The sequence below is a fragment of the Xanthomonas sp. D-99 genome (assembly GCF_017746145.1).
Classification (GTDB): domain Bacteria; phylum Pseudomonadota; class Gammaproteobacteria; order Xanthomonadales; family Xanthomonadaceae; genus Xanthomonas; species Xanthomonas cissicola.
Map to the genome: position 1 here is coordinate 37,130 of NZ_JAGHWU010000023.1, position 56,621 is coordinate 93,750.

The window sequence follows — 56,621 nt, forward strand, 5'->3', positions numbered from 1 at the left end:
ATTCCCAATTCCCAATTCCCGATTCCCGATTCCCGCCCCGCGCTGCCGCCGTACAATGGCGCAATGACGACCCTGTTCATTTCCGACCTGCATCTGGATCCGGCCCGGCCGGCGATCACCGAGTTGTTCCTGGACTTCCTGCGTACGCAGGTGCCCGGGAGCGACGCGCTCTACATCCTGGGCGATCTGTTCGAAGCCTGGATCGGCGACGACACTCCATCCACCGCCGCCGATGCAGTGGCGGTGGCCCTGCATGCAGTGGCAGATTCGGGCGTGCCGGTGTTCTTCATGGCCGGCAACCGCGACTTCCTGGTGGGCGAAGCCTACGCGCAACGGGCGGGCTTCCGGATCCTGCCCGACCCCACCGTCATCGATCTGTACGGGCACACCACGCTACTGATGCACGGCGACTTGCTGTGCACCGACGACACGGCCTACCAGGCCTTCCGCGCGCAGACGCGCGACCCGGTGTTCCAGGCGCAGTTCCTGGCCCAGCCGCTGGCCGCACGCGTTGCGTTCGCGCAGCAGGCGCGCGCGGCCAGTCAGGCGCGGCATGCAGAACTCAAGCAGGGCGACCAGTCGCGCTTCGAAACCGTCACCGACGTGGCGCCGGCCGAAGTGGAAGCCACCTTCGTGCGTTACGGGCTGGATCGACTGATCCACGGCCATACCCATCGCCCTGCCATCCACACCTTGCAGGCCGGCGGCACCACCTGCACGCGCATCGTGCTGGGCGACTGGTACGAGCAAGGCTCGGTCCTGCGCGTGGATGCCGATGGCGTGTCGCTGGAGCAGTTGGCGCTGTAACACAGCCGATCCACATTGCCGTGCCATGGCAGGCGCGGCGGCGCAGTGCTGCATTCAGGGCATGCAGCATGCGCGAAAGCGCGCCTGAGGCCACAGACGCGCGGCGACGCAACGATGGATCGGCAGCGCTTGCCGATCGAGGCGCGCAGCATCGTCAGGTGTGCCAATCAATGACCGCAACGCATCACTGCGCGCTTCGCGCACGCTCGGCGTAGTCGACGAAATCGGCATTCACCACGTCGTACCACAGCAGCGTGCCATCGGCCTGCACGCGGAACCGGTCGCGTACCGGGCTGGTCTGCGGGTCGCCGGGGCAGCCGTCGCCATGGCGTTCGCGCACCGCAAAATCGAACGTGTCCGGCGCAGGCGCATCGCCGTCCTCGGCCATGATGCTAATGCAGTTATCCGGGTACACATGGTCGCCCTGCAAGCGGGCTTCGAGCGCCTGCAGCGCGCGGGCTTGCGCGTCGTCGCTGGGGGGCGGCGCCGGTGCGCTCACGGCAGGTTGGGGTTGCGTGGCGACAGGGTCGGCCGGTTGCTGCTTGCATCCGGCAACCGTCAGCGCGGCCAGGAACACAAGCGCGTGACGCAGGGACGTGGACATGAGAGCTCCGCTCGACAGGGCAGGGCCGGCAGTCACCGGCGATGCCTATAGTCTGCGCGATCCATGCGCGCAGGTGTAGCTGAAAAAGCCCGGCACTTGCGGTGCCGGGCCGGGCTTGGATCGGTCAGCAGACACTCAACGGAAGGCGGCGATCGTGGCCTTGGTGTTGACCAGCACCCGTTGGTTGTCGGCGGTGCTGGCATTGCCCATGGGCACGCCGTTGTAGCTGATGTTGGGGTTGGACCAGTAGTTCAGGCGCGGGCAACCGCTGGTGCAGTCGTAGGCCATGATGGTGCGCCAGCTGTTGCCGTAACGGTAGCCGTGGCCATACGCGTACGGCGAGGTGCTCGGGTCGTTGGTGGCGTCGTGGCGTGCGCTTTGCAGATGCCCGATTTCATGGGCGAAGCTGTAGTAGCCGGTGGCGCAATCCCAGTACACCGACGCAAATGCACTTGCAGCGTTAGAGCCGATCCCCGACGCCAGGCCGCAGTAGCTGCTGTTGTCCAGCACGATGACTCCCACATCCGCCGTGTAGGTGTTGCGGCTGGTGTGGATGCTGTCCATGTAGCCGTCGTTGGTCACGCGGAAACGCTGCAGGTCGGTCGTGAAGTTGCCGGTCTCGGTGTAGCTGGTGGTCTCGTAGCGCGCCAGCTGCAAGGTGATGCCGACATTGCTGTTGATGTAGCCCTGGTTGGCTTCGGCCACCGCCAGTTGCATCAGCGATTGCATGTTGCCGCCGTAAGCGGTCACGGCCTTGTTGGTGGCTACCACCAGCACGCGAATGGTGGCCGGGCTACCTGATGAGGCGGCGGCAGCCGTCACGCGTCCATCGCCGGGCATGTCGAACTTCGGCAGCAGGCTGTAGTCGGCCGGATGCTCCTGCGGCATGCGTTGCTCATCCACCTGCACCAGCACGTGGCGGCCATCGGCCAGCGGACGCAGGCGGTAGAGCTTGCCGGCGTAGCGAATCGTGCCGGTCACGGTGTCGCCGCTGCGCACCAAGATGGCCGAGTTCAGCGGGTCCACGCCAGACAGCGTGCGTGCGCGGGTGCCGGCACGCGGACCGAGATTGCCGTACCACACGCTGTCGCCATCCTCCAGGGCATCGACCTTGGCCTGGGTGGCGGTGATGGCCTGGCCATCCAGCTGCAGTTCCAGCAATTTTTCCGAGGCGGTCACCGCGCCGGCGTCGAGCTGAACCACCTGCGCGTTGGCAGTGGACGGGGCGCTCAACAGGCGCTGCAGCGAAGGTTCGGCTGCAGCGGTAGCGGTGGCACTGCGGCTCAGCGCAGGGCCGGTTTGATACAACGGCTTGCCGGCAGCGGCGGCCGAGCCGGCCAGGCACATGGCGATCAGACCCACCGTGGTGCACATCGACTTCGACTTCATCGTCTTTCTCTCCTAAGACATGAAAGTTACGGATGTGAAACACCTGGCCCCTGTCCCCGGGACGCCATTAGGGCGCGCGTGCCTGTACCGAATGCAAGTTGTTGCAACGGAAAATTATGTTTCTGTGATGTTTACCCATCCCTGGATGCGATTCCAGCAACTCTCGAACGGGGAACCAGCGCACAGTCCTACAGAGCGCGCGTTCGGAAGCAGCGTGTCAAACAAGCACAGGCCATCTTCCCGGACAACGCGGCGATCCTGCGTCGTCATACAGATCGATGCGCTTGGACGTGACTGCGTCCGCCACGCGATGGATGCGTCGATCCTCGCCTGTGTTGCAGGACATCGTGCCGCCTCGGCGTCGGCGTCGGCGTCGGTGCAGATGGCGAGCGCCGCCACGTCGTCATGCGCGGCGCAGCGTGCATCGATGCCCGCCCCATCGGCCATGGGCGTTGACGGTGCTCCCCAATCTGTGGGACGTGACGCGGCGTGGGTGGCGTCATTGAAATCTGCGCACGCATGCGTCAGGTAGATCCACGACACGGGCCACGAACGCAAATTCGCACCTCGCATGCAGGCCACGCTCAGCCAGCCTGCTCCACCAGGTCGGCTAGTTCGTCCTCGTCGAAACCGGCAAGCAGGCGCGCCTGCAGATTGAACGGCCCATGCAGATAGCCGCCGGCGTATTCGCGCAACAGAGCCTTGAACCGTGCGCGCGGCTCGACACCGGCCTGCTCGCAATACCAGCGGTACCAACGCGAGCCGGCGGCCACGTGCGCCACTTCTTCGCGCAGGATGGTTTCGAGTACCTCGGCAGTAGCGGCATCGCCGAGCGAACGAAGTTTGACGATCATTCCCGGCGTTACGTCCAGGCCGCGCGCTTCGAGCACGCGCGGCACCAGGGCCATGCGCGCCAGGCCGTCGTGTGCCGTCTTCTCGCACATTTCCCACAACCCGTTATGCGCGGCGAAATCGCCGTAGTCGTGGTCGTGCGCGTGCAATCGTGCGCGCAGCAGCATGAAGTGGCGCGATTCGTCGTCGGCCACCGCGACCCAATCGGCATAGAACGCCGCGGGAAGCCCGCGGAAGCGATACACCGCATCCCAGGCCAGATCGATGGCGTTGAGCTCGATGTGCGCAATGGCGTGAATAAACGCGGCGCGCCCTTCCGGCGTGCCCAGTCCACGGCGCGGCAAGTCGCGCGGATGCACCAGCAGCGGCGTTGCCGGACGCCCCGGCATGCGGATCGGCGCAGGCGCAGGCGCCGACGGATCGAGCGTCAGGACGCCTTCGCGAAAGGCGGCTGCGTAGTGCTGGGTCAGCGCGACTTTCTGTCGCGGGTCGGCCTGGTCCAGGCACAGGCGCGCAGCGTCGAACAGATCCGCACTTGCGAACGGATCGCTGCTCATGCCGTTGGCCGTACGGGGCAATGGCGCGCTGCAGAAACGGACTGCGCTTGCACGCGTTCGGTCGCAGGTACCTGCCCGTTGCGCAGGCGCGCGTCATCGAGCGTGTCGATGGCTGCAGTGTTTTGTTTGCCACTGGCTGCCGACACCATCCGCATGCCAACCAGGGCGGCCAATCGGCCAACCTGGTTCGGTGACTCAGGCGCGGCGACGCTTCTTGGCATCGTCCGAGCGCAGCTGCTGGATGCGTTCGAAATACCCCGGTTCGATACCGGTGATGTACTCGCCGTTGAAGCAGGAAGAATCGAACTGCTTGATGTCCGGGTTACCTTCGCGCACCGCCACTTCCAGGTCTTCCAGATCCTGGTAGATCAACCAGTCGCAGCCCAGGAACTCCTGGATTTCCAGCTCGCTGCGGCCATGCGCGATGAGCTCTTCGGCGGCCGGCATGTCGATGCCGTAGATGTTGGGGTAGCGCACCGGCGGCGCAGCCGAGGCCAGGTACACCTTGCGTGCACCGGCATCGCGCGCCATCTGCACGATCTGCCGGCTGGTGGTGCCGCGCACGATGGAATCGTCCACCAGCAGCACCACGCGGTTGCGGAATTCCAGATGGATCGGGTTGAGCTTGCGGCGTACCGATTTCTGCCGTTCGCCCTGCCCCGGCATGATGAAGGTGCGGCCCACGTAGCGATTCTTGACGAAGCCCTCGCGGTACTTCACGCCGAGCACGTTGGACATCTCCAACGCCACATCGCGCGAGGTGTCCGGGATCGGAATGATGGTGTCGATGTCATGGTCCGGGCGCAGGCGCAGGATCTTTTCGCCCAGCTTCAGGCCCATGCGCATGCGCGCCTTGTGCACCGAGATGTTGTCGATCATCGAATCGGGGCGCGCGAAATACACGTACTCGAAAATGCACGGCGCGTTGTTGGTCGGCGCCGCGCAGACTTCCGAGAACAGTTCGCCGCGCGCGGTGATCACCAGCGCTTCGCCCGGGCGCACGTCGCGCACGCGCTGGTAGCCGAGGATATCCAGCGCTGCCGATTCGGAGGACACGATGTATTCGGTGCCTTCGGCATGCTCGCGCTTGCCCAGCACCAGCGGGCGGATGCCGTGCGGGTCGCGGAACGCCACCAGGCCCAGGCCCAGCACCACGCTGACCACCGCGTAGCCGCCCTTGCAACGGCGGTGCACGCCGGCCACCGCGCGGATCGCCGCTTCGGGGGTGAGCATGCGCTGCGCGTCCAGCTCGTAGGCGAACACGTTCAACAGCACTTCGCTGTCCGAATCGGTATTGATATTGCGGCGGTCGGCTTCGAACACCTGTTGGCGCAAGGCCTCGGTGTTGATCAGGTTGCCGTTGTGCGCCAGCGCGATGCCGTAGGGCGAGTTGACGTAAAACGGCTGCGCCTCGTCCATGCCTTCCGAACCTGCGGTCGGGTAGCGGCAATGGGCGATGCCGACGCGGCCTTCCAGCACCGCCATCTTCTTTTCGTCGAAGACGTCGCGCACCAGGCCGTTGGCCTTCTGCACGCGCAGGCGCGTGCCATCTGCGGTGGCGATGCCTGCGGCGTCCTGCCCACGATGCTGCAGGACGGTCAGCCCGTCATACAGCTGCCCGGCGACGTTCTGGTTGCCGACAATACCGACGATGCCACACATGGTGCGCGTTCTCCGCTTCGGCTTGCGCCGTTACTGTGAAGGTGGCCGTGCCTGGCCTTGGGATTCGACCCGAGCCGGGTCGCTTTCTCCGCCGCGAACCTGCGCCGGATCGATGTTGGCCGGCATCGCCTGCGTCGGATCGCGTCCGTCGCCAGCCGTCTTGCCGGGTTTGCCAAGCGCACGGGTGATGGTGTCGCTCAGCCCGGAACCGCCAAGTGCCTTGCCCAGGTCCGTATTATCGCCTGCCGAAGGCAACTTCCCCAACTCCGTGGGCAAGTTGCCCAGTTCCATTGATGGCATCTCCATCGACGGCATCCGCCAGGCCGGCAGTTGCGCCCGCATCCAGCCGGCGCCCGGCTGCAGCATGGGCAGCAGCACCGACTGGCGCCAGGACGGCTCGCGCGGCAGTGGCGTGAAGCCCATCAACAGCACCAGCACGCTGGCCAGAAACGCGCCGCGCACCACGCCCAGACCGAACCCGAGCATGCGGTCGGTACCGCCGAGCTTGACCGCATCCACGCCCGCGCGGATCACCATGCCGATCACCGCCACGGTGATCAGCACACCGACGAACACCATGGCGTAGCCGCCGAACGATTCGGTCGCAGACGGGTGCTTGCCATCGGCCAGCCAGCGCGCGGCCGCGCCGCCGAACAGGAAGGTGGCCCAGCCGGCCAGCAACCACGACAACGTGCCCACAACGATGGCGACAAAGCCACGCAGCAAGCCCAACAGGGCCGACACCAGAATGATGACGCCCAGCACCATGTCGATCATGGGCAACCTCTCCGCGTGGCGCGCGCGCCGTGAGTGCAATTGGGCTCGGTCGTCATTGCCCTCCCCTCCATGGGTGCGAGGCGTTCGAAAATCCAGCAGCTGCAGGCGCGCAGTGCAGGCAGTCAACAGACACGTGGCGGTCCGCCGGCAGTGCAGTGTACGAGCGGCTGCCACGTGTGCGGCGGCCGCGTTTGCTTACGGCCGGCATGGCGGTTACGGATGCGGACGCACCATGCCGGAGATACCGACCTTGGCTGCCACCTGCGCGCGCAACTGTTCGGCATCGCTGCGATTGGCGACCGGTCCGACACGCACACGATTGAGTGCGCCCTTGTCGGTCCGCACCTGCTCGACGAAGGCGCTGAAGCCGGCGGCGCGCACGCGGTCGCGCAAGGCGTCGGCATCTTCGGCACGACCGAACGCGCCCAGCTGCACTGCAAACCCGACCGCACTGGCGGCAGGCGCTGCCGGCGCGGTGGCCACCGGCTTGGCAGGCTCAGGTTTGACAGCCACTTCAGGCTTGGCGGCTGCGGGCGTAGCGGTTACAGGCTTGGTAACTTCGGGCTTGGCCGGCGCGGGCTTGGCCACATCGGCCGGCTTGGGCGCGGCAGCCACCGGCTTGGCGGGTTCCGGCGGCAGGCTCTCGGTCCTGGTCGGGGCGGTGGTGCTGGCGGCGGCGACGCTGCTGCCGGGTTTGGCGGCAGGTGCAGGCGCAGGTGCGCTGGCGACCGGCGCCGGCGCGGCGGCGTTGGCGTCCAACGTCACCACCTGGGCGTTGACGTCGCTGCGCACCTTCACTGCCTGCAGGCGGGCCGATTCGGCCTGGGCCTGGTCGGCATACGGCCCCACGCGCACGCGCCAGGCCGGGCGGCCACTGATCTGGGTCTTTTCGCTGAAGCCGGGCAACTGCGCCTGCTTGAGCCGCGCAATCACCGCGTCGGCGTCGGCGCTGGTGGCGTATGCACCGAAATTCACCGCGTAGTTGCCGGCAGCCACTTCAGGAGCCGAGGGCGCGCTGGACGGAGCGGCCAGATCGGCGGCGTCGGGGTTGTTCTGCACCGGCGCCGGCGCGCCGGCCATGCCTAGCGCGCCACCGGCCGGCGCATTGCCCGGGGTGACCAGCGGCAATTCGCGGGTTTCGAACTCGCCATTGGCGGGCGCTGCGGGCGCCTCGAGCGGCACATCGGCCACACCGCTCGACGGCGCGGGGCCCTTGACCAGCATCGGCAGGAAGATCACGGCAAGCGCCACCAGAACGATGGCGCCAATCAGTCGCTGTTTCAGAGCAGTATCCACGGAAGAGACGAGAGGCGGCGTGGCGGGGTGCCGCGGCGATTATAAGGCCGGCGCCACCCCGACAACCTCAGCGGGCTGAACGAAGTGCGCCAAGCGCGTCGGCCACGGTGTGAAACGAGCCGAAGATCAGCACGCGGTCGCCGGGGCTGGCCGCGCCCAGGACCGCGCGCACTGCGCCGGCAACATCGCGATGACACGGCGCCTGCGCGGCGGCACTGCCTTGCAGGCGGGCCTGCAAGGCCTGCGCCGATTGGCCGCGCGCACCTTCCAGCCCCGCCAGCACCCAGTGGTCGATCTGCCCAGCCACTGCCTCCACCACGCCCAGCACATCCTTGTCGGCCAATGCAGCGTAGATCGCATGGGTGCTGCCGGCATACGCCTGCGTACCGAGCGCGGCGGCCAGCGCGCGCGCAGCCTGCGGGTTGTGGCCGACATCCAGCAATACCTGCACGCCATCGACCTCAAGCCGCTGCAGTCGTCCGGCCACTTGTGCGTTAGCGATGCCCTGCGCCCAGGCCGCGTCGGGCACCTCCACCGGCAAGGCCTGCAATGCGGCGATCGCGGCAGCGGCGTTGGCCAGTTGCACCGGCGCGTGCAATGCCGGCATCGGCAATTCCAGCGTCACCGCCACATCGCGCCAGCGCCAGTGCGGCGCATCGGATTGCGGGGCCTCAGCGTGCGGTGTGTCGATCGGCTCGAAGAAATAATCGCTGCCTGCACGGATCGCATTGGCGCCCAGCTGGTAGGCGCGACGCAGCACGCTGGACGGCGGGTCGATCTCGCCCAGCACCACCGGCTTCCAGGCGCGGATGATGCCGGCCTTCTCGGTGCCGATGGCCTCGCGGTCGTCGCCCAGCCAGTCGGTGTGATCGAGATCGACAGTAGTGATCACCGCCACATCCGAATCGACGATGTTGACCGCATCCAGGCGCCCGCCCAGGCCGATTTCCAGCACGGCCAAATCCAGTGCGGACTGCTGAAACAACCACAGCGCTGCCAGCGTACCGAACTCGAAATAGGTCAGCGCGGTGTCGCCGCGTGCTGCTTCGACCGCCACGAACGCGTCGACCAGCTGCGCGTCGCTGGCCTCGTAGCCATCGATGCGCACGCGTTCGTTGTAGCGCAGCAGATGTGGCGAGGTGTAGGCCCCCACCTTCCAGCCGGCGGCACGCCCGATCGCCTCGATGAAGGCCACCGTCGAGCCCTTGCCATTGGTCCCGCTCACGACGATGACATGCTTGGCCTGCGCGGCGATCTGCAACCGCGCGGCAACCTCGCGCACGCGCTCCAGTCCCATGGCAATGGCGTTGGGATGCTGCTGCTCGATATAGGCGAGCCAGGCGGAGAGAGAGTCGGTTGCGTTCATGGGGAGGGCTGCGCAGAGAGGGGCACATTATCGCCATTTGCGCTTGCGCAACGCACGCCACGTCGGTGTTGGATGTATCGCGCGTGCTTGGTTAGAACGACGCAGCTCGGTTGATCGCGCATGGTGACGAACGCCGTCACCAGCGCATCCCAGGACGTTTAGCGATCACCCCAAGACGCAGCCCCGACACGGAGCGTTGACTACGCAACCGCACCGAGGCCTGTTCCACCAACTCACCTAAACCTGCAAGCGTGTATCAACGACGTTCGGCATTTTGGCACCTGCAACGACATGGCGTGTCATTGGTGATCCAGCGTCCTTGCCTCGCCTTACAACGCCCGATGCTTTGCCTCACCAAAGAACGGTGTGTGGTGCGCACAGTCGTTGAGGCGCACCACTTCGAGATGCTCCACGTCATCGCCTTCGAGCAGGTTCAGCGTGGTCGGGGCCTGGCGGAAGCTCCATAGCTTGGACAACGGCAGGCCCAGGATCTTGCACAGGATCACGCGATTGACCGCATCGTGCGCAACCACCAGCAAGGTGTCGTGCGCGCCCAGCCCATCGGCGGCGCGCACCAGGCCGCGCCAGCTGCGATCGAGCACCTGACGCAGCGATTCGCCACCTGGCATCAACACGGTATCCGGTTCCTCGCGCCATGCGCGCAGGCGGGCCGGGTCCTTGTCGTTGATCTCGCTGGCCAGCAGGCCTTCCCATTCGCCGTGCGCAATTTCCTGCAGGTCGGCATCGGTCTGCAGCAGCGCCTCGCGCGAAACGCCCAACGCGGCCTTGGCAGTGGCCTGCGCGCGCGACAACGGCGATGCCACCGCGCGGTCGATCTGCAGCGAATGCAGCCGTTCGCCCAACGCGCGCGCCTGGCCTTCGCCGACCGGCGAGAGCGGAATATCGATCTGGCCCTGATAACGGCCTTCGGCGTTCCACGGCGTCTCGCCGTGACGAGCAAGCAGGATGCGCATGCGCTGGGAGGTTCCTTGGGGGAGGGGCCCGCTCGCCACAGCGAAACGGGACCGCATGATAACCCCTGGCGCCTGCGCGCCGGCCGCCCCGCCTCAGCGCACGCCGAGTTCCTTCAACAACTGTGGCGCCGGAGCGACCTCGGTCATGATCCAACGCAGATAGCGGCTGTCCACGGCGATCATGCGGGTCATTGCCGGGTCGAAGATCCAGTTGCTGCTCACCGACTCCCAATTCCCGTCGAACGCCAGGCCGACCAGCTTGCCCTGCGCGTCCATCACCGGCGAACCGGAGTTGCCGCCGGTGATGTCCAGGTCCGACAGGAAATTGACCGGCACCGAGCCCAGGCGCTTGTCCTCCAGCCCCGCGTAGCGCTTGGCCTTGACCGCATCCAGCAGGGCCTTGGGCGAATCGAACGGATCGGCGCCGGTCTCCTTGGCGGCCACCCCTTCCAAGGTAGTGAACGGTGTGTAGGCCACGCCATCTTTCGGGGCGTAGCCCTTGACGTTGCCGAAGGTGATGCGCAGCGACAGATTGGCATCCGGATAGACCGATTCGCCCCGGCTCTTCCTGTAGTCGGCCAGGGCTTGCAGATACACCGGCCGCGCCTTGAGCTGCTCGCCGGTACGCAGTTTGTCCTCGCGCTCGATCTGCAACAGGGCCGGGGTCACCGCCACGGCGTACTGGATCGCCGGGTCGGTGCTGGCTTCGAAGGCGGCCCGGTCGGCGGCAAGCCACTTCACCCGCGTTTGCGTGCTCCCCAGCGCCGTGCCATCGAGCTTGCCCACGGCCGCCTGCACGGCCGCCGCATCGCGGCCGCCCAACCACTGGTCCAACGCGGCGATGCGCTGGTTGGCCGGCAGCTTCAGGTACTGGCCGAGCCAATACCGTTGCAGCTGACGATCCATGGCCGGCACGTAACGGCGCTCCATCTGCTTCATCGTCGCTTCGATGGCCGGCAGGTCGCGGTCCTGGTACCCGGATTCGCGTTGCGCATCGGGCTTGGCACGCTCCAGCGCCAGCCGGTACAACGTCACCGCGGCACCCACCGTGCCGGTGGAGTCGAACTGGCGCAGCACGAAGTCGCGCTGTTGCGTGGCCTGGGCCTGCTTGAGCAGCTTGACCAAGGTGTCGTGCGCCGCAAGCGCGTTGCGCCCGCTCGCGCCCCGGCCCTCGAGCCAGGCCAGCACTGCCGCTTCGTCGGCCTGCTTGGTGGCCTGCGCACCAATGCGCTTGAAACCTTCCAGTTGGCCGTCGAAGTTCTTGGCGGAGTTATTGAGGCTGGCGACGGTGCTGGCATATTTCACCTGGACGTCGGGATCCTGCTTGCCTGCCTGTTCGATCAGGCCGATCACGTCCTTCAACTGCTGGCCGACCACCGGGTAGGTCCAGTTGGCGGTGTTGTCGAATTCGGCAGCCAGCGCGTAGCGATTGGTGCGGCCCGGATAGCCGGCCACCATCACGAAGTCGCCGGCGCCCAGTGGCTGGTCGGCGAACGTCAGGAAGTGCTTGGGCTGGTAAGGCACGTTGTCCTTGGCGTAGGCGGCGGGCTTGCCGTCCTTGCCGACATAGGCGCGATAGAACGAGAAATCGCCGGTGTGGCGCGGCCACATCCAGTTGTCGATGTCGCCGCCGAACTTGCCCACGCTGCCGGGCGGCGCATAGACCAGGCGCACATCCTTGATCTCCAAGCTCTTGAACAACCGGTAGGCGTTGCCCCCGGAAAAACTGAAGAACTGGCAGCGGTAACCCGGCTGTGCTTCGCAGGACGCGATCTGTTGCTTGCTGAAATCCTCCAGGGCCAGCGTGCGCTTGAGCGCATCGTCGCCTGCAGTGGCCATCGCGGCCTTTGCCGGCGCCGTGACGTCGGCAATCGCATCGAGCACGTAGATGCGCGCACTGGGCCCTGCGCTGAGCTCGTCGGCAGGGCGTACGGCGTTGAACCCGTCCTTGATCAGGTTCTTTTGCGCGGTGGAGTTGAGCTGGATCGCGCCATAGGCACAGTGGTGGTTGGTGACGACCAGGCCCTGCGGCGAGACGAAGCTGGCGGTGCAACCACCCAAGGCGACCACGGCGCCCATCGGATCGCCGGTCAGGTCGGCCAGTTGCCGAGGCGAAAGCCGCAAGCCTGCTTGCTGGAGTGGCCCGGCGAGCTCGGGCAGTTGTTGTGGAACCCACATCCCCTCGCCCGCCTGTGCAGATGAAGCGACGGCCAACGTGGCCAGCACGGAAACGGCGAACAGGTTTGGACGCATCGACAGCCCCACGGGTCATTTTCGTTACAGTGTAACGCCAACACCCACTGGCAAACCCATGGCCGATGGCAGGGTCGGCACGCGCGCGCTCCGCACGCGCTCGCGCACGTTTGCCGCGCAGCAGGCGTCAGCGGATTCGCCTGCTGCGTACCGCGGCCGAGCACCGGCCTAGACGCGGCCGAATGCGGGGTCGCTGCGGCTGGGCCTGCCGGTTTCCAGATGTCCGGCCAGACGGCAGCGGAAGGCGCTGCCCGGTTGTTCCACCACCAGGTCGTACCAGTGATCGCTGGCGGCAAGGGCCAGGCGAATGGTCTCGCGCTGACCTGCGGCCAGCGGCAAGGTGCGCGCACTTGGGTCTGCGTAGTCCAGGGCACGCAGCTGCACGGTGCAGGCGCGCTGCCCGGCATTGCCGATTTCCAGCACCAAGGCGTCGCCCTCCTGTCGCGCCTCCACCCATGGCGCGGCCGATGGCGCTGTGGCACTTGGCACCCGCCCGGCGAACTCGCGCAAGAAGCCATTGGGTCCGTGCACGCGCAAGGCGTATGCACCCTCGTGCGTGGCCCCGATCGGCGCATCGTCCAATTGCGTGCCCGGCAGCACCGTGTAATACCAGGGCCCGCCGCTGGCCGCACTGCTGTAGACGTTGAACGCCGCAGCCGCCGCGCCGCTGTTGACGAACTGCAACTGCACGGTGGCACCGTCTTGCACGCGTGCATGCACCTGCAAGGCATATGGCAATGCGCGCGCCGGCCGTTGCCCCGGTTCCTGCCGCGGCATCGTCGCGGCGGCAGGCACAGATGGCAGCGGCTTATCGCGCACGGCAGCGGTGCGTGCGCGATAGTCGTCGACCGACGGCAATGCGCTCAACGCCGAATCGTCCGGCTTGCGGAAGTCGAACACGCTGGTGAGATCGCCGCTGACCGCACGCCGCCACGGGCTGATGTTCGGCTCGGCCACGCCGAAGCGGCGTTCCAGCAGACGCAGCACCGAGGTGTGATCGAACACCTGCGAGTTGACCCAGCCACCACGCGTCCACGGCGAGATCACCAGCATCGGCACGCGAATGCCCAGGCCGATCGGCACGCCGTCGTAGACCTCGCCACGCGTGTCGACATTGCTGCGCCCCATGCGTGCGTCCAATGCCGGCAACGGCGCGGGCACGTGATCGAAGAAGCCGTCGTTCTCGTCGTAATTGATGATCAGCGCCGTCTTGGCCCACACCTCGGGATTGGCGGTGAGCGCATCGATCAGACGCGCCACCAGGGACTCGCCATATGCAGGCGGCGCTTCGGGGTGTTCGCAATACGCAGTGGGCGGAATGACCCACGACACCTGCGGCAGGCGATCGGCCCGCACATCGGCAGCGATCGCGGCGACCAGATGCTCGGCCTGGGTGGTGGCGGCATTGTCCGCGGTGGAACCGGGCACGCATGCACGTGCACGCCGGTAACGTTCGTCGTCGGCGCGTAGATCGCGATAGTGCGAGAAATACGCCAGCGAGTTGCAGCCGAAGTTGTCGTATTCCTGATACACGCGCCAGTCCACGCCGGCAGCCTGCAAACGCTGCGCGTACGTGGTCCACTGCAGTGCTGCGTAGCCGGGCTTGTCGCGCGCCATGTCGGCGGTCCAGTTGCCATCGTCGGCATTGGTGACCGCCTGGGCGCCAACGTTGCCCACGCTTGGACCGCTGGTACCGGTGAACAGATACATGCGGTTGGGATTGGTCGGCCCGTGCAGCGAGCAGTAATAGCCGTCGCAGATGGTGAACGCGTCGGCAAGCGCGTGGTAGTACGGGATGTCGTGACGCTGGAAATATCCCATCGTCAATTCCCCCTTGTACGGTACCCACGCATCGTATTCGGCCCAGCGTACCGGGTCCTGCCCATGACCGGCCTTCCAGGAATGATCCAGACTCTTGATCAAGGGCGCGCAGGTAGTTTGCGAATCGAACGCGAACGGCAGCAAGCGTCGTCCGTCGGGCGTGGGCTGACTCCATACCGCATGGCCATCGCGCAGTTGCAGCGCGCGCGGATCGCCAAAGCCGCGCACGCCGCGTAGCGCGCCGAAATAATGATCGAACGAGCGGTTTTCCTGCATCAGGATCACCACATGTTCGAGATCGCGCAACGTGCCGGTCCGCGCGTTGGCCGGCAGCGCGAGTGCGCGACCGATCGAAGACGGCAAGGCGCCGGCAGCGGTGAGCGCGGCAACGCGCTTGAGGAAATCGCGACGCGAGGAAGAAGACGTCATGGCGGCAGAACCTGCAAAGAAAGTGGTGCCTTTGTCACCGCGCAGCGCGGCTGGACACGACACGTATAGCGGGCGAGCACGACAGTTTTGCGACAGCGACCGTCATCAATGTTTCATGAGCCGTTGACACCCTGCGTCGCGAAACGCCGGCTTTGCACCGTGCGTCCGCCCTCAGCCGTGGCCGAACAGGACTCCCCCATGACTTCCGCTCGTCGCTTTCATGTCACCCCGCTGGCGCTTGCCCTGGCAACGCTGCTTCCCGTCATTTCGCAGGCTGCGACACCGGCCGACCCGGCTGCCGTGGCTCCGGCAGAGGCAGCGGTGACCGCCGATGCCGCCGCCAATGCCACGCAACTGGATGCGATCAACGTGGTGTCACAAGGCAGCACGCGCCAGGTGCAACGCATCAGCCAGCAGGACATCGAGCAGCTGACGCCCGGTAGCAGCGCATTCAAGGCAGTGGAAAAACTGCCGGGCGTGCAGTTCCAGTCCGCCGATCCATTCGGCACCTACGAATGGTCCACGCAGGTGACCCTGCACGGCTTTGATCAAAGCCGTCTGGGTTACACGCTCGATGGCATTCCACTGGGCAACATGAGCTATGGCGTGACCAATGGCCTGCACATCACGCGCGCCATCATTTCGGAAAACCTCGGTTCGGTGGAAATTGCGCAAGGGGCAGGCGCGCTCGGCACCGCCTCCAACACCAATCTTGGCGGCACCATGCAGTTCTACTCGGCCGACCCGCAGACCACGCCCGGCGCACGCCTGGTGCAGACGGTGGGCAGCGATGCAACGCGCCGCACCTTCGTGCGTGCCGACACCGGCGATCGCGATGGGTTGTCGGCGTATCTGTCCTACGCCAATGCCAGCACCGACAAGTGGAAGGGCTATGGCGATCAGACATCCGAACAGGCCAATCTCAAGACCGTGTACCAATGGGGCGACGGCAACCGCCTGAGCCTGTTCGTGGACACCTCGCGGCGCAAGGAATACGACTACATGGATCTGTCGTTGACCAGCCAGCGCGCGCTCGGCTGGGACTACGATTACCTGCAACCGGATTGGGCCACCGCCGTGCAGATGGCACGCGCCTACCAGAACACCGGGGCCACCAGCGGTGTGGCCAACGGCTACCCACAATCGCTTGCCGGTCTGCCCAGCGACTACAGCTGGCTCGATGCCAGTTATTACGCCGGCGGCGGCTTGCGTCGCGACAACCTGGCAGGCTTGTCTGGCAGCTTCGTGTTTGGCGGCGCCACGCTCGATGCCAGTGGCTATTACCACGGCAATCGTGGCGAAGGCCAATGGGTGACGCCGTACGTGCGCACCTCCGCGCAGATTCCAGTGTCGATGCGCACCACCGACTACGGCCTGGACCGCTTCGGCGGCACCAGCGCATTGAAATGGTCGTGGGGCAATCACGATCTGGAAGTGGGCGCATGGGCAGAAAACGCGCGCACCACGCAGGGCCGCAATTACTTCGCGCTCGGCAACGAAGGTTACACCTCGCTCTACAACGTCTACCAAGCACAGACCCCGTTCCGTCGCGACTTCCTGCAGCGCTACACCACGCAAACCCGGATGTTGTATGTGCAGGACACCGTGCGCCTGCTCGACGACCGCCTGACCCTGAATTACGGCGCAAAGGCGCTCAGCACCACCACGCGCGCGCAATCGCTGGTGCCGACCACCGCGCTGGCACAGGGCCGCATCCGCGCCGAAGATAATTCCCTGCCGCAGCTGGGCGTGAACTACAAGCTCGACGAACGCCAGGACCTGTACGCGTCCTACAGCAAGAACATCGCGGCGTTCGGCTTCACCCCGTTCGCCACCTCGCAGGCCGCCTTCGACCGCAGCCGCTCCACGCTGGAGCCGGAACAATCGCAGACCGTGCAGGTAGGCTATCGCGTGCAGGATGCGCAGTTCCAGCTCTCGGCCGACGCCTACTTCACCAAGTTCTCCAACCGCCTGCTGACCACCTCGCCGTGCACCGCGGTGCAGACCTGCGCCTCGATCCTGAGCAACGTCGGCGCGGTGCACAGCGCCGGCGCGGATCTGGCGCTGATGTGGCGCCCGACCGAAGGCCTGAGCTGGTTGAACTCGTTGTCGTGGAACCGCTCGCGTTACCAGGACGATTACCTCAACAACGGCGTGGTCGCCACCTCCGGCAAGGACGTGGTCGGCATCCCGGCGTTGATGTTCTCTTCCAGCGCCAGCTACCAGATCGGCAACCTGCGCCTGGATCTGGACGGCAAGTACGTGGACAAGCGCTACATCACCTTCCTCAACGATTCGCAGGTGCCGTCGTACTGGCTGTTCAATGCCGGCGCGCGTTACGACTTCGGCCGTGTCGGCGGGGTAGCGGATGTGGCGCTGGCGCTCAACATCAGCAATCTCACCGACAAGCGCTACTTTGCCAGCACCGGCACCAACGGCTACGTCGCTTCCGATCCGGATGGCTACAACCAGACCATGGTGGTCGGCGCACCGCGGCAGTACTTCATGAGCCTGGATGTGAAGTTCTAAGCTAGGCTGACAAGCATTGGAGCGAAGCTGGCGGCGATGACGCACGCCTGCGAGGGCCCAACGCGCTAGCCCTCGCAGGCAGCGACAGGTCTGGACGGCGGCTCTCATCCTGCGCTCAGGTGCCAACTTCGTCCCACCGGGCACGGGCCGGATCGGCCCTGGCCCACCGTGGATCCAGGGCGGCACGATGTCCATTCCCGCACCGCCGCATGGCATGCAGGCCGCGACGCCTATAATTGCCGGCTTACTTTCACTCAGCAGGTTCCGCCAGATGGCGCAGACGATGAAGGCGCTGGTCAAGCGCGAAGCAAACAAGGGCATCTGGCTGGAACAGGTGCCTGTGCCGACGCCCGGCCCCAACGAGGTGCTGATCAAGCTGGAAAAGACCGCCATTTGCGGCACCGACCTGCACATCTACCTGTGGGACGAGTGGAGCCAGCGCACGATCAAGCCGGGCCTGACCATCGGTCATGAATTCGTCGGCCGCGTGGCCGAGCTCGGTTCGGCAGTGACCGGTTACCAGGTCGGCCAACGGGTGTCGGCCGAAGGCCACATCGTATGCGGCCATTGCCGCAACTGCCGTGGCGGCCGTCCGCACCTGTGCCCCAACACGGTCGGGATCGGTGTCAACGTCAACGGCGCCTTCGCCGAATACATGGTGATGCCGGCCAGCAACCTGTGGCCGATCCCGGACCAGATTCCGTCCGAGCTTGCCGCGTTCTTCGACCCCTACGGCAATGCCGCGCATTGCGCGCTGGAATTCGACGTCATCGGCGAAGATGTGCTGATCACCGGGGCAGGCCCGATCGGCATCATTGCCGCCGGCATCTGCAAGCACATCGGTGCGCGCAATGTGGTGGTCACCGACGTCAACGATTTCCGGCTCAAGCTGGCTGCAGACATGGGGGCCACGCGCGTGGTCAACGTCTCCAAGACCTCGCTCAAGGACGTCATGGCCGACCTGCATATGGAAGGCTTCGACGTGGGCCTGGAAATGAGTGGCAACCCGCGCGCGTTCAACGACATGCTCGATTGCATGTACCACGGCGGCAAGATCGCCATGCTCGGCATCATGCCGCGTGGCGCCGGTTGCGACTGGGACAAGATCATCTTCAAGGGCCTCACCGTGCAGGGCATCTATGGCCGCAAGATGTACGAGACCTGGTACAAGATGACGCAGCTGGTGCTGTCGGGTTTTCCGCTGCAGAAGGTGCTGACCCATGAGCTGCCGATCGACGATTTCCAGAAAGGCTTCGACCTGATGGAAGAAGGCAAGGCCGGCAAGGTCGTGCTGAGCTGGAATTGATCGGCTGACACTGCAGATGTGCGAAAGGCGCCGCGAGGCGCCTTTTGCGTTTTTGACCTACGCGGGCTGACGAATGCGGCGAGCGATTTTCAGGAGCTAGCGAAGCGTCTCATGCGACGCGGGGTCGGCTAGGGTCTGGATAAAAGCCTAGTGGTCGAGGGCACGATGCCCTCGCCACTCGCGACGGTGAGCGGGCAAGGACCCTGCAGAAGATCCGCAGATCGGCGGCTCTACACGTGATCGATCCGCAAGCTGCAGTCACTCAAAAATCCAACCAGCCAGGCCTCGAGTCTTGACCTAACTTGGACGCAGAGGCACAAAACCCGGTGCGTCAACGCTTCCGCATGACGACGACTCTGCGCGCTGCCAGAGCCACTTCAACCAATCGCCATCACGGCCAAGCAACCGTCGCCGTCGCCACCAGATGGTTCTGCGAATTCTGACGACCGAAGCCGAATTCGGCGGCTTTGCTGGTGTCGTAATAACCCACGCTCAAACCCAGCGGGCCGAACGTCTTGCCGACGTTGACGCCGAAATCGTTGTAGTCGTGATCCACCTGACTCAGCGACGAGGTGTAGACGCTATGCCCTGCGTGCGCGCTGAGGGTAAAGTCGTACGGCAACGTCCAGTTGGCATCGAAGGCGTAGTAATAGCCATCGGTCTTGCTGCCGTAGAGATCGTCGGTGTAGGCGACCGTCACGCTATAGGTCTTCAGGAACGTGGTCTTGGTGATCAGCTCTGCGTAGTTGGATGCGCCCGCTCCCAGATACTGGTAGCGGTTGATCATGACGTCGAAGTTCCAGTGGCTGCCCAGGTCGGTGTTGTAGCCGACGAAACCATCAACTTCCCAATCCGGATCGCCGGCGCCGAAATCGACGTTGGACCCCCAGGTCCCCAGGTACAACCCGAATGGCGTCTTGTAGGTCAGACCGGCCTGAAACGCAGGCTCTTCATTCGTCTGCGAAATACCGCGGAACAGGTAATCGCTGGTCACCGCAAAGGTGCCACTGAACGGCGATGTAGACGCATCTTCGTCCTGCGCCTGCGCAAGCGGCGCAACGCCGAGCAGCAGTAACGACAGACAACAAGCGAGCGGGGACGACTTCATGGGCATCTCCTGGAGCGATGAACGGTGGGATGGCGCGAAGCGAGGCTGCCAAGACTTATTAGTCCAACTGTCATTGCAGCGCAACATGAAAGTCGCGTTCGCTTGATCCAGCGCACACACTCAAGAGCCCATGCGCGAATCAGGTGTTGATGTCATCGACCGCTTGCGCCGAATCTTGATGTTCGGAAGCCGGGATTGGGAATTGGAGATTCGTCGCGGCGAAGGCGAAACCTACGTCTCGCACATCCATTCCGGCGGGCCCGGACCGCAGCCGGCGCCTGCTTACGCGGGAAATATCCCGTACTGCCTTGCTGCCAAGCGCACTTGCTGCCCTGGCTGAAAGCTGCCGGCAGAGGCCGGCAGTTCCACTTCCACTTCATTGCCCGCCGGCTCCAGCGTTGCGCGCAGACGCAGGCGTGAGCCACTGCGCTGCGACCACGCCACCGTGGCCGGCCAGCCCGCCGCGTCGGGCACCAGATCCTCCGGCCGCACATACACCTCGACCGGCCCTGCAACCAGCGCAGCGTTGGCCAGGGGCAGTGCGTGCCCAGCCACCTGGATCTGCCCCTGCGCCAACACCCCAGGAATCCGGTTCACCGCACCCACGAACGAATACACGAAGGGCGAGGCCGGCTTGTCGTAGATCATGGCCGGCGTGTCGAGTTGCTCGATGCGGCCGCGATTGAGGATGGCCACGCGGTCGGCCAGTTCCAGGGCTTCTTCCTGGTCATGGGTGACGAATACCGTGGTCAGGCCGGTACGTTCGTGCAACTCGCGCAGCCAACGGCGCAGGTCGCGGCGCACCTGCGCATCCAGCGCACCGAATGGCTCGTCCAGCAACAGCACGCGCGGTTCGATCGCCAGCGCGCGCGCCAGCGCCACGCGCTGCCGCTGGCCGCCGGAGAGCTGGGTGGGATAACGCTGTTCCAGGCCCTGCAGCTGAACCAGCGCCAGCAGTTCCTCCACCCGGGCACGGATGCGCGCTTCGGCCCAACGCGCGTTGCCGCGGCGCACGCGCAAGCCGAATGCGATGTTCTCGAACACGTCCATATGCTTGAACAACGCATAGTGCTGGAACACGAAGCCGACCCGACGCGATTGCACGCTCATGCGGGTGGCATCTTCATCGCCGAACAGCACCTGCCCGCCATCGGCATGCTCCAGCCCGGCCATGATCCGCAGCAGCGTGGTCTTGCCCGAGCCGGAGGGCCCAAGCAAGGCCAGCAACTCGCCCTGGCGCACTTCCAGGTCGATGTTGTCCAGCGCAGTAAAGGTCTCGAACTGCTTGCGCAGGCGGTGAATGCGGATGCCCATGGTCACCTCAATGGCGGTGGTTGGCGGCCAGCGAATCGCCGTGTCGCCATTCCAGATACGTCTTCAGCGCCAACGTCAGCAGCGCGGTCAATGCCAGCAGCGACGCGCAGGCAAATGCGGCGCTGTAGGCGTATTCGTTGTAGAGAATTTCCACGTGCAGCGGCAGCGTATTGGTGCGTCCACGGATATGCCCGGACACCACCGACACCGCCCCGAATTCGCCCATCGCACGCGCCGCGCACAACAGCACACCGTACAACAGGCCCCAACGGATACTGGGCAGCGTCACCCGCCAGAACATCTGCCAGCCGTTCGCGCCCAGGCTCAGTGCCGCCAGTTCTTCGTCGCTGCCCTGCTGCTCCATCAACGGCATCAATTCGCGCGCGATGAAGGGGAAGGTTACGAACGTGGTCGCCAATACGATGCCTGGCAACGCGAACACGATCCGCGGCAGCTGGATCACAAGGTCGCCCAGCGCCGGCAGCTGCACATGCCAGCCTTCGTCGATCAGCGGCCAGGCCCAGCCGTTGCGGCCGAAGATCAGCACGAAGATCAAGCCCGCCACCACCGGCGACACCGAGAATGGCAGGTCGATCAGGCTGACCAGCAGGCGTTTGCCCCGGAACTGATGCTTGCTGACGGCCCACGCCGCGGCCACGCCGAAGACCAGATTCAACGGCAGCACGATCGCCGTCACCAGCAAGGTCAGCTTGATCGCCGACAACGCGTCCGGGTCGACCACCGCATGCAGGAAGGTTTCCCAACCGCCACGCAACGCCTCGGCGAACACCAGCACCAGCGGCAGCAGCAAGAACGCCAGCAGAAAGAGCACGGCGCCCAGGATCATCAGCCATTGCACCCACCGCGGCTCATTGGTGGCCGAATCGCTGATGCGACGCGCCTGCTTGGTCATGGCATGGATCGGCAACATGGAAGGCAGCGATGAAACAGCATCGTTCATGCGGGCCTCCGTTGATAGCGCAGCAGCCGTGCCTGCAGCGTATTGACCACCAACAAGATCACGAACGACAGCAACAACATGGCCGCGGCAATGGCAGTCGCGCCGGCGTAGTCGAATTCTTCCAGCCGGATGGTGATCAGCAGCGGCGCGATCTCGGTGGAATTGGGCAGGTTGCCGGCAATGAAGATCACCGAGCCGTATTCACCCACGCCGCGTGCAAACGCCAGCGCAAATCCGGTCAGGACCGCAGGCCACACCCCCGGCAGCACCACCCGCCAGACCGTCTGCCACCGCGAGGCGCCCAAGGTGGCGGCGGCAGCCTCCATTTCACGATCGCTCTCGGCCAGCACCGGCTGCACCACCCGCACCACGAAGGGCAGGCCCACAAAGACCAACGCCAGCACGATGCCCAGTTGCGTGTAGGCCACCTTGATCCCGATCGCCTCCAGCCAGCGTCCCACCCACCCGTTGCCGCCATACAGCGCGGTCAGCGCAATGCCAGCCACCGCGGTGGGCAACGCGAACGGCAAATCGATCACCGCATCGAAAAAACGCCTGCCTGGAAACCTGTAACGCACGAAGACCCACGCCACCCAGGTGCCCATCACCGCGTTGAAGGCACCGGCCGCAAACGCGGTGCCGAAGCTCACCCGCAGCGCCGACAGCACGCGTGGCTCGCTCCATACCCGCCACAGGCCCTCCCAGCCCAGACCGATGGTCTTGACGAAGACACCCAGCAGGGGGATCAGCACGATCAGGCCAAGCCAGGTCAAGGTGATTCCCAGACTCAGGCCCAGCCCCGGCATCACGCGTCGGCGCGATGACGGCGCTGGGTGGGGTGCAACCGACATCGACATTGCTTACTTGTTGGCCTGGATCTGGTCGAACACGCCACCGTCGGCGAAGTGCTCTTGCTGGGCCTTCTCCCAGGAGCCGAACGCCTGCTGGATGGTCACCAGCTTGATCTCCGGAAACCGCGCGATGTCGGCCGGGTCGGCAAATTCCGGATGCCGCGGGCGATAGAAATGCTTGGCTGCCAGCTTCTGACCTTCAGGCGCATACAGATAGCGCAAGTAGGCTTCGGCCACCTCGCGGGTGCCATGCTTGTCGACGTTCTTGTCCACCAGCGCCACCGACGGCTCGGCGAGGATCGACAACTTCGGCACCACGATCTCGAACTTGTCCTTGCCCAGTTCCTCGCGCGCCAGCAGCGCTTCGTTTTCCCAGGCCAGCAGCACATCGCCGATACCGCGCTGCACGAACGTCGTGGTGGCGCCGCGTGCGCCGGTATCCAGCACCGGCACGTTGCGGAACAACGCCTGCATATAGCGCACGGTGCGCTCGCGGTCGCCCTTGAAGATGTGGTCGGCGTATGCCCAGGCGGCCAGATAGTTCCAGCGCGCGCCTCCGGAGGTCTTCGGGTTCGGCGTCACCACCGCCACGCCAGACCGCAACAGGTCCGGCCAGTCATGGATGTTCTTCGGGTTGCCCTTGCGTACCAGAAACACGATGGTCGAGGTATACGGCGCACTGTTGTCGGGCAGGCGCTTTTCCCAATCGGTCTCGATCAGCTTGGCCTTCTGCGCGATGGCATCCACGTCGTAGGCCAGCGCCAAGGTCACCACGTCGGCCTCGATGCCATCGATCACCGCGCGCGCCTGCTTGCCCGAGCCGCCGTGCGAAGTTTCCACGGTCACCGTGTCCTGCGGGTGCTGCTGTTTCCACTGCGCTGCAAAGGCGGCGTTGTAGTCGCGATAGAACTCGCGGGTAGGATCGTAGCTCACGTTGAGCAGCCCGATTTCGCGTGCGCCAGCTGGGCCGGCCAGGACCAGCAAGGCGAAAAGAAAGGAGGTAAAACGGAAACGGGAATATGTCACGACGATCTCCTGGCCGATTGAGCACAGCTGAACAGCAAGCATGCCATGCTGCGCAGCGGCACGCAGGCGGTGAAATGACATCAGCGCCGCCGCTTATGCCGATTTTGCATGACGTAGTGGTATGCCACCGTGATCGTTAAAATCGCGCTTCTTTTGCCACTGCGACCGCCATGACCACCGTTCCCGCCGCGCTGACCGCCCATTACGCCGCCGAACTGGACGCCATCCAGGCCCAGGGCCTGTTCAAGTCCGAGCGCATCATCACCGGCCCGCAGTCAGCGGAGATCACGCTGGCCGATGACCGCCGCGTCCTGAACTTCTGCGCCAACAACTATCTGGGCCTGGCCGACCACCCGGACATCATCCAGGCCGCCAAGGACGCGCTGGACAGCCACGGCTTCGGCATGGCCTCGGTGCGCTTCATCTGCGGCACCCAGGATCTGCATAAGCAACTGGAACGCACCATCGCCACGTTCTTCGGCACCGAAGACACCATCCTCTACGCAGCCTGCTTCGATGCCAATGGCGGCCTGTTCGAACCGCTGCTCGGCGAGCACGACGCCATCATTTCCGATGCGCTCAATCATGCCTCCATCATCGACGGCGTGCGCCTGTGCAAGGCCAAGCGCTTCCGCTACGCCAACTGCGACATGGCCGACCTGGAAGCGCAGCTGCAGGCCGCCGACGCCGCCGGGTGCAAGACCAAGCTGATCACCAGCGACGGCGTTTTCTCGATGGACGGCTTCATCGCACCGCTCGACGAAATCACTGCCCTGGCCCGCAAATACAACGCGCTGGTGCATATCGACGAATGCCATGCCACCGGCTTCCTCGGCGACACCGGCCGCGGCTCGGCCGAGGTCAAGGGCGTACTCGACCAGATCGACATCTTCACCGGCACGCTGGGCAAGGCCATGGGCGGCGCATTGGGCGGCTTCACCACCGCAAAGCGCGAAGTGATCGAGCTGCTGCGCCAGCGTTCGCGTCCCTACCTGTTCTCCAATTCATTGCCGCCGCACGTGGTGGCTGCCGGCATCAAAGCCTTCGAAATGCTGGATGCCGCCGGCGAGCTGCGGACGCAGCTGGTCGAAAACACCACGTATTTCCGCGCACGCATGACCGCCGCCGGTTTCGACGTCAAACCGGGCGTGCATCCGATCAGCCCGGTGATGCTGTACGACGCACCGCTGGCGCAAAAATTCGCCGAGCGCTTGCTGGAGGAAGGCATCTACGCCATCGGCTTTTTCTTCCCGGTGGTTCCAAAAGGCCAGGCGCGCATTCGCTCCCAGATCAGCGCAGCGCATACGCGCGAGCACCTGGATCGAGCGATCGAAGCGTTCATCAAGATCGGGCGCGAACTCAAGGTCATCGACGCCTGAGCATGCGCACGGTGCTGCGCCAACGGCTGCTGCTGGCGGCGCAGACCGATGCGCAGGCGCAGCTGCGCGACGGCCATTGGGAAACGCGCTGCCTGCACTGCCGTCGGCATCTGCAGGTGCGCGCCGACGGCGAACCGCTTGGCCACACCACGCTCGAACACGTGGTGCCGCAGGCCTGGTTCGGTCGGCGCGCGGCGGCGTCGCTGTGCGCATTGGTGGGCGAGGATGCCAACGATGCGCGCAACCTGGCGCTGGCCTGTGCCGGCTGCAATCACGCCAAGGGTCGCCGCCACGATGCCAACGGCGCCGGCGACGCCCGCGCTTACGAAGTGGTGAGCGCCCTGCTCAGCGCGCGTCTGGCGCGCTGGCGTGCGCCGCCGGCACTAACGCACTGACTTCCTCGGCGCTCAGCATCCGCCACGCGCCTTTGCCCAGCTCCCCCATTGCCAGCGGGCCGATCGCCACGCGCACCAACCGCAATACGCCGATGTCGACTGCGGCCACCAGCCGGCGGATCTGCCGATTGCGCCCTTCGTCCAGCACGATTTCCAGCCAGGCATTGCGCTCGCCTTCGCGCAGTACGCTGACCTGCTTGGCGCGCAACAGTACGCCCTGGCCCTGCGGATCGGGATCGACCACACCGGCCTGCAGTTGCGCCAGTTGCGCGGCACTGGGACGGCAATCGATCTGCACGTGGTAAGTCTTGTCCGGTCCGGTCGCCGGGTCGGTCACCGCCGCCGCCCACTGTGGGTCGTTGCTGAAAAGCAACAGGCCTTCGCTGGCCTTGTCCAGGCGCCCTACCGGCGCGATCCACGGTAAGCCGGCGCCATCGAAGCAACGGTAGACCGTGTCCCTGCCCTGCTCGTCGCGCACGGTGGTGACCACGCCGCGCGGTTTGTTGAGCATCAGGTAGCAACGCGCCAGTCCCGCCAGCGGTTGCCCATCGACAGCGATGGACGATTGCTGATCGCCGCGGATCGGAAATTCGGGGTCGCGCACCACACGCGCCGACACGCTCACGCGGCCATCGGCAATCCAGCGCGCCGCCTCGGTGCGCGAACACACGCCAAGCTTGGACAGTACGCGCGCCAGCCCATGGCGTGGCGCGGCATTGGCGGATGCGGCCGCGGATACGCGCACCGCGACGCCCGCCCCCGGACCACGCTGACGCTGCCGGGACGTTGCCGGCGCAGGTCGCCGGGGCATGCCGTCCCGACCGCAGGGCTTACTTGTTTTCGACCGACTTGGCGTCGGCCGCAGGTGCTGCGGGCGCTGCCGCTGCAGGTGCCGCGCCAGCGGCCGGGCGTGCCTTGACCACGCGCACACCGCGAGCCTTCATCCAGGCATCGAATTCTTCTGCCGTCATGCGCTTGCCGTTCTGGCTCATGTCAAAGCGCCACGGGGTGTTGTCGAACGCGGTCGTGGCCTTGTAGGCCGCCGGGTCGTTCGGGTTGACGGTGCCACCGGGTGGAATGACCTTGGCCAGATCCTGGCAACCTTCCACGCGCAGGCGCAGCAGCACACGATCCACCGACTGGTCGCTGCTATAGGGCTGTGCCAGCACGCCGGTAGGCATGCCCAGCTGCACGCTACGGGTGTAGAACTCGGCAGCCGCGGGTGCAACGACGGTGGCGGGCAACGGCAGTGGCTGGGACACCATGCTGCCGGCGCAGTTTGGAGCGGCGTAGGCAGCGGGGATCAGAGCGAGACAGAGCAGTCCTGCCGTAGCGGTACGCAGCATCGGGTTCTTCCAAGTATGAGTGTGGTGTTGACGCGGCGAGTGTAGGCAGCGATGAACGCTGTTTCAACAGGAACCGTGCATGGATGGCAACACAGACAGGATCGGCAGCGCTTGAGCGCGCTTTTCCCGAGCCTGCATAGACAAAACCCGGCACGAGGCCGGGTTTTGTCTGCAACAAAGCTAGCGGTCCGATTAGTTCTGGACGTTCAGCTCGGTACGACGGTTCTTCGCACGACCTTCCGGATTGTCGGAACCATCCGGGTTGGTGTTCGGAGCAATCGGACGGCTCTCGCCGTAGCCGATCGGGCCGACCAGACGCGACGCATCGACGCCGTTCTTGGTCAGGTAGTCGTACACGGTGGTCGCACGACGCTCGGACAGCTTCTGGTTGTACGCGTCGGTACCCTTCGAGTCGGTGTGACCGGCAACCTCGACCTTCAGGTCGGGGTAGCGCTTCAGGATCTCGGTCGCTTCGCTCAGGATCGAAACGGCATCCGGACGCAGGGTCGACTTGTTGAAGTCGAAGTTCACGCCCTTCAGGTCGATCGAGACAGGAACCGGGCAACCGTCCGGACCGATGGTCTGGCCAGGCTGCGAGTTCGGGCACTTGTCGTCGCAGTTGTTGACGCCGTCACCGTCGTCATCCAGATCGGCGCAGCTCGGCGCAACCGGAGCCGGAGCCGGCGGCGGAGCGGTCGACGGAGCCGGTCCCAACGGGATCACGACGCCGACCGAAGCCAGCACGTCGCCGAACCAGTCTTCCTGCGGAGCAGCAACGCTCTGGTCGTTGAAGTCAGCGCGGTAGGCCAACTCGGCACGCACGGCAACGCGCTTGTCGAAGGTGGTCTGCAGACCGACACCAGCCTTGGCGGCAAAGTTGCCGTCCTTCTGCTGGCCCGGCGAAACCGGGTTCGGGGTCGCGTCGAATTCTTCTTCCGAACGCTGGTAGCCCAGACCGAACAGCAGGTAGGGGTTCCAGCCGCGGCCTTCCTGGATGAAGTGGCGACGCAGGTCGAACGAGATGCCGTACTGGCTCCAGTTCAGATCCTGGTTGGCATCGAAGTTCGGGTTCTGATAGTTCAGCTCACCGTCGATCGACCAGTTCGGGCTGACGAACTTGCCCAGACCCAGGGTGACGAACGGGGCATCATTGGTCAGGCGATCGCTGTCCTGGAAGTTGAAGCCAGCGCTACCGGTCAGGTACCAACGGTCGTCGAACTCCTGCGCGGAAGCAGCCTGGGCAACTGCCAGACCGCCGAGCAACGCGGCAGTGAGAATTTTCTTGTTCATTTATACAGCTCCTTCTTTGGGAGATAAAACCGATAGAGGCGTTGTGCTTGGTAAAGATGCTCGTCACATCCAGAGCCATCGGGGCGCAGATTAAGCCGGCCTCGGTGAAGATCGCGTTAACGGTCATATAACATGTGAAAGCAATCACCAGGTCCCGCAACGCCAAGCAATACTACGTATACAGCTTCATGAAGGAAAGGACCGGGGGCCCAATTCGAATAGCGCGCCTGCATGAACGGCAGCCCAATTAAGTCACTTGAATACGGTTCCGTGCTGACTGGTTTTCAGCGTTCCAGGTTGCCTTGAAAACTACATTGGTGAACGCCAAGCCCTGTCCGAGCTGAATTGTGGGGTGGATGGTTGCAGGCGACTTGCCCCACAACGCACCCTGAACCTCCCGCTCAGGAGCGCTCCAATGAAAGCTGTCGCCCTCACCCGCCATCTTCCGATCAACGATCCCGAATCGCTGCTTGACATGGAACTTCCGGCACCTGCGGCGCCGTCGGGGTATGACTTATTGGTGCGGGTGGAGGCGATCTCCGTGAACCCGGTCGATACGAAGGTGCGCGCGCCCAAGCCGCAGCCCCTGCAGGCGCCGAAGGTCCTGGGTTACGACGCAGCCGGAGTGATCGAGGCGGTCGGCCCGGAGGTCACCGCCTTCGCGGTCGGCGACGAGGTCTACTATGCCGGCGATATCGGGCGGCCGGGCAGCAATGCGCAGTATCAGTTGGTGGACGCCCGCATTGCCGGATGCAAACCGACCTCGCTCAGCTTCGCGCAGGCGGCCGCGCTGCCGCTGACCACCCTGACGGCGTGGGAGCTGCTGTTCCAGCGCATGCCCTTTTCATTCGACGGTGCACGCAATCGCGGCAGGCATCTGCTCATCATCGGCGGCGCGGGTGGCGTGGGCTCCATCGCGATCCAGCTGGCGCGGCATGCCGGGTTCACGGTGATTGCCACCGCCTCGCGCCCGGAGAGCATCGAATGGGTTCGCCAAATGGGCGCCCACCACGTGATCGATCATCACCAACCGCTGCAGCCGCAACTGCAGGCGCTGGGGCTGGAAACGGTGGACGCGGCGCTCAATCTGGCCGACACCGACCGCTACTGGCAGCCACTGGGCGAAGTGCTGGCGCCACAGGGCCATGTGGGCCTGATCGTGGAGCCGCGCGGGCCGTTGTCGATCGGCGACCCATACAAATCCAAGTGCATTGGCATCCATTGGGAGCTGATGTTCACGCGCGCGCGCTACGCGACCGAGGACATGGTCGAGCAGCACCGCATCCTCAACCGGGCGGCCAGCCTGATCGATGCCGGCGAGCTGCGCACCACGCATACCGAGACGCTGTCGCCGATCAATGCGCAGCAGCTGCGCGAGGCGCACCGTCGACTGGAAAGCGGCAGCACTATCGGTAAGCTGGTGCTGGCCGGCTGGTAAGGCGGCGGTCTGGCTCAGGTCGCCGCCGCGATGCATGGATGCGCGCAGCGCCTGCGTATCGGCGCGCGCCCGTGCGGGCGGCAGCGAAGGCGTGTGTTGCCGGCCGGGCGTCTCCGGCATCGGCAGGGCCGCTGCATGCGTCAGGACTTGCCGCCAGGCCGGTTTGCCGGCATCGTGCGCAATCCGTACGCCAGCGTATCCACATCATGTCGCCCGCCACCGGTCCCTCCGCCTTGTCTTTCCCGCACCTGTTCACCCCGCTCGATCTGGGCTTCACGCAACTGCGTAATCGCGTCCTGATGGGCTCGATGCACACGGGCCTGGAAGACCGTGCGCGCGACTTCCCCAAGCTGGCGGCGTATTTCGCAGAGCGCGCCGCCGGTGGCGTGGGCCTGATCGTGACCGGTGGGTTTTCGCCGAATGTGGTGGGCTGGCTCAAGCCGTTCGGCGGCAAGTTATCGTGGCCTTGGGAGGTACGCCCGCATCGCCAGGTCACCCGCGCAGTTCACGAACACGGCGCCAAGATCTGCCTGCAACTGCTGCACGCCGGGCGCTACGCGTACCACCCGCTGTCGGTTGCGCCATCCAGGCTCAAGGCACCGATCAACCCGTTCACTCCGCGCGCCTTGTCGGCCGGCGCAGTGGACCGGCAGGTCGCCGCCTATGCGCGTGCCGCGCGGCTGGCGCGCGAAGCGGGCTACGACGGGGTCGAGGTCATGGGCTCGGAAGGCTATCTGATCAACGAATTCACCGCCGCGCGCACCAATCGGCGCCGCGACACCTGGGGCGGCGATGCGAGCAAGCGCATGCGCTTTGCGGTGGAGATCGTGCGGCGCATCCGCGAGGCCTGTGGGCCGGACTTCATCATTATCTACCGGCTGTCGCTGGTGGATCTGGTCGAAGACGGCAACCAGTGGCAGGAAATCCTGGCCCAGGCGCAGGCGATCGAAGCGGCCGGCGCAACCATCATCAATTCCGGTATCGGCTGGCACGAAGCGCGCATTCCCACCATCGCCACCTCGGTGCCGCGCGCTGCGTTTGCCGGGGTCACTGCCAAACTCAAGCCGCATCTGCGCATTCCGGTGGTGGCAACCAACCGCATCAACATGCCGGAGGTGGCCGAGCGCATCCTGGCCGACGGTGCCGCAGACATGGTGTCGCTGGCGCGGCCGCTGCTGGCCGACCCGCAGTGGACCAACAAGGCGCGCGCCGGGCAGTCGCATACCATCAATACGTGCATTGCCTGTAACCAGGCCTGCCTGGATCACGTGTTCGACAACAAGCTGGCCAGCTGCCTGGTCAACCCGCGTGCCGCACACGAGACCGAACTGAACTACACCCCGACTGCCACGCCCAAGCGCATTGCCGTGGTCGGTGCCGGCCCGGCCGGTCTGGCCTGCGCGACGGTGGCGGCAGAACGCGGGCATCGGGTGACCTTGTTCGATGCAAGCGATGCGATTGGCGGGCAATTCAATGTCGCCAGGCGCATTCCGGGCAAGGAAGAGTTCAACGAGACCTTGCGTTATTTCGGCCATCGCATCGAAGCGACCGGCGTGCAGCTGCGTTTGAACACCCCGGTGCAGGCGGCCGATCTGAAAGACTTCGACGAAGTCGTGCTGGCAACCGGCATCAAGCCGCGCAAGGTGGATTTCCCCGGTGCCGATCATCCGATGGTGGTGAGCTACCTCGACGTGGTGCTGGGCCGCCACGTAGCCGCCGACAAGGTGGCCATCATCGGTGCCGGCGGAATTGGCTTTGATGTCGGCGAGTTTCTGGTGCACACGGGTGAATCGCCTTCGCTGGATCCGCAGCGCTGGATGACCGAATGGGGCGTCGACCCGAGCTTCGAAGCGCGCGGTGCGTTGACCAAACCGCAACCCGAGCGTGCCGCTCGTCAGGTCTGGCTGTTGCAGCGCAGCCCCGGCAAGCCCGGTGGACGCCTGGGCAAGACCACTGGCTGGATCCACCGCGCGACGCTCAAGGCCAAGGGCGTCAAGATGCTCGGCGGCGTGGAATATCTGGGCGTGGACGATGCCGGCCTGCGCATTCGCGTGGAAGGCAGCGAACAGCTGCTGGATGTCGGTACGGTGGTGGTGTGCGCCGGGCAGGAGCCGCGTCGCGAATTGCTGACCGCGCTGCAAGCCAACGGCCGGCAGCCGCATTTGATCGGCGGCGCGGATGTGGCGGCCGAACTGGATGCCAAGCGTGCGATCAACCAGGCAAGTCGGCTGGCCGCGACCCTGTAACGGATTTTCCAGGACGGCGTCACGACGACGCCGTCGTTGCGTTCGGGGCCTGGCTGCACGACTGCCGTGCATGCAGCGTTACCGACGTCGCCATGCATGCGGATGTGGTGGCATGCCACGCCGATTCTCTTTCTTGCCGTGCGGACCGGCGATAAGTGCCGCATGCATCGTTACCGCACGCATTACCGCCTGTCGCATTGCGCGCCTACGCGGCAGCGCATCTCGACACGGGCCTGTGTGGTAGAGGCGCGGGCACTTCGCGCACCTAAAACGCGCTCAGGTCACCGCTTGCTGCCTGCATTGTCGATTCGCAATCACCGCTACAGCATCAGCGTGCGCCTGTGGGATGCGATCACACCGCGTGTCTTATCGCATCGACAGAGATTTTCGCAACGTGCATGCACGTTTCTGACGACAGTGCGTGCTGCACTGATTGCAGCACCTGGCGTATCAACGCCCCCTTCGCTTTGGCATCCATTGGTCTTAGAGCTTTTGTATCTGACACTTCTGCACTTGAGCATCTTTGCGCTCTTGCGCTCTTGCGCTCTTGAACATGCGACCGCGCAAACATCGCAACGCAATAAGACACATCACTGGCGCATCGAATGCTCGACGAGCTTTCGAAACATCGCTACGTAGCCTCCGAACATCATGCGACGACGGCTATCACGTCGTGATGGCAGATAGCTTTCGCTGCAACAGCTAGCTGTCTGTACTGCTTTTGATGGCGTGATCAGCGAGATGCGTCAAGACTGCGCATCCACGCAAAAGAGATGCATAAAGCGCCAGTGCTGCAACACACACACCGCTGCAGCTCGGACGCTAGCACTTTCGCCATCCAGTGCATCTGCGCGACGCCCGTCTTTCTCGCGCCCCCTTGATCGATGTACGAAACCGAATTACGCAGCCCCGGTCGAGAGCACAACCACGCGTGACGAGTGCGTGTATGAAATTTGCTTTATCAGGAACGCGGTTTTTGGCCACCAGGCCATCATCGGAACCGACACGCACTGCCGCAGCGCGCGCGATGTGGCAAATAATTCATGCAACACAACAGTCGCTTTCAACACTGCGACGCAGATTCGATGTTGCGATGCACGCTAGGCTGTTTCGCAGCGCGATGCACTGCGGGCAATCAGAATCGTCAACCCCTCTCATTCAGCCGCGATTGTGTGATCGACGCCTACCTTGCGCCAACTTTTTGACCCGCCGCATTTGGTGGGCGCCTTCGGCAGATGGTCTTTCGCCGAAGCATTTGGCGACCGGTGGCAGGTCGCCTCCCCATGACGCCAAGCCCTCTGCACTGGTGCATCCACATTGGATGCTCTGCGGACCGGCCCATACGGAGCAAGGAGTTCTATGAAACTTGTTTGGATACTCTGGCTGTCGCATGTGTTGCCGCAGCCAGCTGCAGATTCGCTGTGTTTGAGCACGACCGTCTATCTGGAAGCGCGCGACCAGACCTTGCGTGGCCAGCAGGCCGTTGCAGAAGTTGCATTGCGTCGCCTGGATAGCGGTTTGTGGGGCGACTCGATGTGTCAGGTGGTCACTGCACGCAAGCAGTTCGCGCCGACGATCGTGGCGCCAGGCACGCAGCTGAAGAACGACGATGCCTGGAACAAGGCATTGGGCGTGGCACTGGCGGCGCAGCGCAACTGGGCATTGCCAGTTGGCCAACGCAAAGAGATCGTGCCGGGCGCCAGTCACTTTGCCGCAAGCGCAATCGCGAGCCCTAGCTGGCGTAATGCCTATCAGGTGGCCACCATCGGCGACCACACGTTCTATCGCGTGCAATCGCTGCGCCCGCGCAACGCGTCCTGAGCGCGCAGTGTCGCGGCATCTCTGAGCGTCATACGTCGCTGAGGTCATTGATTATCGAGATGCAGTGCCGATGCGTTGACGCGTCTTAAGGCGTCCATCTCGAGACACTCATGCGTCGCAGTACAACGGACACGCCGCACGCCTGGCGATCGACCGGCGCGGCAGAAAGCCGTATCAGGCACCGACTCGCTTTCCGCACCCTGACGGGTTGCAAAGAAGACCCTGACCACGCCAAGGCCGCTGCCGCGACTTGCCGCGCTGGCTAGCTTGGCAGTGTCCTTCGTATCGGCATAACACCAACTTCAGCGACCAACGGGCCAATGGGCCAATGGCGACATCCTACTCAAGCCCCCGATACCCGCTGCGCGCTCCACACGGCATCGCCTGCCCGCTAAGCTTGGGTCTTCATTTTCGCGTGGATCGTCCATGAAGCTGTATACCAAGCCCGGCGCTTGTTCGCTGGCAGATCACATCGTGTTGCGTTGGTCGGGGCTGCCGTTCGACCTGAGTGTGGTCGATGCGGCGACGATGAAATCTCCCGAGTATCTGCGTCTGAATCCAGCAGGCGCCGTGCCATTGCTGCTGGTCGACGATTGGGCACTGACCCAGAATGCAGCCATCCTCAATTACATCGCCGACATCGCACCACTTACCGGCCTATCCGGCGATGGCACCGCGCGCAGCCGTGCCGAAATCAATCGTTGGATCGCCTTCGTCAATGCCGACGTGCACCCCACTTTCAAGCCGATCTTCGGTAGCACCGCGTATCTGCAAGACCCGGCGCTGATTGCGCGCAGCCAGGACGATGCGCGCGTCAAATTGCGCACGCTGTACGCGCGCGTCGATGCGCATCTGCAAGGTCGTACCTGGCTTGCCAGCGACAGCCACACCGGTGCCGATGCGTATTTGTTCGTCACCTTGCTGTGGGCGCAGAAAGTCGCGGTGAATCTGGATGGCTTGAACGCACTGCAGGCGTTCGTGCAACGCATGCTGGCCGATGCCGATGTGCAGGCTGCACTCAAGGCCGAAGGTCTGGCCTGACAGCGCAGGCGTCTGCGACACGACGCGCAATAAAAGAACGCCGGGCAATGCCCGGCGTTTTCATGACTGCAGTGATCGAACAACTCAGCCCAGCAGATGCGCCACGCCGCTGCGCTCTTCTTCCAGCTCGGCCAGGGTCTTGTCGATGTACTTCTGGCTGAAGTCGTCGATCGGCAGATCCTTGACGATGGTGTACTTGCCATTTTCGGTGGTGACCGGGAAGCCGAACATCACGCCTTCCGGAATGCCGTAGGAGCCGTCCGACGGCACGCCCATCGTCACCCACTTGCCGTTGGTGCCCAGCACCCAGTCACGGATGTGGTCGATGGCGGCATTGGCGGCGGAGGCAGCCGAGGACAGGCCACGCGCTTCGATGATCGCTGCGCCGCGCTTGCCCACCGTCGGGATGAACGTGGAAGCGTTCCACTCCTGATCGTTGATCGTATCGCCGATGGAGGCGCCATCGGCGGTGGCGAAACGATAATCCGGGTACATGGTCGGGCTGTGGTTACCCCACACCACCAGCTTCTCGATGCCGGCCACCGGCTTGCCGAGCTTGGCCGAGAGCTGGCTCAGCGCACGGTTGTGGTCCAGGCGCAGCATGGCGGTGAAATTCTTCGGGTCCAGGTCCGGCGCCGACTTCATGGCGATGTAGGCGTTGGTGTTGGCCGGGTTGCCGACCACCAGCACCTTCACGTCGCGCTTGGCGACCTTGTTCAGGGCCGCGCCCTGTGCGGTGAAGATCTCCGCATTGGCCAGCAGCAGGTCCTTGCGCTCCATGCCCGGGCCGCGCGGACGCGAACCGACCAGCAGGGCGACGTCGACGTCCTTGAAGGCCACTTCGGCGTCGTCGGTACCGACCATGCCGGCCAGCAGCGGGAACGCGCAGTCTTCCAGCTCCATCATCACGCCCTTGAGGGCGGCCTGGGCCTTCTCAATCGGCAGTTCAAGCAACTGCAGAATGACCGGCTGGTCCTTGCCCAGCATTTCGCCGGAAGCGATGCGGAACAGCAGGGCATAGCCGATCTGGCCGGCGGCGCCGGTCACAGCAACACGAACAGGTGCTTTCATGGGGTGTTTCCTCTGCTAAAAAACGTTGGTGGGGGTCGCACGCTGGCGGGGCGCAAGGCCGGGCGGCGCGCATTGACAAGCGAACGGCCGCACATGGCGGCCGTTCGACGGGATGCGATCAGGCGGCGAGGATCTTGTTCCACTCCGCAACGCGGTCGGCCTTGGCGGCCAGCACGGCGTCGGTGTCGCCTTCGATGGTGAGCGTCTTGATGGTGTCGCCCTGGGCAACGCTATCGACCACGTCCAGGCCCTGGGTGACCTTGCCGAACACGGTGTGCTTGCCGTCCAGCCACGGAGTGGCGGTGTGGGTGATGAAGAACTGGCTGCCGTTGGTGTTCGGGCCGGCATTGGCCATGGACAGCACGCCGCGCTCGTGACCGACGCCATTGTTGGCCTCGTCTTCGAAACGGTAGCCCGGGCCGCCGCGGCCGGAACCTTCGGGGCAACCGCCCTGGATCATGAAGTCGGCGATGACGCGGTGGAAGCTCAGACCGTTGTAGAAGCCGCGCTTGGCCAGGTTAACGAAGTTGGCAACCGTCAGCGGGGCCTTGTCCGGGTACAGCTCGACGACGATCGGGCCGCGGGAGGTATCGAAAGTGGCGATCAGGGACATAGAAATCCTTGCAGGTTCTGGGGTGATCAATAGCCCGCTAGGATACACCCGGGTGCGTGGCCGGCCGTATGGGTACGACCATCGTCCAACGCTCCCGCCTGCCACGGACCCGGCCCGTCACGCCCGCTGAATGGGCGATCTGAATCGACTCAGGGCAATCGGCAACGGCAGCGCAACGAAACCGCTATAATGTCGGGCTTACCTCATCTCAAGACTGGCGCCAGACAGGGGCCCTTTCCGCATGTCTATCGAAAAACTCCGCAATATCGCCATCGTCGCGCACGTCGACCATGGCAAGACCACCCTCGTCGACTGCCTGCTGAAGCAGTCCGGCACCCTGTCCGAACGCACCGTGTTGGCTGAGCGCGTGATGGACAGCAACGACCAGGAAAAGGAACGTGGCATCACGATCCTGGCCAAGAACACCGCCATCACCTGGCAGGGCAACCGCATCAATATCGTCGACACCCCCGGACACGCCGACTTCGGTGGCGAAGTCGAGCGCGTGCTGTCGATGGTGGACTCGGTGCTGATCCTGGTCGACGCGATGGACGGCCCGATGCCGCAGACCCGCTTCGTGACCCAGAAGGCCTTTGCGATGGGCTTCAAGCCGATCGTGGTGGTCAACAAGATCGACCGTCCCGGCGCACGCCCTGACTGGGTGATCGACCAGGTGTTCGACCTGTTCGACAAGCTCGGCGCCACCGACGAGCAGCTGGATTTCCCGATCGTCTACACCTCCGCACTGAACGGCTACGCAAGCCTGGATTCGGACGTGCGCGAAGGCGACATGACTCCGCTGTACGAAGCGATCATGCAGCACGTGTCGGCCCCGGACGTTGACCCGGACGGCCCGTTCCAGATGCGCATCAGCCAGCTGGACTACAACAACTTCGTCGGCGTGATCGGCATCGGCCGCATCCAGCGCGGCACCCTGAAGAAGAACATGCCGGTCAGCGTGATCGACCGCGAAGGCAAGAAGCGCCAGGGCAAAGTGCTGCAGGTGCTGGGCTTCCTGGGCCTGGAGCGTATCGAGCAGGACACCGCCGAGGCCGGTGACATCGTGGCCATCTCCGGCATCCAGGAACTGACCATCTCCGACACCGTGTGCGCGCTCGATCATCCCGAAGCGCTGCCGGCGCTGACCGTGGACGAGCCCACCATCTCGATGACCTTCCAGGTCAACAACTCGCCGTTCGCCGGTAACAAGGACCTGTCCGGCGGCAAGTTCCTGACCAGCCGCCAGCTGCGCGACCGTCTGGACCGCGAGAAGGTGCACAACGTGGCGCTGAAGGTCGAGGAAGGCTCGGACGCCGACAAATTCCTGGTCTCCGGCCGTGGCGAGCTGCACCTGTCGGTGCTGATCGAAAACATGCGTCGTGAAGGCTACGAACTGGCCGTGTCGCGTCCGGAAGTGATCATCAAGGAAATCGACGGCAAGCTGATGGAGCCGATCGAACAGCTGGTGGTGGACATCGAAGAACAGCACCAGGGCGGCGTGATGGAAAAGCTGGGCACCCGCAAGGGCCAGCTGAAGAACATGGAACCCGACGGCAAGGGCCGCGTGCGTCTGGATTACATGATCCCGGCGCGTGGCCTGATCGGCTTCCAGAACGAATTCCGCACCCTGACCCAGGGCTCGGGCCTGCTGTTCCACGTGTTCGACCACTACGGTCCGAAGGAACAGGGCGCGATCGCCAAGCGCCAGAACGGCGTGATGATTGCCAATGCACCGGGCGCAACGCCGGCCTATGCACTGGGACCGCTGGAAGAGCGTGGCCGCCTGTTCGCCGCCGAAGGCGACAACGTGTACGAAGGCCAGCTGGTCGGCATCCATTCCAAGGACAACGACCTGACCGTCAACGCGATCAAGACCAAGCCGCTGACCAACATGCGCGCCTCGGGCAAGGACGATGCGATCAAGCTGACCCCGGCGATCAAGTACACGCTGGAACAGGCGCTGGACTTCATCGAGGACGACGAGCTGGTGGAAGTCACCCCGAAGGAAATCCGCCTGCGCAAGAAGTTCCTGACCGAGAGCGACCGCAAGCGTGCTGGCCGTTCGGGCTGAGTTGTTGAGCTGACGCGTGAGTGACAAACCCTATAGCCCGGATCCGCGCGCGCATCCGGGACTGCATGTGATCGCCTTGCTTGAGGCGGTCAAGGGGACGCTTGCGCTGTTGGCGGCGACGGGCCTGGAAATTCTGGGCCCGCTCCCGCTGCAAAACGCGGTCATCACCCTGATCCGCCGCTTCAATTTGGACCCCGACCACGGCGCACTGCCGTCGTTGCTCAAGACCATCAGTCCCGATGCAGTGCATCTGGCCGCTGCCGCCATGCTGGCCTATGGCCTGCTGCATGTGGTGGAAGCCTGGGGTCTGTGGCGTGCCAAGGCGTGGGCCTCGGTGCTGGGCTGCCTGTCGGCGGCCATCTATCTGCCTTTCGATATCTACGCCATCGTGCGTCATCCCGGCTGGACCGCCTGGGGCGTGCTGGCGATCAACCTGCTGGTGGTCGGCGTGCTGGCACGCGACCTGGTGCGACGCCGCCGTCGCTGAGCCTGCCTACCCGTTGGCGGGCACGTCCTCCGTTGTCACCCCGACGCAGCGCCGTTAGCCTGCGACTTCTCCCCGGGGACGACCATTCATGCGATCCATCACTTTGTCTTTCGCGCTGCTGGCAGCGCTATGTGGCTGTGCGCATGCCGATGACGCGTCGCGCGCGGCGACCGCTACTCCCAGCGATTCCACCGCCACCCCCATCGATCTGGCCGAGGCCGACGTGGCCGGCCTGCAGGCGCGCATGGCCAGCGGCCAGAGCAGCAGCCTGCAACTGACGCGCGCGTATCTGCAGCGTATTGCCAGCATCGATCGCGCCGGCCCCAGGCTCAACGCGGTGATCGAACTCAATCCGCAGGCCGAAGCCGACGCCCGCGCCCTGGATGCCGAACGCAAAGCCGGCCATGTGCGTGGGCCGCTGCACGGCATCCCGGTACTGCTCAAGGACAATATCGACGCGCTGCCGATGGTCAACAGCGCCGGCTCGCTGGCGTTGGCCGAGTTCCGTCCCGACCGCGACGCGTTCGTGGTGCAGCGCCTGCGCGCTGCCGGTGCGGTGATCCTGGGCAAGACCAACCTCAGCGAATGGGCCAATTTCCGCTCCACCCAATCCAGTTCCGGCTGGAGCGGACGCGGGGGGCTCACGCGCAATCCGTATGCGCTGGATCGTAATCCCTGCGGCTCCAGTGCCGGCACCGGTGCGGCCATCGCGGCCAGCCTGGCCACCGTCGGCATCGGTACCGAAACCGATGGCAGCATTACCTGTCCGGCATCGGTCAACGGCCTGGTCGGGCTCAAGCCGACGGTTGGCCTGGTCAGTCGCGACGGCATCATCCCGATTTCCACCAGCCAGGACACCGCCGGCCCGATGACGCGCAGCGTCGCCGATGCGGCTGCAGTGCTGCAGGCCATCGCCGCCCCCGACCCGCAGGACCCCGCCACTGCCAAGGCACCGGCGGCCAGCGCCGATTATCTCGCCCACCTGAAACCCGACAGCCTGCGTGGCGCGCGCCTGGGCCTGTTGCGCAATCCGCTCCGCGAGGACCCGGCGATCGCCGCAGCGCTCGACCGCGCCGTGCAGACGCTGCGTGCGGCAGGCGCCACCGTGGTTGAGACCGCCCTGGTCACCGATGGCAAGTGGGACGCGGCCGAGCAGATGGTCTTATTGGTCGAATTCAAGGCCGGCTTGAATGCGTATCTGCAAAACCACCACGCGCCCGTGTCGACCCTGCAGCAGTTGATTGCGTTCAATCGCAACCATGCGCAGCGCGAGATGCCGTACTTCGGGCAGGAGCTGTTCGAACAGGCGCAGGCAGCGCCCGGTCTCGATGATGCGGGGTATCTGAGCGCGCGCGCCAACGCCAAGCGGTTGGCCGGGCCGGAAGGCATCGACGCAGCCTTGAAGGCAGATCGCCTGGATGCCTTGATCGTGCCCACCACCGGCGCGGCGTGGACCACCACGCTCGGCAAGGGCGACAGCTTCCCCGGCGCCGGCTATGGTGCCGCTGCAGTGGCCGGCTATCCAAGCCTGAGCGTGCCGATGGGACAGGCCCAGGGCTTGCCACTCGGCCTGTTGTTCATGGGCACGGCCTGGAGCGAGCCGCGCCTGATCGAGCTGGCGTATGCGTACGAGCAACGCAGCCATGCGCGCTTTACGCCTGGCTATGCGCCCAGTGCGCCGGCTGCGCCAGGTCCGGCAACGTCAGGCGCGACACCCGTCGCGCCGGCGCCGGGGTCGCGCCAGCATGATTGACCGCCGTGACGCCTGGCGCCCCAGAGGAAGAACCGGCCCGGCGGGTGCCTGTGCAAATGCCTGCCGAACCCATGTCATGCCGGCAGTTAGCGCAATACCACCCGAAAAAAGCAGCTACAAAACGTAGCGAACGTCGTCAGGTGGGCGTGGCCGGCGCCCTCGGAACCGCATGTACGAGTAGTCAATGCCGGTCCGGACACGGCCGCACCCGCTTGGCGGCAATGCAGTCATTTTCTTGGCCGCGCTAGATGCTGGCCGCAGGCTCGCCGTCTTCGGCGCCCGGCGAACGCACGCTCTCCTGCGCAATCGGCTCGGCAGGACGTGATGGCGGCCTTTCCTGCGTGGCGATTTCGGCGCGCAGCCTCGGCAATGCATACGCATGCTCGCGCGTCAGGAAATCGATCATGCGTTCGCGCACCAGGCAGCGCAGATCGAAGGCATCGCCGGAATTGCGCGCGCTTACCAGCAGTCGCACCTGGATGGTGTTGTCGCTGGTGTCGGTAATCTGGGTCACGCACACGCGGCCGTCCCATAGCGGCTCGCTGTGGCAGATGCGCTCCAGCTCCGCACGTACCGCTGCAATCGGCGTGCGGTAATCCAGCCAAAGGAACGCGGTGCCGAGCAGGTCGGCGCTGCTGCGTGTCCAGTTCTGAAACGGGTTTTCGATCCACCACGTCAGCGGCACCACCATGCGGCGCTCGTCCCAGATCCGCACCACCACGTACGAGCTACCGATCTCTTCGATGCGGCCCCACTCGCCTTCCACGATCACCACATCGTCCAGGCGAATCGGTTGGGTCAGTGCAATCTGCAGGCCGGCGATCAGGTTGCCGAATACCGGCTTGGCCGCGATACCGGCCACCAGCCCGATGATGCCGGCCGACGCCAGCAAGGTCTTGCCGATCTGGCGCACCTGCGGGAAGGTCAGCAGCACCACCGAAATGCCGAGCAAGATCACCGTGCCCATCAGCACGCGGCTCAGCACCCGCGTCTGGGTCTGGATGCGCCGTGCGGTGAGGTTGTCCGACACCTCGATCGGGTTGCTGCGCAAGATCGCCGCTTCGCCGGCGGCCACCGCGCGTACCAGCAACCAGGTGACGCAGCCGACGATTCCCAGATGCAGCAGATGCTGTACCGCTGCCAGCGCCTTGCCGGCCAATGGGGTCGCTTCGGTGGCGATCCCCAGAAACAACAGCGGCAGGATAAACGCCGCCGGCAGCGTGATCACGCGAATGATGCGCGCACGGCGGTAGTCGCGACCCTGCATGCGGCGAAACAGCCACAGCATCAACGACCAGGTGACGATGCCCGCCAACAGCGAGGCACCGAGCGGGATTGCGTATTCGCGGATGACGTTCCAATCGGCAGTCAAACCGTTCCTCCTGTGGGGGGAAAGAGGGATGGCTGCTAGAGCATGCCGCACGCGGCATGAGCATCACGTCATGCGCACACGCCACTCATGCGCCCAGCGGCTGCGAGGCCACCTGTTGTTGCTTGCGCACGATCGCCATCGCAATTTCCAGCGACTGTTCGTAGTTCAGACGCGGATCCACGCTGGAGCGATACGCCCGCTCCAGATCGCGCTCGGTGAGTTCGCGCGCACCGCCGGTGCATTCGGTGACATCTTCGCCGGTGAGTTCCAGATGCACGCCGCCCAGCCGCGTGCCGGCGGCCGCGTGCAGATCGAACGAGGTCTCCACTTCGTTGCGGATATTGTCGAAACGCCGCGTCTTATAGCCATTTCCGGTGCTTTCGGTATTGCCATGCATCGCATCGCAGACCCACAGCACCCGCCGCCCGTCGCGCTTGACCGCGTCCAGCAGCGGCGGCAGTTTGTCGGCGATCTGCGCTGCGCCCATGCGATGGATGAAGCTCAAACGCCCGGGTTCGTCCTCAGGATTGAGCACATCGATCAGGCGCAGCAGCTGGTCCGGCTGCACCGACGGCCCCACCTTGATCGCGATCGGGTTGCGCACGCCACGCAGGTATTCCACGTGCGCGCCATCCAGCGCGGCCGTCCGCATCCCGATCCACGGGTAATGCGTGCTGAGATTGAACCAGCCCCATTGACGCGGCACCTGCCGGGTCAGGCCTTCTTCGTACGGCAGCAACAAGGCCTCGTGCGAGGTGTAGAAATCGATGCGATTGAGGTTGTACACCTCCGCCCCGGACAGCGTTTCCATGAAGCGCACGGCGTCGCCGATCGAGGCAACCATCTTTTGGTAGTCCGCCGCCAGCGGCGAATAGCCCACCCAATCCAGATTCCAGTATTCGGGGTGATGCAGGTCGGCAAAGCCACCGTCGATCAACGCACGCACGAAGTTCATCGTCATTGCCGAGCGCGAATGCGCGGTGATCATGCGACGCGGATCGGGCACGCGCGCGGCCTCGGTGAAGGCCGGCGCATTGATCACATCGCCGCGATAGCTCGGCAAGGTCACGCCATCGCGCGTTTCGGTATCGGCCGAGCGCGGCTTGGCGTATTGCCCGGCAAAGCGACCCACCCGCACCACCGGCAGATGCAGGCCGTGCACCAGCACCAGGCTCATTTGCAGCAGCACCTTCAACCGGTTGGAGATGGTGCCCGATTCGCAATCGCTGAAATTCTCAGCGCAATCGCCACCCTGCAGCAGGAAGCGCTTGCCTTCCTGCGCTTCCGCCAGCTGGCGCTTGAGCGCAAAGATTTCCCACGAGGTCACCAGCGGCGGCAGCCGCCCCAACTCGTGCATGGCCGCCTGCAGCGCGTTTTCATCCGGGTACACCGGCAGCTGCAATGCAGGTTTGCCGCGCCAGCTGTCCGGCGCCCACGCTGCGGCGGCGGAATCGGTCACGGAAGTGGCAGCGGAAAGATTCATGAGAGGACTCCTAGGCAGCCTGCGATGTTGGCAGAGCCGGAACGCTACGCAAAGCGCCGGGAGGCCAGTGGCTCCGAATTGCCGCCGCGTCGGCCCGAAGTGGCATTCGCGCGCCGGCCCCTTCGACCTGAACAGCAAACAACATCGCCCGTCGAGCCATGACTTTCGACCTACGCTAGCGCTCGCCAAAGCGCTCAACGTTACAAAATAACAACACCCTCCCTCATCCGCCACGCGAAACCGCCATGACTCCTCGCCTTCTGTCTGCCGCCATCACCGTCGCCCTGCTGGCCGCCCCCATCGGTGCGGCGTTTGCCGCCGATGCCGACTCCGAGCGCACGACCGACCTGGATACGGTCAATGTGATCGCCAAGCTCGAGGCGGCACGCAATGCCCTGTCGCCGGACATCGGCAGCAGCCAATTTGCCATCACCGCTGAGGATATCGATCGCCTGCCGCTCGGCGCGGCGACGCCACTCAATCAGGTCCTGCTGCAGGCGCCGGGCGTGGTACAGGATTCCTACGGCGGCATCCACGTGCGCGGCGACCACGCCAACCTGCAGTACCGCATCAACGGCGTGATCATTCCCGAATCCATCTCCGGCTTCGGCCAGAGCCTGGAGCCGCGCATCATCAAGAACCTCAAGCTGCTCGATGGCGCATTGCCGGCACAGTTCGGCGACCGCACCGCTGCGGTGGTCGACATCACCACCAAGAACGGCGCCGAGCTCGGCAATGGCAGCAGCGTCGGCATCACCGCCGGCTCCTACGGCACCATCAACCCCAACGCCTCGCTGTGGGGCAGCAGCGGGCGTTGGAGCTGGTTTGTCAGCGGCGATTACGACCAGAACAAGAATGGCCTGGAAAACCCGGTCGACAGCCTCAACCCCCTCCATGACAAAACCCATCAGGGCAAGGGCTTCGCCGATCTGACCTACCTGGTCAACGAGGACACCCGTCTCAGCCTGCTGGTCGGCTACGCGAACAACCGCTTCCAGATCCCCAACAATCCGGGGCAGACGCCGGCCTTCGATTACCTGGGCACCACCGATTTCGACTCCTCGCGCATGGACGAGAACCAGCTCGAAAACACCCGTTTCGGCACCCTGGCCCTGCAAGGCACGCTCGGCGACACCAACTATCAGCTCTCCGCCGGCCAGCGTTACAGCAGCGTCGCCTTCTCCCCCGACATTGCCGGCGACCTGATCTTCAACGGCATCGCCTCGCAAGTGGACCGCAGCAACCGCGCCAATACCGTGCAGGCGGACTTCGCAACGCCCTGGGGCGGCTCGCACACGCTGCGCTACGGCGTGTACGGCAATTTCGAACACGCCATCGCCAGCAACAATTCGTATGTCTTCCAGGCCAACGACGACGGCAGCCAGAGCAGCAACGTGCCGCTGTTCATTCTCGACGGCAGCCGCTTCCATGCCAGCACCTACGCGCTCTACCTGCAGGACGAGTGGAAGATCGGCGAGGACTGGACCGTCAATTACGGCCTGCGCGGCGACAAGTACAAGGCCTTCGGTACGACCGAAGGTCAGCTCAGCCCGCGCCTGGGCGTCATCTGGCGCGCCAGCGACAGCACCACCCTGCACGCCGGATACGCGCGTTACTTCACCCCGCCGGCCAGCGAGTTGATCTCCACCAGCGACATCGCGCTCTACGACGGCACCACCAATCAGCAGTCGGCCGGTGACGGCCCGACCACGCCACTGAGCGAGCGTAGCGACTACTACGACCTGGGCATCTCGCAAGTGGTCACCGACCATCTGACGCTTGGCCTGGACACCTATTACCGCAAGGCCGACCGGCTTCAGGACGAAGGCCAGTTCGGTGCCGCCTATGTCTATTCGACTTTCAATTACCGCTATGGCCGCATCCGCGGCGCCGAATTCAGCGCCGACTACACCAACGGGCCCGTGACGGCATATTTCAACCTCGCCTACAGCAAGGCCATGGGCAAGCGGGTCATGACCAGCCTGTACAACTTCGATCCGGATGCGCTGGCCTATACCTACGACAACTGGATCCACCTGGATCACGATCAGAAGCTGACCTCGTCCGGCGGCGTCAACTACGCCTTCAGCGAAGGCAGCAAGGTCGGCCTCAACTATCTGTTCGGCAGCGGCCTGCGCACCGATACCGACACGGTGCCAAACGGTGCGTCGCTTCCGTCTTACTTCCAGTTGAATGCCAGCGTCGGCCACGACTTCGACGTCAACACGCATCCGCTGCATGTGCAACTGGCCGCGGTCAATGTCCTCAACCGCAGCTACCAGTTGCGCGATGGCGGCGGCATCGGCGTGTTCGCGCCGCAATGGGCGCCGCGCCGCGGCGTCTATGTGAGCCTGCAGCAGGACTTCTGATTGCGGTGCAAGGCAGCGAATGGACCGGCAGAACCAGCCCATTCGTTGCCGACGTTCGACGACTAAGCCTGCAGCACGGCTGGCCACGCTGCGTACCGCCTGCATGCGGCGGATGCGCATCGTTTGGCGAACGTGTACATATCGGCTTATCGAATCGAGCGGTGCCGCGATCCAACTGCGATCCACCAGCGCTGGCCAGCGGAAAGAGCCAGTGATCAGTCACGCCTTCGATGTCGCTATTGTCACTCACGGTCAACACGCCGCAGACGCATGCGAGCGGCAGCAACGGCTTCCAGTATGCAGGCCAGGAAGCAGAAGCCTCGAGCAAGCGCAGCGCAGGCCGGCCACCTTGCGACGAATCAAGGCGCCTGACCTGCAGCGGATCAGGCGCACTTTTACCCGTCAATTACGCAACAGCGTCGTCTAAGTAAAGCGGCCGTTCCCGTCGCGATGCCCCCCTGCACGCCTACAAGGCTGCCGCAGCGGATTGCAAAGCGCCGGACCTGTTAGTGATGAACCGTACTACGCCGTACCTTGAAGCCCGCATATAAGGCCCACAGCGCCAACCCTACGAACCACACCATGCTCCACATCGGCATGCTCAACCCGAGGAAGCGCCAATCGATATTGCCGCAGTCGCCGGTGCCGGTCAGCACGGTGCGGAACACCTCGAAGGGCCCCATCGTCTCGCTCAGAAAGCTCAACGGCGGCCCGCACGAAGACATCATGTCCTTGGGCCGGATCTGCACCCACACATGCCGCGCAGCGATGCCCATACCCACGCCTGCGGCGATGAAACTCAAGACCCCATAGACCTTGCGCCCGGCGGCGGCACGCGGCCCATGCAGTGCGCCAAGCAGGAAACACACTGCCAGCGCTGCGAAGGCGATCCGTTGGAAGATGCACAGCGGGCAAGGCTCCAGACCCAGATGCAACTGCACATAGATCGCGTAAGCCAGCAATCCTGCGCATGCAAGAAAGCCCAGCAGAAACTGCGCCCGGAAACTCCAACGAAATGGATTCATCGTCACTGCTTGCCTTGGGTCAGGTTGTCGATTATCAGCCATCGCCACGGCCGTGACCACGCATGCCCGAACGGGCGGGCCATCGGGCCAGGCACTGGTGGGATCTTCCGCATCGCGGCGACAACGCGACGAAGACCTGCACGCATTACCCCAGGATCAAGGCCACCGCACCAAACATCCAATCTCAGCGACGCTCGGTGCGCCCTCGGGCACCTGCACGCATCGACCAAGCCGCAGGCGCTTTCGGTGGACGCTCGCTCAGCCGCGCCGCCCCCTCCGGCGCAGCACGCGTCGGCCGACAGATAGAGCCAACAGCGTTCAGCGCCCAACCCGTTCGACCGGCAATAAAAAAGCCCGGCGTGTGCCGGGCTTTTTGAAGAATCTTTACAGAGGCGATCCGATTACTCGGCCACTTCTTCGGCAACGACCGGACGGTCGACCAGCTCGACATACGCCATCGGCGCATTGTCACCGGCACGGAAGCCAGCCTTCAGGATGCGCAGGTAGCCGCCGGGACGGGTCGCGTAACGCGGGCCCAGTTCGACGAACAGCTTGCCCACGGCTTCCTTGTCGCGCAGGCGAGCAAATGCCAGACGACGATTGGCAACGCCATCGACCTTGCCGATGGTGATCAGCGGCTCGGCGACGCGACGCAGTTCCTTGGCCTTCGGCAAGGTGGTCTTGATCAGCTCGTGCTTGAACAGCGAGGCGGCCATATTGCGGAACATGGCTTCGCGGTGTGCGCTGGTGCGGTTGAACTTACGGCCGGATTTCTGGTGACGCATGAGTGTGGTTTCCTAAGGAATATTGAGACTGCTTCAGTGACGTTGTCGCCATCCTGGCGCTGTTGAATGGACTGCGGTTGGTCCGAGCCGGCCGTCCTTTGACCGGATGTCATCGCGGGCTTCGGCCCGTCGATGTAGAAAAACAGCATGGGCGCCCGAAGACGCCCATGCCTTGATGCATTAACCAAGCATGCCGTGCTGGGCGACACCGGCCGGCGGCCAGTTCTCCAGCTTCATGCCCAGAGCGAGGCCGCGCTGGGCCAGCACTTCCTTGATTTCGGTCAGCGACTTCTTGCCCAGATTCGGGGTCTTGAGCAGCTCGACTTCGGTCTTCTGGATCAGATCGCCGATGTAGTAGATGCTCTCGGCCTTCAGGCAGTTGGCCGAACGCACGGTCAGCTCGAGGTCGTCGATCGGGCGCAGCAGCACCGGATCCACACCGCTGGCAGCCGGCTTGGCCGCACCGCGGTCGCGGTGGGTGAAATCGCCGAACACCGACAGCTGATCGCTAAGGATGTCGGCGGCGGTGCGCACGGCTTCCTCGGCATCGATCGTGCCGTTGGTTTCGATATCGATCACCAGCTTGTCGAGGTCGGTGCGCTGTTCAACACGCGCAGCTTCCACGGCGTAGGCAACGCGACGCACGGGCGAGAACGACGCGTCCAGCATCAGACGACCGATGGTGCGGGTCTCTTCGTCCGGACGACGACGCGCAGCAGCCGGCTGATAGCCGAAACCGCGCTCGATCTTCAGGCGCATGTTCAGCGCCGTGTCCTTGGTCAGGTGGCAGATCACGTGGTCGCCGTTGATGATCTCGACGTTGTGATCGGTCCTGATGTCTGCCGCAGTGACCGTACCCGGACCCTGCTTGGACAACGACAGCGTGGCGCTATCGCCACTGTGCATACGAATCGCCACGTCTTTCAGGTTCAGCAGGACGTCGAGCACGTCTTCCTGCAGACCTTCGACCGTGGTGTACTCGTGCAGCACGCCGTCGATCTCGACCTCGGTGATCGCAAAACCGGGGATCGACGACAACAACACACGACGCAGGGCATTGCCCAACGTGTGCCCGTAACCGCGCTCCAAGGGTTCGATCACGACCTTGGCACGGTTGTCGGTAAGACGTTCGATCTGCGGACCACGGGGGCGCAGAACCTGGTTGGCGGTAACCGTCATGTTGCGGGGTCTCCTGCGAACCTCCGGCAGTACCGGAGGTTCTCCAATGTGAATTACTTCGAATACAACTCGACGATCAGCGCTTCGTTGATATCCGAAGGCAGGTCAGCGCGATCCGGAACGGCCTTGAACACGCCGCTGAACTTCTTCGAATCGACTTCAACCCACGACGGCGTCATGTCGTGCTGCTCAGCCACGGTCAGGGCTTCCTGCACGCGGAGCTGCTTCTGTGCCTTTTCCGACAGCGTGATCGCATCGCCGGCCTTGATCTGGTACGAGGCCAGGTTCACCGACTTGCCGTTGACCAGCACGCCACGGTGCGACACCAGCTGGCGCGCAGCCGGACGGGTGACGGCAAAGCCCATGCGATAGCAGACGTTGTCCAGACGGGTTTCCAACAACTGCAGCAGGTTCTCGCCGGTGTTGCCCTTCTTGGTCGAGGCCTTCTTGTAGTAGTTGCGGAACTGACGTTCCAGCAGACCGTAGATACGCTTGACCTTCTGCTTTTCGCGCAGCTGGGTGGCGTAGTCGGAGAGCTTGCCCTTGCGAGCCGCGCCGTGCTGGCCGGGCTTCTGCTCAAGCTTGCACTTGGAGTCCAGCGCACGCGCCGGGCTCTTGAGGGAAAGGTCGGCGCCTTCGCGACGCGCGAGCTTACAGGTAGGACCGATATAACGAGCCATTTCTTATCGCTCCCTTTAGACGCGACGCTTCTTCGGCGGACGGCACCCGTTGTGCGGGATTGGCGTCACGTCGATGATGTTGGTGATCTTGTAGCCCACGTTGTTCAACGAACGCACGGCCGACTCACGGCCCGGACCCGGACCCTTGATACGCACTTCCAGCGACTTCACGCCGTAATCGAGCGCAGCGCGGCCAGCCTTCTCGGCGGCAACCTGGGCAGCGAACGGGGTCGACTTACGCGAACCACGGAAACCGGCGCCGCCGGACGTAGCCCACGACAGTGCATTGCCCTGGCGATCGGTGATGGTGACGATGGTGTTGTTGAACGAAGCGTGGACGTGAGCGACGCCGTCAGTGATGACGCGCTTGATCTTCTTCTTCGTTTTCTTTTCTGCTGGCTTGGCCATGATCTATCCCTTACTTCCTGATCGCCTTGCGCGGACCCTTGCGGGTGCGGGCGTTGGTACGGGTGCGCTGACCACGCAGCGGGAGACCACGGCGATGACGCAGGCCGCGATAGCAGCCCAGGTCCATCAGTCGCTTGATCGCGATACCGATTTCGCGGCGCAGGTCGCCTTCGACGACATACTTGCCGACTTCGGCGCGCAGGCGCTCGATTTCGGGTTCGGACAGATCACGAATCTTCGTGGTCGAGGTAACGCCTGCGGATTTGCAGAGCTTCTTCGAACGGGTACGGCCGATGCCGTAGATGCTTTGCAACCCGACCCAGACGTGCTTCTGGGCTGGCAGGTTGACGCCTGCAATACGCGCCATGACGCGATTCTCCAACTGAGTGATGGCCCGACAGCGCCCAGGCGCCATCCGGCAGGATGGATCAAAAGTGAACTCGGAATTATAGCAAGGCCTCGGATTGCTTTGAAGCCCGTGGAACCAAAGGTTCCATGGACCCGGCGTGGGGAGTGTGCCCTCGCTCCGGCGCCGGACGGTGTTGATCCAGAAAACCGCTCTGAATCGCCTGTGCTACTCCTGCACAAGACCACCCCGTCACACCCGCGCGCGAGACGTCGCGCGAGCCGCCCTTCTGATCGGAAGATCGTGGCCCGGGAACCAGGCCGTCTTCACGCAATGAAGATCTAGTGTACCACTTAACCGCGCGCAAGACCGCCGCGTGACCCACCCTTCAGGTTGGCCTTCTTCAGCAAGCTCTCATACTGGTGCGACATCAAGTGCGCCTGAATCTGCGCAATGAAGTCCATCACCACCACTACCGCGATCAACAGCGAAGTGCCACCGAAGTGGAACGAGGTACCGAGCTGCGTGCGCATGATTTCCGGCAACAGGCAAACGATCACCAGGTACAACGAACCGGCTGCGGTCAGACGCGTCAGCACGCCATCGACATAATCAGCGGTCGCCTTGCCAGGACGGATGCCCGGAATCAGTGCGCCCGACTTCTTGAGGTTGTCCGCGGTTTCCTGCGAGTTGAACACCAGCGCGGTATAGAAGAACGCAAAACCAATAATCAGCGCAGCGAAGACCAGCATGTGCACCGGCTCACCGGGCCCAAGCGCATTGGCAATCTTCTGCAGCCACGACCCCACCCCACCCGAGGCCGCCTGGCCGGACCACATCGACAGCGTCGCCGGGAATGCCAGGATGCTGGACGCGAAGATCGGCGGAATCACGCCGGCCATGTTGAGCTTCAACGGCAGGAACGAGGTCTGGTTCATGTACGCATTGCGACCGCCCTGGCGGCGCGCGTAGTTGACCGTGATCCGGCGCTGCCCACGCTCGACAAATACGACGAACAGCGTGAACGCCAGGATCGTGATGACGATCAACAACAGCGAAATAAAGCTCAGATTGCCTTCGCGGAACGCTTCAACGGTCTGGATCGCTGCCGACGGAAGGCCTGCGACAATACCGGCGAAGATGATCAACGATACGCCGTTACCGATGCCGCGCTCGGTGACCTGCTCACCGACCCACATCAGGAAGATGGTGCCAGCGGTCAATGCGATCACCGCGGTGAGCACGAAGCCCATGCCCGGCGCATAGACCACCGGAGCGCCGCCCGGGGCGGTCTGGTTCTGCAGTGCCAGCGCGATACTGCCGCCCTGCACCACTGCCAGCAACACCGCACCGATGCGCGAATACTGGGTGATCTTGCGTCGGCCCGATTCGCCTTCCTTCTGCATCGCCTTGAGGGCGGGAAAGATATGCGTGGCCAACTGGATCACGATCGATGCCGAGATGTACGGCATCACGTTCAACGCAAAAATACTGAAACGGTGCAGGGCGCCGCCCGAGAACATGTTGAACATGTCCACGATGCCGCCGCCCTGCGCCTGCATCAACGAAAGCATGGCATCGGGATTCACGCCAGGCACCGGCACGTAGCAACCGATGCGATAGACGATCAATGCCCCGAGGACGAACAGTAGCCGCTGGCGAAGTTCCGTGAACTTGCCGAGCCCGCCACCGAGGTTACCAATGCCAGCCTGCGCCATCTGCCGATTACTCCTCTACGCTGCCGCCGGCAGCTTCGATTGCCGCCTTGGCGCCTGCGGTTGCCGCAACGCCCTTCAGCACGAACTTCTTGCTCAGCTTGCCCTTCAGCACGATCTTCGCCTTCTTGGCGCGGCTCGGGACCAGATTGGCCGCACGCAGCGCTGCGAAGTCGACATCGCCGGCATCCAGCTTGTCCAACTGGTAGGACAACACTTCTGCGGTATCGCGCGCCATCTTGGAGCGGAAACCGATCTTCGGCAGACGGCGCTGCATCGGGGTCTGGCCGCCTTCGAAGCCGGCCTTGATCTTTCCGCCACCCTTGCGAGCGAACGAACCCTTGTGACCGCGACCAGCGGTCTTACCGAGGCCCGAACCGATACCACGACCGACGCGGGTGCGCTCGGTACGGGCGCCGTCGGCCGGCTTGAGGTCATTAAGACGCAGAGTCATGGGATTACTCCTCAACCTTGACGAGGTAGTGAACCGTATTGATCAGGCCACGCACCTGCGGGCTGTCCTTCAGTTCACGCACATCGTTGAGCTTATTCAGGCCCAACGCACGCACCGACAGGCGGTGACGCGACTGGGTTCCACGCAGGCCACGCACCAGGCGCACCTTCACGGTCTTGTTGGTGTCCTTAGCCATGGTTGAGCTCCTCCACCTTCTTGCCGCGCTTGGCTGCAACACGTGCCGGCGACTGCACTTCCGACAGACCCTTGAGAGTCGCACGGACCAGGTTGATCGGGTTACGCGAACCGACGGCCTTGGCAAGCACGTTCTTGACGCCAACCGCTTCCAGCACAGCGCGCATGGCGCCGCCTGCGATGACGCCCGTACCTTCCGAAGCCGGCTGCATGTAGACGCGTGCTGCGCCATGGCCAGACTTGACGGCATGCCACAAGGTGCCGTTGTTCAGATCGACAGTGGCCAGGTTCTTGCGTGCCTGTTCCATCGACTTCTGGATGGCGACCGGCACTTCGCGCGCCTTGCCATAGCCGAAACCGACCTTGCCCAGACCATCACCGACCACGGTCAGCGCGGTGAAGGTGAACTGGCGACCGCCCTTGACGGTCTTGCTGACGCGATTGACCGCGACCAGCTTCTCGATCATGCCATCGTCGACTTTCTCTTCGCGGTTACGGTCGCGATCACGACCCCGCGGTGCACGTTCTTCTGCCATCTTGATTCCTTGATTGATTGAGTATGTACGGCTCGAAGCCGCTTATGGTTGTGAAGTGACGCGGTGTTCCCGATGCCGCTGCAAAAGAACGGGTCGGTCCGGCATCTTCCTGCCGGCGGTATCGCGAAGGTGGTCGATGACCACCTTCGCAGCAGTACTTAGAACTGCAGGCCGCCTTCGCGCGCCGCGTCAGCGAGCGCCTTGATGCGGCCGTGGTAACGGTAGCCCGAGCGGTCGAATGCGACCTTCTCGATACCCGCAGCCTTGGCGCGCTCGGCGATCAGCTTGCCGACCTTGGCAGCCGCATCGCTGTTCTTGCCGTTCTTCAGGCCGTCCTTGACGTCGGCCTGCAGGGTGTTCGCAGCAGCGATCACCTTGGAGCCGTCGGCAGTGAAGACCTGCGCATACAGGTGCTGGCCGGTGCGCAGCACCGATAGACGGGCAACGCCCAGCTCACGGATGTGCGCACGGGTGGACTTGGCGCGACGCAGACGGGCGATGTTCTTGTTGATGCTCATGATATTTATCCTACGAAAGCTGAAGGAAAACAGGCTTGTACATTGAAAAGTCCGGCCATGGATGGCCGGGCTCCTCGCAGAGGGACCTGCCTTACGCCTTCTTGGCTTCCTTGCGAATGATGACTTCACCGGCGTACTTCACACCCTTGCCCTTGTAGGGCTCCGGCGGACGGAAACCGCGGATCTTGGCGGCAACTTCGCCGACGCGCTGCTTGTCGGCGCCCTGGACCACGATTTCGGTCTGGCTCGGGGTCGACAGCGTGATGCCTTCCGGCGCCACGAACACCAGCGGGTGCGAGAAGCCGAGCGCCAGGCTCAGGTCCTTGCCCTGCATGGCAGCACGGTAACCGACGCCCACCAGCTCGAGCTTGCGCTCGAAGCCTTCGGAGACACCCTTGACCATATTGGCCAAAATGGCGCGCACGGTGCCGGTGAGGGCGATCTGCGACGGATCGTTAGCCGACAGCGTGGCAACGTCGCCATCGATGGCGATTTCGACACCAGCCGGCTTCGGCAGGGTCAACGTGCCCTTCGGGCCCTTGACGCTGACCAGCTCAGGCTGGACCTTGAGTTCAACACCCTTCGGGAGGGAAACAGGCTTCTTGGCTACACGGGACATGTTCGATTCCTTCCCTTAGGCCACGAAGCACAGAACTTCACCACCAACGCCGGCTTCGCGAGCCTGCGCATCGGTCATGATGCCCTTCGACGTGGAGATGATGGCGATACCCAGGCCACCGAGGACCTTGGGCAGCTCGGTCTTGCCGCGGTACTGGCGCAGACCCGAGCGCGAAAAACGCTTCAGGGTCTCGATGACCGGGCGGCCTTCGAAATACTTCAGCACGATTTCCAGTTCCGCCTTGTTGTTTTCGGTCTGGGTCACGCGCAGGTCGGTGATGTAACCCTCGTCCTTCAGGACTTGGGCGATCGCAACCTTAATTTTGGACGACGGCAATTTCACCGTCTGCTTACCAACCGCGGCCGCATTCTTAATGCGAACCAGCAGGTCGGCGATGGGATCAGTCATGCTCATTTGAGTACCTTTGAGTGCACCGATATCCGCTTTCGCGAAAATCTTGTGTTTTCCTGGGGACGGGCCAGAACCCTTAACGCCATGCCAGGCCCGTACGGGCAAGACAGAAGCGGAAGTATACGACAAAAGAGCCCGACTTGCGTCGGACTCCCTTGTTGAACAGAACGATCCTGTTCAAATCCGGCCGCGAACGGCCGGAATGCGGTTACCAGCTTGCCTTGCGCAGGCCCGGAACGTCGCCGTTCATCGTGGCCTTGCGCAGCATGTTGCGACCCAGACCGAACTTGCGGTAGACACCGCGCGGACGACCGGACAATTCGCAACGGTTGCGGTGGCGGCTCGGCGACGAATCGCGCGGCAGCTTCTGCAACTTGGTCGATGCATCGATCTTCTCTTCGTAGGACGCATCCTGACTGGAGAGGATCTTCTTCAGCGCATCACGCTTGCCGGCGAATTTCTTCGCCAGCTTTGCACGCTTGATGTCGCGGTGGATCATGGAGGTCTTTGCCATTTCGGATGTCCTCGACGGTCAGTTACGGAACGGGAACTTGAACGCTGCCAGCAGCGCCTTCGCTTCCGCATCCGTCTTGGCGGTGGTGGTGATGGCGATATCCATACCGCGAATCGCATCGACGGCGTCGAAGTCGATTTCGGGGAAGATGATCTGTTCCTTCACACCCATGTTGAAGTTGCCACGACCGTCGAAGGAGCGACCGGACACACCACGGAAGTCGCGCACGCGCGGCAACGAGATGTTGATCAGGCGATCCAGGAACTCGTACATCTTGGCGCGACGCAAGGTGGTCTTGCAGCCGATCGGCCAACCGTCACGGATCTTGAAGGATGCCACCGAAACGCGCGACTTGGTGACCACCGGCTTTTGACCGGAGATCTTGGCCATGTCGGCGACCGCATTTTCCAGGATCTTCTTGTTGGTAGCGGCTTCGCCCACGCCCATGTTGAGCGTGACCTTGACCAGCTTCGGCACTTCCATCGGATTGGTGTAGCCGAACTCCTTCATCAGGGCCGGCACCACGTTTTCCTTGTAAAACTTTTCGAGACGACTGTTCATGATCTCATTCCTCAGGCGTCGAGCGCCTCACCGCTGGAGCGGAACACACGCAGTTTGCGTCCATCCTCCAGCACCTTGAAGCCAACGCGCTCGCCCTTGCCCGTTGCCGGGTTGACGATATTGACGTTGGAGATATGGATCGACGCTTCACGCTCGACCACGCCGCCGGCAACGCCTGCCTGCGGGTTCGGCTTGGTGTGGCGCTTGATGACGTTGGCGTTGGAGACGATCACGCGATCGCCGTCCACACGCACCACTTCACCCTGCTTACCCTTGTCCTTGCCGGTGTTGATGACGACCTGGTCGCCCTTCTTGATACGGTTAGCCATGTGTATGTCCTCCGCTCACAGCACTTCGGGAGCGAGCGAGACGATCTTCATGAACTTCTCGGAACGCAGCTCGCGCGTCACCGGCCCGAAGATGCGGGTCCCGATCGGCTCCTGCTTATTGTTCAACAGCACAGCGGCGTTGCCATCGAAGCGGATCAGCGAACCGTCGGGACGGCGCACACCCTTGCGGGTACGCACCACGACGGCGTCGTAGACTTCGCCTTTCTTGACCTTGCCACGCGGAATGGCGTCCTTGACGGTCACCTTGATGATGTCACCAATATGTGCG

General features: G+C 64.1%; 53 protein-coding genes, 1 other RNA gene and 1 pseudogene (1 of these 55 cut by a window edge). 14 read left to right on the top strand and 41 right to left on the bottom strand.

The window, feature by feature from the left end; all coding sequences use genetic code 11:
- Positions 1-63 precede the first annotated feature (63 nt).
- Complete coding sequence (gene lpxH / locus J7360_RS10990) at positions 64-807, top strand: UDP-2,3-diacylglucosamine diphosphatase (RefSeq protein ID WP_057661881.1); 744 nt, start codon at positions 64-66, stop codon at positions 805-807.
- Positions 808-991: 184 nt separating this feature from the next.
- On the opposite strand, the gene J7360_RS10995 is transcribed toward lpxH, so the two are convergent.
- From J7360_RS10995 to J7360_RS11045, 11 genes are all read right to left on the bottom strand, one after another.
- Positions 992-1,411, bottom strand: coding sequence for a hypothetical protein (locus J7360_RS10995; protein ID WP_057661831.1), 420 nt, complete (start codon positions 1,409-1,411; stop codon positions 992-994).
- A 135-nt stretch (positions 1,412-1,546) separates the two neighbouring features.
- Positions 1,547-2,800 carry a zinc-dependent metalloprotease gene (locus J7360_RS11000; protein ID WP_209033855.1) on the bottom strand — a complete coding sequence of 418 codons (1,254 nt, stop codon included), beginning with the start codon at positions 2,798-2,800 and terminating at the stop codon, positions 1,547-1,549.
- A gap of 114 nt (positions 2,801-2,914) precedes the next feature.
- Positions 2,915-3,343 (bottom strand): hypothetical protein, encoded by a 429-nt coding sequence (locus tag J7360_RS21385; RefSeq protein WP_244667797.1) that lies wholly within the window; start codon positions 3,341-3,343, stop codon positions 2,915-2,917.
- Between the two features lie 41 nt (positions 3,344-3,384).
- A complete protein-coding gene (locus J7360_RS11010; protein ID WP_174232311.1) occupies positions 3,385-4,230 on the bottom strand; it encodes a ferritin-like domain-containing protein in 846 nt (281 codons plus the stop codon).
- A 174-nt stretch (positions 4,231-4,404) separates the two neighbouring features.
- A complete protein-coding gene (gene purF, locus J7360_RS11015; protein WP_003483730.1) occupies positions 4,405-5,871 on the bottom strand; it encodes an amidophosphoribosyltransferase in 1,467 nt (488 codons plus the stop codon).
- A 30-nt stretch (positions 5,872-5,901) separates the two neighbouring features.
- Positions 5,902-6,648, bottom strand: coding sequence for a CvpA family protein (locus J7360_RS11020; RefSeq protein WP_007968935.1), 747 nt, complete (start codon positions 6,646-6,648; stop codon positions 5,902-5,904).
- Positions 6,649-6,861: 213 nt separating this feature from the next.
- Positions 6,862-7,944 (bottom strand): SPOR domain-containing protein, encoded by a 1,083-nt coding sequence (locus tag J7360_RS11025; RefSeq protein WP_209033857.1) that lies wholly within the window; start codon positions 7,942-7,944, stop codon positions 6,862-6,864.
- 67 nt (positions 7,945-8,011) lie between these two features.
- Complete coding sequence (gene folC, locus J7360_RS11030; RefSeq protein ID WP_057661838.1) at positions 8,012-9,310, bottom strand: bifunctional tetrahydrofolate synthase/dihydrofolate synthase; 1,299 nt, start codon at positions 9,308-9,310, stop codon at positions 8,012-8,014.
- A 329-nt stretch (positions 9,311-9,639) separates the two neighbouring features.
- A complete protein-coding gene (locus J7360_RS11035) occupies positions 9,640-10,284 on the bottom strand; it encodes a histidine phosphatase family protein (protein ID WP_007968929.1) in 645 nt (214 codons plus the stop codon).
- A 93-nt stretch (positions 10,285-10,377) separates the two neighbouring features.
- Entirely contained in the window at positions 10,378-12,462 is a 2,085-nt protein-coding gene (locus J7360_RS11040) for a S46 family peptidase (RefSeq protein WP_176215036.1), read from the bottom strand.
- Positions 12,463-12,705: 243 nt separating this feature from the next.
- Positions 12,706-14,787, bottom strand: coding sequence for a phospholipase C, phosphocholine-specific (locus tag J7360_RS11045; RefSeq protein WP_209033859.1), 2,082 nt, complete (start codon positions 14,785-14,787; stop codon positions 12,706-12,708).
- A gap of 108 nt (positions 14,788-14,895) precedes the next feature.
- On the opposite strand from J7360_RS11045, the gene J7360_RS11050 reads away from it, so the two are divergent.
- On the top strand, positions 14,896-17,316 hold the full coding sequence (locus J7360_RS11050) for a TonB-dependent receptor (protein WP_081027860.1): 2,421 nt from the start codon (positions 14,896-14,898) through the stop codon (positions 17,314-17,316).
- Between the two features lie 271 nt (positions 17,317-17,587).
- Positions 17,588-18,622, top strand: coding sequence for an L-threonine 3-dehydrogenase (tdh, locus tag J7360_RS11055; protein WP_209033861.1), 1,035 nt, complete (start codon positions 17,588-17,590; stop codon positions 18,620-18,622).
- Positions 18,623-19,013: 391 nt separating this feature from the next.
- On the opposite strand, the gene J7360_RS11060 is transcribed toward tdh, so the two are convergent.
- The 5 genes from J7360_RS11060 to J7360_RS11080 form a co-directional block, all read right to left on the bottom strand.
- Positions 19,014-19,730: a TorF family putative porin gene (locus tag J7360_RS11060; protein ID WP_057661846.1), complete on the bottom strand. Its 717-nt coding sequence runs from the start codon at positions 19,728-19,730 to the stop codon at positions 19,014-19,016.
- A 282-nt stretch (positions 19,731-20,012) separates the two neighbouring features.
- Complete coding sequence (locus J7360_RS11065) at positions 20,013-21,044, bottom strand: sulfate/molybdate ABC transporter ATP-binding protein (RefSeq protein ID WP_007968921.1); 1,032 nt, start codon at positions 21,042-21,044, stop codon at positions 20,013-20,015.
- A gap of 7 nt (positions 21,045-21,051) precedes the next feature.
- A complete protein-coding gene (gene cysW / locus J7360_RS11070) occupies positions 21,052-22,005 on the bottom strand; it encodes a sulfate ABC transporter permease subunit CysW (RefSeq protein ID WP_057661849.1) in 954 nt (317 codons plus the stop codon).
- Positions 22,002-22,862, bottom strand: coding sequence for a sulfate ABC transporter permease subunit CysT (gene cysT / locus J7360_RS11075; protein ID WP_057661852.1), 861 nt, complete (start codon positions 22,860-22,862; stop codon positions 22,002-22,004). Before cysT ends, cysW begins: the two co-directional genes overlap by 4 nt.
- Positions 22,863-22,865: 3 nt before the next feature.
- On the bottom strand, positions 22,866-23,963 hold the full coding sequence (locus tag J7360_RS11080; RefSeq protein ID WP_007968916.1) for a sulfate ABC transporter substrate-binding protein: 1,098 nt from the start codon (positions 23,961-23,963) through the stop codon (positions 22,866-22,868).
- Between the two features lie 89 nt (positions 23,964-24,052).
- On the opposite strand from J7360_RS11080, the gene kbl reads away from it, so the two are divergent.
- Together kbl and J7360_RS11090 are read left to right on the top strand one after the other, a co-directional pair.
- Positions 24,053-25,261, top strand: coding sequence for a glycine C-acetyltransferase (gene kbl / locus J7360_RS11085; RefSeq protein ID WP_209033863.1), 1,209 nt, complete (start codon positions 24,053-24,055; stop codon positions 25,259-25,261).
- Between the two features lie 2 nt (positions 25,262-25,263).
- Positions 25,264-25,656, top strand: coding sequence for an HNH endonuclease (locus tag J7360_RS11090; protein WP_042676276.1), 393 nt, complete (start codon positions 25,264-25,266; stop codon positions 25,654-25,656).
- On the opposite strand, the gene J7360_RS11095 is transcribed toward J7360_RS11090, so the two are convergent.
- The 3 genes from J7360_RS11095 to J7360_RS11105 all read right to left on the bottom strand — a co-directional run bounded on the left by J7360_RS11095 (position 25,607) and on the right by J7360_RS11105 (position 28,292).
- The gene (locus J7360_RS11095) at positions 25,607-26,467 is read right to left on the bottom strand and encodes a pseudouridine synthase (protein ID WP_007968912.1); all 861 of its coding nucleotides are present in this window, start codon (positions 26,465-26,467) and stop codon (positions 25,607-25,609) included. The genes J7360_RS11090 and J7360_RS11095 overlap by 50 nt on opposite strands.
- A 19-nt stretch (positions 26,468-26,486) precedes the next feature.
- On the bottom strand, positions 26,487-27,002 hold the full coding sequence (locus J7360_RS11100; protein WP_007968908.1) for a hypothetical protein: 516 nt from the start codon (positions 27,000-27,002) through the stop codon (positions 26,487-26,489).
- 192 nt (positions 27,003-27,194) lie between these two features.
- The gene (locus J7360_RS11105; RefSeq protein ID WP_005915855.1) at positions 27,195-28,292 is read right to left on the bottom strand and encodes an OmpA family protein; all 1,098 of its coding nucleotides are present in this window, start codon (positions 28,290-28,292) and stop codon (positions 27,195-27,197) included.
- Between the two features lie 415 nt (positions 28,293-28,707).
- Here J7360_RS11105 and J7360_RS11110 point away from each other — a divergent pair, with 415 nt between their 5' ends.
- The 4 genes from J7360_RS11110 to J7360_RS11125 all read left to right on the top strand — a co-directional run bounded on the left by J7360_RS11110 (position 28,708) and on the right by J7360_RS11125 (position 34,838).
- Complete coding sequence (locus tag J7360_RS11110) at positions 28,708-29,730, top strand: zinc-binding alcohol dehydrogenase family protein (protein ID WP_057661857.1); 1,023 nt, start codon at positions 28,708-28,710, stop codon at positions 29,728-29,730.
- Positions 29,731-29,936: 206 nt separating this feature from the next.
- Positions 29,937-31,976 carry an NADPH-dependent 2,4-dienoyl-CoA reductase gene (locus J7360_RS11115; protein ID WP_209033865.1) on the top strand — a complete coding sequence of 680 codons (2,040 nt, stop codon included), beginning with the start codon at positions 29,937-29,939 and terminating at the stop codon, positions 31,974-31,976.
- A gap of 1,359 nt (positions 31,977-33,335) precedes the next feature.
- The gene (locus tag J7360_RS11120) at positions 33,336-33,797 is read left to right on the top strand and encodes a cell wall hydrolase (RefSeq protein ID WP_005915848.1); all 462 of its coding nucleotides are present in this window, start codon (positions 33,336-33,338) and stop codon (positions 33,795-33,797) included.
- Positions 33,798-34,223: 426 nt separating this feature from the next.
- The gene (locus tag J7360_RS11125; RefSeq protein ID WP_007970618.1) at positions 34,224-34,838 is read left to right on the top strand and encodes a glutathione binding-like protein; all 615 of its coding nucleotides are present in this window, start codon (positions 34,224-34,226) and stop codon (positions 34,836-34,838) included.
- Positions 34,839-34,922: 84 nt separating this feature from the next.
- Here the strand turns inward: J7360_RS11125 and J7360_RS11130 are convergent, their stop codons facing one another.
- Positions 34,923-35,909: a malate dehydrogenase gene (locus tag J7360_RS11130; RefSeq protein ID WP_007968897.1), complete on the bottom strand. Its 987-nt coding sequence runs from the start codon at positions 35,907-35,909 to the stop codon at positions 34,923-34,925.
- A 118-nt stretch (positions 35,910-36,027) separates the two neighbouring features.
- Entirely contained in the window at positions 36,028-36,522 is a 495-nt protein-coding gene (locus J7360_RS11135) for a peptidylprolyl isomerase (RefSeq protein ID WP_007968896.1), read from the bottom strand.
- A 241-nt stretch (positions 36,523-36,763) separates the two neighbouring features.
- On the opposite strand from J7360_RS11135, the gene typA reads away from it, so the two are divergent.
- The 3 genes from typA to J7360_RS11150 all read left to right on the top strand — a co-directional run bounded on the left by typA (position 36,764) and on the right by J7360_RS11150 (position 40,833).
- Positions 36,764-38,593, top strand: coding sequence for a translational GTPase TypA (gene typA / locus J7360_RS11140; protein ID WP_003486646.1), 1,830 nt, complete (start codon positions 36,764-36,766; stop codon positions 38,591-38,593).
- 67 nt (positions 38,594-38,660) lie between these two features.
- Positions 38,661-39,080, top strand: coding sequence for a DUF2127 domain-containing protein (locus J7360_RS11145; protein WP_008571656.1), 420 nt, complete (start codon positions 38,661-38,663; stop codon positions 39,078-39,080).
- 103 nt (positions 39,081-39,183) lie between these two features.
- A complete protein-coding gene (locus J7360_RS11150; protein WP_176215037.1) occupies positions 39,184-40,833 on the top strand; it encodes an amidase in 1,650 nt (549 codons plus the stop codon).
- Between the two features lie 112 nt (positions 40,834-40,945).
- Here the strand turns inward: J7360_RS11150 and J7360_RS11155 are convergent.
- The 3 genes from J7360_RS11155 to J7360_RS11165 all read right to left on the bottom strand — a co-directional run bounded on the left by J7360_RS11155 (position 40,946) and on the right by J7360_RS11165 (position 43,688).
- Positions 40,946-41,019, bottom strand: a non-coding RNA gene (locus tag J7360_RS11155) — sX9 sRNA.
- A gap of 58 nt (positions 41,020-41,077) precedes the next feature.
- Positions 41,078-42,205 carry a mechanosensitive ion channel domain-containing protein gene (locus J7360_RS11160; RefSeq protein WP_007968892.1) on the bottom strand — a complete coding sequence of 376 codons (1,128 nt, stop codon included), beginning with the start codon at positions 42,203-42,205 and terminating at the stop codon, positions 41,078-41,080.
- An 85-nt stretch (positions 42,206-42,290) separates the two neighbouring features.
- Positions 42,291-43,688 carry a 3-deoxy-7-phosphoheptulonate synthase class II gene (locus tag J7360_RS11165; protein ID WP_022558413.1) on the bottom strand — a complete coding sequence of 466 codons (1,398 nt, stop codon included), beginning with the start codon at positions 43,686-43,688 and terminating at the stop codon, positions 42,291-42,293.
- 245 nt (positions 43,689-43,933) lie between these two features.
- Between J7360_RS11165 and J7360_RS11170 the strand changes: the two genes are divergently transcribed.
- The gene (locus J7360_RS11170) at positions 43,934-46,057 is read left to right on the top strand and encodes a TonB-dependent receptor (RefSeq protein ID WP_209033867.1); all 2,124 of its coding nucleotides are present in this window, start codon (positions 43,934-43,936) and stop codon (positions 46,055-46,057) included.
- A 19-nt stretch (positions 46,058-46,076) separates the two neighbouring features.
- A pseudogene (locus J7360_RS11175) lies at positions 46,077-46,429 on the top strand (hypothetical protein).
- A 134-nt stretch (positions 46,430-46,563) separates the two neighbouring features.
- On the opposite strand, the gene J7360_RS11180 reads toward J7360_RS11175, so the two are convergent.
- The 17 genes from J7360_RS11180 to rplN all read right to left on the bottom strand — a co-directional run.
- Complete coding sequence (locus J7360_RS11180; protein WP_007968887.1) at positions 46,564-47,082, bottom strand: disulfide bond formation protein B; 519 nt, start codon at positions 47,080-47,082, stop codon at positions 46,564-46,566.
- A gap of 401 nt (positions 47,083-47,483) precedes the next feature.
- Complete coding sequence (gene rplQ, locus J7360_RS11185; RefSeq protein ID WP_003486665.1) at positions 47,484-47,867, bottom strand: 50S ribosomal protein L17; 384 nt, start codon at positions 47,865-47,867, stop codon at positions 47,484-47,486.
- A 180-nt stretch (positions 47,868-48,047) separates the two neighbouring features.
- Positions 48,048-49,046, bottom strand: a complete 999-nt coding sequence (gene rpoA / locus J7360_RS11190; protein WP_002811635.1) for a DNA-directed RNA polymerase subunit alpha — start codon at positions 49,044-49,046, stop codon at positions 48,048-48,050.
- A gap of 53 nt (positions 49,047-49,099) precedes the next feature.
- Positions 49,100-49,726, bottom strand: a complete 627-nt coding sequence (gene rpsD, locus J7360_RS11195) for a 30S ribosomal protein S4 (RefSeq protein ID WP_002811641.1) — start codon at positions 49,724-49,726, stop codon at positions 49,100-49,102.
- Positions 49,727-49,741: 15 nt separating this feature from the next.
- Complete coding sequence (gene rpsK, locus J7360_RS11200) at positions 49,742-50,134, bottom strand: 30S ribosomal protein S11 (protein ID WP_003486671.1); 393 nt, start codon at positions 50,132-50,134, stop codon at positions 49,742-49,744.
- A 10-nt stretch (positions 50,135-50,144) separates the two neighbouring features.
- Positions 50,145-50,501: a 30S ribosomal protein S13 gene (gene rpsM / locus J7360_RS11205; protein WP_057661874.1), complete on the bottom strand. Its 357-nt coding sequence runs from the start codon at positions 50,499-50,501 to the stop codon at positions 50,145-50,147.
- 332 nt (positions 50,502-50,833) lie between these two features.
- Complete coding sequence (gene secY / locus J7360_RS11210; protein WP_008571664.1) at positions 50,834-52,198, bottom strand: preprotein translocase subunit SecY; 1,365 nt, start codon at positions 52,196-52,198, stop codon at positions 50,834-50,836.
- A gap of 7 nt (positions 52,199-52,205) precedes the next feature.
- Positions 52,206-52,649 (bottom strand): 50S ribosomal protein L15, encoded by a 444-nt coding sequence (rplO, locus tag J7360_RS11215; RefSeq protein WP_057661876.1) that lies wholly within the window; start codon positions 52,647-52,649, stop codon positions 52,206-52,208.
- Positions 52,650-52,653: 4 nt separating this feature from the next.
- On the bottom strand, positions 52,654-52,845 hold the full coding sequence (rpmD, locus tag J7360_RS11220; protein ID WP_003486678.1) for a 50S ribosomal protein L30: 192 nt from the start codon (positions 52,843-52,845) through the stop codon (positions 52,654-52,656).
- Positions 52,838-53,380, bottom strand: a complete 543-nt coding sequence (rpsE, locus tag J7360_RS11225) for a 30S ribosomal protein S5 (protein WP_003486682.1) — start codon at positions 53,378-53,380, stop codon at positions 52,838-52,840. Before rpsE ends, rpmD begins: the two co-directional genes overlap by 8 nt.
- A gap of 158 nt (positions 53,381-53,538) precedes the next feature.
- Positions 53,539-53,898 carry a 50S ribosomal protein L18 gene (gene rplR, locus J7360_RS11230; protein WP_003486684.1) on the bottom strand — a complete coding sequence of 120 codons (360 nt, stop codon included), beginning with the start codon at positions 53,896-53,898 and terminating at the stop codon, positions 53,539-53,541.
- Between the two features lie 91 nt (positions 53,899-53,989).
- Positions 53,990-54,517, bottom strand: a complete 528-nt coding sequence (rplF, locus tag J7360_RS11235) for a 50S ribosomal protein L6 (RefSeq protein WP_017156220.1) — start codon at positions 54,515-54,517, stop codon at positions 53,990-53,992.
- A 15-nt stretch (positions 54,518-54,532) separates the two neighbouring features.
- Positions 54,533-54,931: a 30S ribosomal protein S8 gene (gene rpsH / locus J7360_RS11240; protein ID WP_003486688.1), complete on the bottom strand. Its 399-nt coding sequence runs from the start codon at positions 54,929-54,931 to the stop codon at positions 54,533-54,535.
- Between the two features lie 205 nt (positions 54,932-55,136).
- A complete protein-coding gene (gene rpsN, locus J7360_RS11245) occupies positions 55,137-55,442 on the bottom strand; it encodes a 30S ribosomal protein S14 (protein ID WP_005917137.1) in 306 nt (101 codons plus the stop codon).
- An 18-nt stretch (positions 55,443-55,460) separates the two neighbouring features.
- Positions 55,461-56,003 (bottom strand): 50S ribosomal protein L5, encoded by a 543-nt coding sequence (gene rplE, locus J7360_RS11250; RefSeq protein ID WP_057661878.1) that lies wholly within the window; start codon positions 56,001-56,003, stop codon positions 55,461-55,463.
- Between the two features lie 11 nt (positions 56,004-56,014).
- The gene (rplX, locus tag J7360_RS11255) at positions 56,015-56,332 is read right to left on the bottom strand and encodes a 50S ribosomal protein L24 (RefSeq protein ID WP_003486696.1); all 318 of its coding nucleotides are present in this window, start codon (positions 56,330-56,332) and stop codon (positions 56,015-56,017) included.
- Positions 56,333-56,347: 15 nt separating this feature from the next.
- On the bottom strand, positions 56,348-56,621 hold the 3' portion of the coding sequence (gene rplN, locus J7360_RS11260) for a 50S ribosomal protein L14 (RefSeq protein WP_003486699.1). It continues 95 nt past the right edge of the window; 274 of the gene's 369 nt are visible here — the last part of the coding sequence; the start codon falls outside the window, past its right edge — the gene reads right to left on this strand; it ends in the stop codon at positions 56,348-56,350.

What these genes read in the sequence shown, in the direction of transcription:
- J7360_RS11045 (WP_209033859.1), bottom strand. Translation starts at nt 14,787, where the DNA reads ATGACGTCTTCTTCCTCGCGTCGCGATTTCCTCAAGCGCGTTGCCGCG.
- rpmD (WP_003486678.1), bottom strand. Translation starts at nt 52,845, where the DNA reads ATGGCTAAGGACACCAACAAGACCGTGAAGGTGCGCCTGGTGCGTGGC.
- rplO (WP_057661876.1), bottom strand. Translation starts at nt 52,649, where the DNA reads ATGACTCTGCGTCTTAATGACCTCAAGCCGGCCGACGGCGCCCGTACC.
- rpoA (WP_002811635.1), bottom strand. Translation starts at nt 49,046, where the DNA reads ATGACGGTTACCGCCAACCAGGTTCTGCGCCCCCGTGGTCCGCAGATC.
- J7360_RS11060 (WP_057661846.1), bottom strand. Translation starts at nt 19,730, where the DNA reads ATGAAGTCGTCCCCGCTCGCTTGTTGTCTGTCGTTACTGCTGCTCGGC.
- typA (WP_003486646.1), top strand. Translation starts at nt 36,764, where the DNA reads ATGTCTATCGAAAAACTCCGCAATATCGCCATCGTCGCGCACGTCGAC.
- J7360_RS11105 (WP_005915855.1), bottom strand. Translation starts at nt 28,292, where the DNA reads ATGAACAAGAAAATTCTCACTGCCGCGTTGCTCGGCGGTCTGGCAGTT.
- cysW (WP_057661849.1), bottom strand. Translation starts at nt 22,005, where the DNA reads ATGAACGATGCTGTTTCATCGCTGCCTTCCATGTTGCCGATCCATGCC.
- J7360_RS11095 (WP_007968912.1), bottom strand. Translation starts at nt 26,467, where the DNA reads ATGCCCCGGCGACCTGCGCCGGCAACGTCCCGGCAGCGTCAGCGTGGT.
- rpsK (WP_003486671.1), bottom strand. Translation starts at nt 50,134, where the DNA reads ATGGCCAAGCCAGCAGAAAAGAAAACGAAGAAGAAGATCAAGCGCGTC.
- purF (WP_003483730.1), bottom strand. Translation starts at nt 5,871, where the DNA reads ATGTGTGGCATCGTCGGTATTGTCGGCAACCAGAACGTCGCCGGGCAG.
- J7360_RS11125 (WP_007970618.1), top strand. Translation starts at nt 34,224, where the DNA reads ATGAAGCTGTATACCAAGCCCGGCGCTTGTTCGCTGGCAGATCACATC.
- J7360_RS11020 (WP_007968935.1), bottom strand. Translation starts at nt 6,648, where the DNA reads ATGATCGACATGGTGCTGGGCGTCATCATTCTGGTGTCGGCCCTGTTG.
- rplE (WP_057661878.1), bottom strand. Translation starts at nt 56,003, where the DNA reads ATGAACAGTCGTCTCGAAAAGTTTTACAAGGAAAACGTGGTGCCGGCC.
- cysT (WP_057661852.1), bottom strand. Translation starts at nt 22,862, where the DNA reads ATGTCGATGTCGGTTGCACCCCACCCAGCGCCGTCATCGCGCCGACGC.
- J7360_RS11115 (WP_209033865.1), top strand. Translation starts at nt 29,937, where the DNA reads ATGTCGCCCGCCACCGGTCCCTCCGCCTTGTCTTTCCCGCACCTGTTC.
- tdh (WP_209033861.1), top strand. Translation starts at nt 17,588, where the DNA reads ATGGCGCAGACGATGAAGGCGCTGGTCAAGCGCGAAGCAAACAAGGGC.
- J7360_RS11065 (WP_007968921.1), bottom strand. Translation starts at nt 21,044, where the DNA reads ATGGGCATCCGCATTCACCGCCTGCGCAAGCAGTTCGAGACCTTTACT.
- rplX (WP_003486696.1), bottom strand. Translation starts at nt 56,332, where the DNA reads ATGGCTAACCGTATCAAGAAGGGCGACCAGGTCGTCATCAACACCGGC.
- folC (WP_057661838.1), bottom strand. Translation starts at nt 9,310, where the DNA reads ATGAACGCAACCGACTCTCTCTCCGCCTGGCTCGCCTATATCGAGCAG.
- J7360_RS11100 (WP_007968908.1), bottom strand. Translation starts at nt 27,002, where the DNA reads ATGCTGCGTACCGCTACGGCAGGACTGCTCTGTCTCGCTCTGATCCCC.
- J7360_RS11180 (WP_007968887.1), bottom strand. Translation starts at nt 47,082, where the DNA reads ATGAATCCATTTCGTTGGAGTTTCCGGGCGCAGTTTCTGCTGGGCTTT.
- kbl (WP_209033863.1), top strand. Translation starts at nt 24,053, where the DNA reads ATGACCACCGTTCCCGCCGCGCTGACCGCCCATTACGCCGCCGAACTG.
- J7360_RS11135 (WP_007968896.1), bottom strand. Translation starts at nt 36,522, where the DNA reads ATGTCCCTGATCGCCACTTTCGATACCTCCCGCGGCCCGATCGTCGTC.
- J7360_RS11090 (WP_042676276.1), top strand. Translation starts at nt 25,264, where the DNA reads ATGCGCACGGTGCTGCGCCAACGGCTGCTGCTGGCGGCGCAGACCGAT.
- J7360_RS11040 (WP_176215036.1), bottom strand. Translation starts at nt 12,462, where the DNA reads ATGTGGGTTCCACAACAACTGCCCGAGCTCGCCGGGCCACTCCAGCAA.
- rpsH (WP_003486688.1), bottom strand. Translation starts at nt 54,931, where the DNA reads ATGAGCATGACTGATCCCATCGCCGACCTGCTGGTTCGCATTAAGAAT.
- J7360_RS11110 (WP_057661857.1), top strand. Translation starts at nt 28,708, where the DNA reads ATGAAAGCTGTCGCCCTCACCCGCCATCTTCCGATCAACGATCCCGAA.
- J7360_RS11035 (WP_007968929.1), bottom strand. Translation starts at nt 10,284, where the DNA reads ATGCGCATCCTGCTTGCTCGTCACGGCGAGACGCCGTGGAACGCCGAA.
- J7360_RS11130 (WP_007968897.1), bottom strand. Translation starts at nt 35,909, where the DNA reads ATGAAAGCACCTGTTCGTGTTGCTGTGACCGGCGCCGCCGGCCAGATC.
- rpsD (WP_002811641.1), bottom strand. Translation starts at nt 49,726, where the DNA reads ATGGCTCGTTATATCGGTCCTACCTGTAAGCTCGCGCGTCGCGAAGGC.
- rpsE (WP_003486682.1), bottom strand. Translation starts at nt 53,380, where the DNA reads ATGGCAGAAGAACGTGCACCGCGGGGTCGTGATCGCGACCGTAACCGC.
- rplR (WP_003486684.1), bottom strand. Translation starts at nt 53,898, where the DNA reads ATGAGCATCAACAAGAACATCGCCCGTCTGCGTCGCGCCAAGTCCACC.
- J7360_RS10995 (WP_057661831.1), bottom strand. Translation starts at nt 1,411, where the DNA reads ATGTCCACGTCCCTGCGTCACGCGCTTGTGTTCCTGGCCGCGCTGACG.
- rpsN (WP_005917137.1), bottom strand. Translation starts at nt 55,442, where the DNA reads ATGGCAAAGACCTCCATGATCCACCGCGACATCAAGCGTGCAAAGCTG.
- J7360_RS11170 (WP_209033867.1), top strand. Translation starts at nt 43,934, where the DNA reads ATGACTCCTCGCCTTCTGTCTGCCGCCATCACCGTCGCCCTGCTGGCC.
- J7360_RS11000 (WP_209033855.1), bottom strand. Translation starts at nt 2,800, where the DNA reads ATGAAGTCGAAGTCGATGTGCACCACGGTGGGTCTGATCGCCATGTGC.
- secY (WP_008571664.1), bottom strand. Translation starts at nt 52,198, where the DNA reads ATGGCGCAGGCTGGCATTGGTAACCTCGGTGGCGGGCTCGGCAAGTTC.
- lpxH (WP_057661881.1), top strand. Translation starts at nt 64, where the DNA reads ATGACGACCCTGTTCATTTCCGACCTGCATCTGGATCCGGCCCGGCCG.
- rpsM (WP_057661874.1), bottom strand. Translation starts at nt 50,501, where the DNA reads ATGGCGCGTATTGCAGGCGTCAACCTGCCAGCCCAGAAGCACGTCTGG.
- J7360_RS11165 (WP_022558413.1), bottom strand. Translation starts at nt 43,688, where the DNA reads ATGAATCTTTCCGCTGCCACTTCCGTGACCGATTCCGCCGCCGCAGCG.
- rplF (WP_017156220.1), bottom strand. Translation starts at nt 54,517, where the DNA reads ATGTCCCGTGTAGCCAAGAAGCCTGTTTCCCTCCCGAAGGGTGTTGAA.
- J7360_RS11120 (WP_005915848.1), top strand. Translation starts at nt 33,336, where the DNA reads ATGAAACTTGTTTGGATACTCTGGCTGTCGCATGTGTTGCCGCAGCCA.
- J7360_RS11050 (WP_081027860.1), top strand. Translation starts at nt 14,896, where the DNA reads ATGTTTCATGAGCCGTTGACACCCTGCGTCGCGAAACGCCGGCTTTGC.
- rplQ (WP_003486665.1), bottom strand. Translation starts at nt 47,867, where the DNA reads ATGCGTCACCAGAAATCCGGCCGTAAGTTCAACCGCACCAGCGCACAC.
- J7360_RS11080 (WP_007968916.1), bottom strand. Translation starts at nt 23,963, where the DNA reads ATGTCATTTCACCGCCTGCGTGCCGCTGCGCAGCATGGCATGCTTGCT.